Genomic DNA, 57,671 nt, shown 5'->3' on the forward strand with positions numbered 1-57,671 from the left:
TCGCGCTGCTGGACTTCGAGGCCGCCGCCCACGTCGACGAGGGGCTGCGGCAGACGGTGGCCAACCCCGCGTTCGTCGCCCCGGCGGAGCGGCGCGGCTTCGCGGTGGACCGCTACGCGCTCGCCTGTCTCCGGCTGGCCCTGTTCCTGCCGCTGACGAGCCTGTTCTCCCTGGACCGGGCGAAGGCGGCGCACCTGGCCGACATCGCCGCGGAGCAGTTCCCCGTACCGCGCCGGTTCCTGGACGAGGCCGTCGAGGAGATCCTGTCCGGGTCGGATTCGGGTCCGGGCTCCGGGCCGGGCCGGGAATCCGCACCCGATTCCCGCCGGGCGCCGAGCGGCCGGATACCGGCGCCGACGGGGCCGTACCTGCCCGTCGCGCCCGGGGACTGGCCCGCCGCCCGGGACTCGATGACCGCGGCCCTGCGCGCCTCTTCCACACCGGAGCGCGAGGACCGGCTCTTCCCCGGCGACATCGCCCAGTTCAGCAGCGAGGGCGGCGGAGTCGGCTTCGGGTACGGCGCCGCAGGCGTCCTCTACGCGCTGGCCGAGACCGGCGCCGAGCCCTGGCCGCAGGCCGAGGAATGGCTGCTGGCCAGGACGGCGCAGCCGGGCTCCGGCACCCCGCTCGGCTTCTACGACGGCCTCGCCGGCACCGCCTGGACCCTTGACCGGCTCGGCCACCGGGACCGCGCCCTCGGCCTCGCCGAACTGCTGCTGGAGCAGCCGTGGCAGGAGATCGGCCCCGACCTGCACAGTGGTCTGGCGGGCGTGGGCCTGGCCCTGGACGCGCTGGGCACGGCGACCGGCGAGGGCGCGCTGCACGCGGCGGCCGAGCGGTGCGCCGAACTGGCCTGCCGGGACGGCGCCGCCCCGCGCCGCGCCGGGCTGCTGTACGGCGGCTCCGGACCGGCCCTGCTGCTCCTGCGCCTCTACGAGCGCACCGGCGAGCGCGAACACCTCCTGCGGGCGGGCGAGTTCCTGCACCGTGACCTCGACCGGTGCGTGACCAGCGCCTTCGGCACCCTCCAGGTGGACGAGGGGTGGCGCACGATGCCCTACCTCGGCGAGGGCAGCGTGGGCATCGGGATGGTGCTGGACGACTGGCTGCGGCACGCCAGCGAACCGCGGTTCGAGCAGGCCCGGCTGGAGATCGTACGGGCCGCCCAGGCCACCTTCTACGCGCAGCCCGGGCTCTTCCGCGGCGCTGCCGGGATGGTGCTGTACCTGGCACGGACCACCACCCCCGGACCGGGCACCCGCGCGCAGGACATCGCGCGCCAGATCGACGCCCTGGCCCGGCACGCCGTTCCCTACCAGGGCCATCTGGCCTTCCCCGGCGAGCAGTTGATGCGGCTGTCCATGGACCTGTCCACGGGCACCGCCGGAGCACTGCTCGCCCTCGGCAGCGCCGCGCCCGGCGGGCGCGCGCAGCTGCCGTTCCTCCCACCGCTGCGGCACGCCGCGGCGGTCCCAGAGCCGGTCCCGCACCGCGGGGCCGTGACCCATCGGAATGATCCAGCGAAGAAGAGGAATCAGACATGACGCTTCTCGACCTGCAGTCGATGGAAACCACCAAGGAAGAGTCCACGGAGGCCACCTTCGGCGGTGGCGGTGGCGGCAGCCGCGCCAGCCTGCTGCTCTGCGGGGACAGCAGCCTGAGCATCACGACCTGTAACTAAGGTCCCTTCCGGGCCCGGGCGGTTCCACCGCCCGGGCCCGCACCCCTTTTCTCCCCCAGTGCCCGTGGAGCCGCGCGGATGACCTCGCCCGACGTGTCCGACGAGGCGGCGCTCGCGCGCGCCGGCGACCGCGCCCTGCTCGCGGCGGCCCGGCACAGCACCGGCCGCACCGCCGCCGTCGGCGCGTGCTCGACCGGCGCCGCCCTGGCGGCCCTCGCCGAACCGGCCGTCCTCGGCCACACCCTCGACCTGCTGCTGCGCGGCGATCCGGCGGGCCCCCTCTGGACCGTGTGGTGCACCGCGGTCATCGCCGCGGAAGTCCTGCTGGACGCCGCCGTGAGCGCCCTGACGGGTCGGGTGAACGGCCGCTCCACCGCCTGGCTGCGCCGCCTCGGCCTGACCCGGCTGCTGTCGACGGCCCCGCACCACGCCGGTCGCCGCGCCCCCGGTGACGTCGCCGCGCGGCTGACGGCCCACGCCACCGAGGCCGGGACCGCACCGGCGGCCGCCGCGGGCGGCCTCGCCTCCCTGCTGCCACCGCTCGGCGGGCTGATCGCCCTCTTCGTCATCGATGTCTGGACCGCCCTCGCCTTCGTGACCGGACTGCCGCTACTGGCCGTCCTGTTGCGGTCGTTCAGCCGCGATTCGGCCGACAGCGTGAGCCGTTACCAGCAGGTGCAGCTGACGATGGCCGGGCTCCTCGTCGAAGCGCTCGCCGGGGCCCGGACCATCGCCGCCGCCGGCACCCTGCTCCGCGAACGGGCCCGGATCCTGCGCGGGTTGCCCGCGCTCGGCGCCGAAGGGCGGCGGATGTGGCGGGTCTACGGCGGGACCAGCGCCCGCACCTCGGCCCTGATGCCGCTGCTGCTGTACGTGGTCCTCGGTGTGGGCGGGCTGCGGCTCGCGGCCGGGGCGCTGGGCGTGGGCGCCCTCCTCGCCGCCGTCCGCTACGCCGGGCTGGCCGCCGGAGTGGGCGCCGTGACCGGACGGCTGGCCGCGGTGGTCCGCGGCCGGGCCGCCGCCCGGCGCACCGCCGCCCTCCTCGTGTTGCCCGAGCTGCCGTACGGGACCCGGGAGTTGCCCCCCGGCGGGCCGGGGACCCTGGAACTGCGCGGCGTCCGCGTCGTGCGCGGGGGCCGGGCCGTGCTGGACCGCGTCGACCTGCTGGTGCCGGGCGGTACGACGGTCGCCGTGGTGGGCCGCTCCGGCTCGGGGAAGACCCTGCTCGCGGCGGTGGCGGGGCGCCTCACCGACCCCGACGCCGGGCGGGTCCTGATCGACGGGGTCCCGCTGGCGCAGCTGTCCCACGACGCCCTGCGGCGCGATGTCGGGCACGCCTTCGACCGGCCCGTGCCGGCCGGGCGGACGGTCGCCGACGCGATCGCCTTCGGCGCGGGACCGCCGCCCGGGCGGGAAGCGGTCCGGGAGGCGGCGCGGGCGGCGGGCGCCGATCTCTTCGTACGGCGGCTGCCCCAGGGGTACGACACCCCGCTCGCGGACGCGCCGATGTCCGGGGGCGAGATCCAACGCCTGGGCCTCGCCCGGGCGTTCCTGCACGCCGGACGGCTGCTGGTGCTCGACGACGCGACCTCCAGCCTGGACACGCTCACCGCGCGCGAGGTGGAGCGGTCGCTGGCCGAGCGGGTCCGCCCGGGCACCCGTCTGGTCGTCGCCCACCGCATCTCCTCGGCGGCCCGGGCCGACCAGGTGGTCTGGCTGGAGCACGGCCGCGTCCGGGCCACGGGCCCCCACGGCGACCTCTGGCACGACCCGGACTACCGCGCCGTCTTCGCCGCCCCGGCCCTGCGGGCGACCGGTCCCGGGGCCGCGCGGGCTACCGCTCCCGGGACCTCCCCGGCGCCGGGAGCGGAGCCGCGTCCGGTCCTTCCGGCCGCCGCTTGCGATGCCGGGCCGGGGGCGGGTGCGGCGCCCGCGGACCCTCCCTCCGGCCCCGCCGGGCCGGGCGGGCGAAAGCCGGGCGCGGAGGTCCGTACCGCCCCGGCCGAGGCCATCGGGGCGCAGCGGCGGGGGGACGGCGCGTCCGGGGCCCGGGGCGCCGGAGGGCCGCGCGGGGCGTGGCGGCGCGTGGGCGGGGAGGGGCGGCGGTTCCTGCGCGGGCGGGGGCGGGCGCTGGGCGCGCTGGCGCTGTGGTCCCTGCTGGAGTCCGCGCACACCTTCCTCGGGGGGTACGGCGTGGCCCGCGCCCTCGACGACGGCTTCCTCGCCGGCCGGGTCGCCGCCGGCGTCGGCTGGCTCGCGGCGGCCGGGGCCGGGGCCCTGCTCGGCGGCGTCGCGCTGCGGGGGGTGTTCGCCGCCCTCGCGGAGCTCGTCGAGCCGCTGCGGGACGGACTCGTCCGCCGGGCGGTGCGCCGCGCCCTCGGCGCGGCGGTCGCCGATCCCGCGCGCGCCGTCGACGCGAGCGCGGTGTCCCGGCTGACCCAGCAGACCGAGATGGCCCGCGACTCCTTCGCCGGACTGGTCCTGACCGCCCGCTCGTTCGTCTTCACCGCCGCCGGAGCGCTGCTCGGCATGGCGGCCCTGGCGCCCGTACTGCTGCTCGTCGCCGTGCCCCCGCTGCTGCTGGGGCTGGCCGCCTTCCTGGCCACGCTGCGCCCGATGGCGGCCGTGCAACGGGAGGCCCTGGACACGGACGAGGCGCTGGCGGCGCGGGTCGGCGAGGTGGCCGCCGGGCTGCGCGACATCGTGGCCTGCGGGGGCGGCGGGGCCGCGGCAGCCCGGGTAGAGCCCCTGATCGCGGCCCAGGAGCGGCTGACGGGCCGACTCGCCCGGTGGGGGTCCGTACGGACCGTCGCCCTCGGCGTGGCGGGCCGCGCGCCCGTGATCGCCCTGCTCGCCGCCACGCCCTGGCTGCTGGGACGCGGGATCACGGCGGGCGCGCTGGCGGGCGCGCTGACGTACCTGACGCAGTCGCTGCTGCCCGCCCTCGACACCCTGATGGCCGCGCTCGGTTCGGCGGGGACGCGGCTGCTGGTGGTCCTGGACCGCTTCTGCGGGCCCGAGCCCGGCGGGAGCCTGCCGGCCGCCGGAACGAGCGCGCCGCCCGCGGCACGCGAGCACGCCGCCGCCGCCGAACTCCACGGGGTGCGCTTCGCCTACGGGCCCCACGCGCACCCCGTGCTCGACGGGCTCGACCTGACCCTCCGGCCCGGCGAGCACCTGGCCGTCGTGGGACCCAGCGGCATCGGCAAGTCCACGCTCACGGCCCTGCTGGCGGGCCTGCTGCCGCCCGACCGGGGCACGGTCCTGGTGGCCGGAGCGCCCGCCCGGCCGCCCGGCTCCAGCCCGGCGGGCAGCGTCCCGGACCTGCGGCGGACGCTGCTGCCGCAGCAGGCGTACGTCTTCACCGGGACCGTGCGCGAGAACCTGACCCACCTGTGCCCGGGACGGGGTGGTGTTTCGACGGCCCGGCTGGAGGCGACCGTGGCCGCCCTGGGCCTGGAGCCCCTCCTCGGGCGCCTCGGCGGTCTCGACGCGGTCCTCGATCCTGCCGAACTGTCGCAAGGCGAACGGCAGTTGTTGGCACTCGCCGCGGCCCACCTCTCCCCCGCCCCGCTGCTCCTGCTCGACGAGGCGACGTGCCATCTCGACGCGGAGACGGAGGAGCGGGCCGAACGGGCCCTCGCGGCCCGCCCCGGCACCCTCGTGGTGGTGGCCCACCGGATCTCCTCGGCCGCCCGGGCCGACCGCGTGCTCGTCCTGGACGGGACCCGGGCGGTGTGCGGGACGCACGCGGAACTCCCGGCACGGTCGGCCCTGTACCGGGACCTGGTGGGGATGTGGAGCGCGGACGGCGCGGTCGGTTCACGCTGAGCCGCCCGGCTGCGGGGGGTTACACCCAGCCCGCGCTGCGCGATATGCGTATCGCGTCGATGCGGTTGCGGGCGCCGGTCTTGCGGGTGACGGCGGCCATGTAGTTGCGGACGGTGCCGCTGGCCAGGTGCAGGGCGCGGGCGATCTCGGCTATCGAGTCGCCTTCGGCCGCGCGGGCCAGGACACTCAGTTCGCGCGGGCTGAGCGGCACCGGGTCGGCCTCCATGAAGGCGGAGGCGAGGGAGGCGTCGATGAACCGTTCGCCCGCCGCGACCTTGCGGACGGCGCGGACCAGCTGTGCGGGCGAGCCGTCCTTGTCGACGTAGCCCAGGGCCTTCGCCTGGAACGCGCGGCCGAGCGTACCGGGCGTGCCCGCCGTCGCCAGGACGAGCAGGGGGGTCGGGGGGTTCAGGAGCCTGCGGTTGACGCACCCCTCCCCCGCCAGGACGGCCGTGGCACCCGGACAGTCGATGTCGACGACCGCCACGTCTGGTCGTAACGACTCGGCCCGGCGCGCGGCCGTCCTCCACCCCGCCGACGTGACGTCGAACTGCCCCTCGGATCTCAACAGGGCGGCCAGGGCGGACCCGACGAGGCTGACGCTGTGCAGTACGAGGACCTTCGTCATGCGGAACTCTCCAGGGGACGGGAGGGAGCGGCGCGGATCGAGCAGCACCTTGCGGCTGCCCCGTGACCGCCCTGCCGGAACGTCTCCGCAGGGGGCGTGCGGGGGCGCGTGGCCATAAACGGCCGCCTCCCGGATGCTCCCGCACGCCTCGGTGCAGCCCGCTCACCTCCGTCCGCCCCGCACCGCTTCCCGGATACGGCCGAATTCCACCCCTTCCGCGGGTCAGCGACGGGCGGGAGCCGCTCTGCCTAGTCGGCCGGGGCGATCTCCGTCAGGCGGACCGTGCTCATGATCCGCATGATCAGCTCGTCCCCGACCGCGCCCGGCACGCCGGTCCGCCCGTAGAAGTCCCAGGCGACGAAATCGCCCTTGCCGTTCTTGAAGCCGAACACGATCGAACGGCCGTCGCCCGTGCACTTGTTGGGCTTCTTGGCACCCTCGGAATGCGCGGTGACGTAAGTGCCCTTGACCCCGGAGGCGGTCGTGTAGTCCACCGGCTTGTCCCACTTGACGAGGGACTTGTCCGGCTGGGTGTACGCGGCGAAGACCCAGGTCGGGGCCTCCTTCTCGGCGACGTCCCGGGTGTCCTTGGCGCCGTCGGCCCCCTTGGTCCCCGTCGTGGCGAGCCGGAAGTGGTCGATCCGGCCGTCGCCGTCGGAGTCGAGACTGCACCACTTCGACTTGTAGAAGGCCGGCGCGGTGTGCCCGATAAGGATCTTCTCGTGGTCCGTGTCGTCCTCGTAGCCGCTGAACACGGAGGGCGCCGCCACCTCCCATTCGGGCGGCACGTCGAAGGCCGTGCCGTGGTGCGGGTTCACGACCGTCTTCCAGCCCGGGATCGTCGGCGGCACGGTGGTCGACGGCGAGGCGGAGGCCGACCCGGAGGCGGAGCCCGACGGCGTAGCCGGGGCGGAAGCGGACGGCGACGGGTCGTCGTCCGCCCGATCGGCGGTCCGGTCGTCGTTCCCGAGCAGGAGCACGCCGCCGACCGCGGCGGCCGCGACCACCACGGCGGCCGCCGCGACGACGGCGACGAGGACGGTCGTCCGCCCGCGCTTGGCGGGGGGCGGCGGCTGCTGCCCCGGCGGCATCCCGTAGGGGCCGCCCACCGGGTACGGGGCGATGGGGGTGGTGACCGGCTCGGGCGCGGCGTGCGCGGGCGGCATCCCCGGGGGAGGCGGCGGCTGCCGGTACGGGTTGGGGAACTCCTCGCGGGGTTCCTGGGCGTAGGGGCCCTGCGCATACGGGCCCTGCGCGTACGGGCCCCGCTCGTGGGGTCCCGGCGCCTGCGGGCCCTGCTCGTGCGGTCGCTGCTCGTGCGGGCCCTGCTCGTGCGGGCCCTGCTCGTGCGGGTCCTGCGCGTGCGGTCGCTGCTCGTGCGGTCCCTGTTCGTGCGGGTCCCGCTCGCCCCCGGGCGTCTGCTGTCCTGGCCACATGGCGAGTAACGATAGGCGTGCGGTGTGGCACCCGCCACGGCCGGGTCCGGCCGCAGCCCGGCCGGACCCCCCGATCCGGCCAAGGCGCTTACGGAAGACGCTACTTACCGAACGACAGGAGCGCGTGGTCGACCTTCTCCGGCTCCGGTCCCTGCACCCGGCCGTTGAGCAGGAAGAGCCGTCCGCCGAGCCACGCCGGGTGCACGCCGTGCGGGTAGAAGACCGATTGGGGGCCCCGCGCGGCGGCCGGGCTCTGCAGGAACACCTGCGGTGCACCGCCCGTCGGGGCGAGCGTCGCCATCGCGCCCGAATGTCCCGCGCCGTCCCCGATGTACACGACGACCTTGTGGTCCTCGACCGCCAGCGGCCACATGGAGCGGCCCTTGTCGGGCGCCGCCGCGTGCCACTTCTCCTGCCCGTTGGCCAGGTCGACGGCGATGACCTCGTCGGTGTCGTCGATGCCGAGCGCGGTACCGGCCTTGCCGCCCGCGAGGTAGAGCGTATCGCCGTCGACCACGGCGCCCGGGCAGTCCTGGAGGCCGTCGGCACGCCCGTAGCCGTTGCACCGGCCGTTCACCCCGAACCGCGCCTCGCTCTGCGAGCGGACCGCGCCGTCGGCGGTGAAGGCCGTGATGCCCCAGACCTTCTTGTCGGAGTTGAGCGCGGCGACGACCAGCGGGTCCACGGACAGGACGCGGCCGACCCGCCAGCCCTTCTCGAAGGTGTAGCTCCACTTGGGTTCGCCGGTCACCGGGTCCACCTCCTCCAGCACCTCGGCGGGCTTCGGGTCGAAGCAGTTGCGCAGGCCGATCAGCCGGGAGCCCCCGGCGAACCCCGACGGGGAGCAGCCGGTCTTCGGCGTGCCGAAGAGCTTCCTGCCGTCGGTGACCGAGAAGCCGCTCCACACGGCCGACCGGGAGACCGCGACGGTGTCACCGGTGATCGCCATCTCGAAGGTGTTGGTGGTGTCGAATCCGTTCTCCTTCGGCACCTGCACCTTCCAGCCGAGCTTTCCGGTGGTGAGGTCGATCTGCTGGAGCTGGGTGCAGTGGGGTTTCTCCGCGTTGCTCTCGAAGAGGCCGACGACCAGCTTGCCGTTGGCCGCGGGGCCCTGCGGAACCCCGCAGATCGGAGTCTCCAGGTCGGCCTTCCACTTGTCCGTGCCGTCGGCCGCCGAGTAGCCGGTGATCTCCTTGTGCATCGCCTTGACCACGACGTCACCGACCCGCCAGGGGCCGAACTGCTCGGCTCCGGAACCGGCCAGCTGGGTCTGGTTCTCGCGCAGCCAGACCCGCCCCTCGCCCGGCTGGATGCCGGCGTTGGGGTCGTACGGTTCCGGTCCGCCCCCCGGGCCCTTGCCGTCCCCCTTGTCGACCGTGGGGGTGCCGGACGGGGTCGCCGAGTGCGCGTCGTCGGCGCGGGGGCCGGGCGAGGCGTCGTGGCCGCCGCCCGCGACGGCGTACACCACGCCGCCCACCACCAGCAGGGCCACCGCCAGCGCCGTGACCAGCACGGCGCGCCTGCCGGCGAAGGGGCCCCGCCCTCCGCCGCCGGGAGCGGGGGGCGGGGATCCGCCCAACCACCCCGCGCCCGGCTGCTGTTGCGCCTGCGGCGAGGGCTGCGTCGGGGGCTCGGGCTGCGCGTACGGGTTCTGGGGACCAGGTCCGTACGGGGATCCGTGCGGAGGTCCGTACGGCGGTGGGGTGGGGCCGCCGGGCTCGTGACTGCTCATGGGAAGAGTGTGGCCCGTGCGGTTCGCCCGAACCAGAGCCACCCCCACCCCGGGGGCCCGGCCGGCCGGCTCGGCGGCTCGGGGCCGCCCCGGCCGGCGTCGGTCCGTTCGTCAGAGCACCGCCCGTACCGCGGGGAAGTGACACGACGCCACGTGGTCGGCGGCGTGGGCGGTCGGCTCGGGCACCTGCGTCGCGCAGCGCTCGCGCCGCTCGGGGTCCAGGCCCGCGTACACCGGGCACCGTCCCCTGAACCGGCAGCCCGCGTAGCGCCGGGTGGGGCTCGGCGGGTCGCCCGGCAGCAGGATCCGGTCCCGCTGCCGGGCGCGCTCGCGCGCCGGGTCCGGCAGCGGCACCGCCGACAGGAGGGCCTGGGTGTACGGGTGCCGCGGGTTCTCGAAGACGTCCCGGACCGTCCCGGCCTCGACGGTGCGCCCGAGGTAGACGACGCTGACGCGGTCGGCGATGTACCGCACGACGGACAGGTCGTGCGAGACGAAGAGGTAGGCCAGGCCCAGCTCCGCCTTGAGCCTGAGCAGCAGGTTGAGGATCCCGGCCTGGACGGACACGTCGAGCGCGGAGACGGGTTCGTCGAGCACCAGCAGTTTCGGCCGGACCGACAGGGCCCGGGCGATCCCGATGCGCTGGCGCTGGCCGCCGGAGAACTCGTGCGGGAAGCGTTCGGCGGCTGCCCGGTCGAGTCCGACCTGGTCGAGCAGCTCGGGGATCCGGCGGGCGGCGCTCGCCCGGTCGGCGCCCTGCGCGCGCAGCGGCTCGGCGATGATGTCGCCGACGGGCATGCGGGGGTCGAGGCTCGCCATCGGGTCCTGGAAGACGATCTGCACCTGGCCGCGCAAGGCCCGTCGGTCGGCCTTGCCGAGGTCGGCGGGGTCCTTGCCGAACAGTTCGACGGAGCCGCCCTCGGGACGGGCCAGGTGGAGCAGTTCGAAGAGCGTGGTGGACTTCCCGGACCCGGACTCCCCCACCAGCGCGAGCGTTTCGCCGCCGCGGATCGCGAGGTCGACCCCGTCGACGGCGTGCACCGTGCCGATCTGCCGCTTGAAGGCGGCGCCCTTGAGCACGGGGAAGGTCTTGACGAGCCCGGTGACCTTCAACACCATTTCCCCGGTGACCTGTTCGCGAGCCTCCGGGATCGCGGGCACGGGGTAGACGTCGAGCACCCCGAGCCCCTTCTCGGCGATCTCACCGGAACGGACACAGGCCGCGAGGTGACCTCCCCCGGCGCCCGCCCCGCCCCGCTCCCCCGGGTCCCGCACGTCCGCCCCCGGCGCCACCGCCGACAGCGGCGGGACGTCCGCCGTGCAGCGCTCCTGCGCCATCGGGCAGCGCGGGGCGAAGGTGCACCCGGCGCCCACCCGCCCCGCCGCGGGCGGCGAGCCGGGGATGGGGACGAGCGGGCCCCCGCCCCCGTCCAGCCGGGGCACCGCGCCGATCAGCCCCATCGTGTAGGGCATCGAGGGGCGCCCGAAGACCTCGGCCGCCGTCCCCGTCTCGACGATGCGCCCCGCGTACATCACCGCGACCCGGTCCGCCATGCCCGCGATCACCCCGAGGTCATGGCTGACGAGGACCAGCGCCGCGCCCGTCTCCCGCCGGGCCGTGCGCAGCACGTCGAGGATCTGGGCCTGGATGGTGACGTCCAGGGCCGTGGTCGGCTCGTCCGCGAGCAGCACGTCCGGGTCGTTGGCCATGGCCATGGCGATCATGGCGCGCTGCCGCATGCCGCCCGAGTACTCGTGGGGGAACGCCTGGGCCCGCAGGGCCGGTTCGGGGATGCCGACCAGGTCGAGCAGCTCCACCGCCCGGGCGCGGGCGCGGGCGCGCGAGACGTCCTGGTGGGCGCGCACCGCTTCCGCGATCTGGTCGCCGATCCGGTAGACCGGGGTGAAGGCGGACAGCGGGTCCTGGAACACCATTCCGATGCGCTTCCCGCGCACGGCGCTGAGCTCGGCGTCCGGGGCGCCGACCAGCTCGGTCGGGCCCAGGCGGACGGACCCCCGTACGGCGGCATGGGCCGGCAGCAGGCCGAGGACGGCGAGCGCGGTCGCTGACTTGCCGGACCCCGACTCCCCCACCAGGCCCAGGACTTCGCCGCGGGCCAGCGAGAAGCCGACCCCGCGCACGGCGGGCACCCCGTCGAAGTCGACCTCCAGGTCCGTGACGGTCAGGACGGGTGGTGCGGGGGCGCTCATCGGCCGACTCCCTTGGCGGTGGCGGGTGATGGCCGGCCGGCTCCGGCGCGGGTGGTCCGGCGCGCGGCGCGCCGGGAGGTCGGGTCGAGAGCGTCCCGCAGTCCGTCCCCCACCAGGTTGACCGCGAGGACGAAGACGATCAGCAGCCCGGCGGCGAAGAAGAACATCCAGGGGTAGGTGACGGCGGCTCCCGTGGTGCTCGCGATCAGCGTGCCGAGCGAGACGTCCGGAGCCTGCACGCCGAAGCCGAAGTAAGAGAGGGCGGTCTCGCTCATGACGGCGCCGCCGACGGCGATCGTCGCGTCGATGATGAGGAACGAGGCGATGTTGGGCAGGACGTGGCGCCAGATGATCCGGAGCGGTCCGACGCCCATGTACACGGCCGCCTTGACGAATTCCCGCTCCTTCAGCGAGAGCGTCATCGACCGGACCACCCGCGCGGTGATCATCCAGCCGAACACGGCGAGCAGCCCGACGAAGGCGACCCAGCCGCCGCTGCGCAGCCTCGGCGAGACGATCGCGATGATCAGGAACGACGGGAAGACGAGCAGCAGGTCCACGAGGAACATCAGCAGCCGGTCCGTCCAGCCGCCGAAGTACCCGGCGCAGGCGCCCACCAGGGAGGCGAACACGGTGGAGAACAGGGCCACCAGCAACCCGATGACCAGGGACTTCTGGAGTCCGCGCACGGTCTGGGCGAAGACGTCCTGGCCGATCCGGTTGGTGCCCCACCAGTGCCGGGCGCTCGGGGCGGACCGCAGGGCGGCGTAGTCGATGTGGCTGTAGTCCCACGGGCTCAGGAGCGGTCCGGCGAAAGCGAGCAGGAAGAGCAGCAGCAGGGCGGCGGCGCCGGCCAGCGCGCTGCGGTTGCGCAGGAACCGGCGCAGGACGACGGTGGCGCGTCCGGCCGGGCGGGTGGCGGGCTCCGCGCCCCGGACGCTGCTCTCGATGACGGCGGTCATGGTCGGCGTTCTCCTGGATCCGGGGTCAGGCGGCGCGGATGCGCGGGTCGAGCGCGGCGTGCAGCAGGTCCGCGAGGAAGCCGGACACGAGCACGGTCACGGCGGCGAACACGTTCACGGCGACGACCGAGTTGACGTCGTTCTTGCCGATGGAGGCGATGAACCACTCGCCCATCCCGTGCCATCCGAAGATCGTCTCGGTGAAGGTGGCGCCGGTGAAGAGGGCGAGGAAGCCGTAGCTGAAATAGGTCGACATGGGGATCAGGGCGGTCCGCAGGCCGTGTCGGAGCAGCACCGCCCGGCGGCCGAGGCCCTTGGCCGCGGCGGTGCGCAGGTAGTCCGAGCCGAGCACGTCCAGCATGGTCGAGCGCTGGTAGCGGCTGTATCCCGCGATCGCGCCGAGCCCGATCGAGATCGTGGGCAGCAGCAGGTGGACGCCGCGGTCCTTGAACACCGCCCAGAAGCCGGAGTCGACGCCGGGGGTCTTCTCGCCGGTGAACCGGACGACGTCGGTGCCGGTCCTGGTGTTGAACCAGATCGCGCCGATCTTCAGCAGAACGGCCAGCAGGAACACGGGGGTCGAGAGCAGCACGAAGGACGCCAGGGTCATCGCCCGGTCGGAGAACCGGTACTGGCGCACGGCCGTCCAGGCCCCGGCCAGTACGCCCAGCACGGTGCCGGCGACCGTGCCGAAGAGCAGCAGGCGCAGGCTGACCCCGATCCGCCGCCCGAACTCGGCTCCCACCGGGGTCCCGTCGATGGTCTGCCCGAGGTCGCCGTGCAGCGCGTGTCCGGCCCAGGCGGTGAAGCGGGCGAGCAGGGGGGTGTGGTCGTTGACGCCGAGGGCGGTCAGGTGGTGGTCCACGGAGCCGGGCGACAAGGGGGGCTGGCGGCCTTCGTAGTACGCCCGCGGATCCAGGGCGTACGAGGCGAGCAGGTAGGAGAGGCAGACGGCGGCCAGCAGCAGCACGGCGTAGTAGCCGAGCCGCTTGGCCAGGTAGGCGGCCACGGGTGGAGACCTCCGCAAGTGCTCGTGATCCGCGGGGGATCGTGGGAAGTGCGCGACGCCCGGGGTCGTCCGGGAATCACGGCCGCGGCAGGTCAACCTGGCTAATTCGTCGGCTCGTTGACACAGCTTGACCGCTGTTTGTTGCGGACATGCTAAGAAAACATAGCGGGATTCCAGCAGGCCTCCCTGCGGAGCGCAAGATCTCCTACGGTCGGCCGGGGCTGTGGTCCCGCCCCACCACCCCCACAACCGGAGGAAGTGTCCCGATGCGCAGAACCACGGTCGTCGCCCTAGCCGCAGCCCTGTCGGCCACCCTGGCGGTCTCGGCCTGCGACTCCTCCGGCACGGACGGGGACGCGTCGGCGAAGAAGGAGGCGGCGCCCGCCGTCGACGGGCAGAACATCAACGCCCAGCCCGTGAGCGCCCTCAAGCGGGGCGGATCGCTGAAGATCGCCATCGACCAGTGGATCACGCAGTACAACATGAACCAGGTGGACGGCCAGCAGGGCGACGCCGCGGAGATCGACCGGGTCGTGCTGCCGCACCTCTTCTACGCGGACGCGAAGGGGGTCGGCCAGCCGAACCCGGCGTTCCTGACCTCGGCGAAGGTCGTCTCGGCCGACCCGCAGGTGGTGGAGTACCAGCTGAACCCGAAGGCGACGTGGTCCGACGGGAAGCCGCTGGGGTGGAAGGACTTCGAGGCCCAGTGGAAGGCGCTGAACGGCGCCGACAAGGCGTACGAGGCGGCCGACACCACCGGCTACGACCAGATCTCGAAGGTCGAGCAGGGCGCCGACGAGCACGGCGTGAAGATCACCTTCTCGACCCCGTACGCCGACTGGCCACGGCTCTTCGACCCGCTGTACCCGGCCGCGTACCTCGACACCCCGGAGAAGTTCAACAAGGGCTGGACGGAGAAGGCGCCGGTCACCGCGGGTGCCTTCACCATCGGCACCTACGACAAGACGGCCCAGACCATCACGCTGGTCCCCGACCCCCGGTGGTGGGGTGACAAGCCCCTGCTGGACTCGGTCGTCTTCCGCGTCCTGGACCGCTCGGCGCGCACCGAGGCCTTCCTCAACAAGGAGCTGGACGAGACGACGGCGCTGCAGCCCGAGGACTACAAGCGCCTGGTCAAGGACCCCACCGCGGACATCCGGCGCGGCGCCCGCTGGGACGAGGTGCACATCACCCTCAACGCCGCGCGCGGCCCGCTCCAGGACGTCAAGGTGCGCAACGCCCTCCAGTCGGCCATCGACCGCAAGGGCATCAACGCCAGCTTCGCCAAGGACCTTTCCTTCGAACTGAAGCCGCTCAACAACCACTTCTTCATGCCGAACCAGGAGGGCTACCAGGACAACTCCAGCGAGTTCGACGCCTACGACCCCGCGCGGGCGGCCAAGCTCCTGGACGAAGCGGGCTGGAAGGACGCCGGCCAGGGCAAGCCGCGCACCAAGGACGGCAAGGAACTGACCCTGGAGTACACGCTCAGCGCGGGCGGCTCCTCCGCGCAGGAGGACCAGGCGCAGCTGGTGCAGCAGCAGTTGAGCGCGGTGGGCGTGAAGGTCGACATCAAGAAGGTCCCGGCGAACGACTACTTCGGCAAGTTCGTGAACACCGGGAACTTCGACCTCGTCAGCTTCCGCAACGTCGACGAGGCCTACACCTCCAAGCTGATCCCGGTCTTCCAGCAGCCGCAGGGCGGCAACCTCTTCCAGAACTTCGGTTCCGTCGGCAGCCCCCGGATCGACGAACTCCTGAAGAAGGCGGGCCGGACCACCGACCGCGGCGAGGCGCTGAGGCTCTACAACCAGGCCGATGCCGAGATCTTCAAGCTCGGCCACTCGATCGAGCTGTACCAGCGCCCGGCCATCCTGGCGGACCGCAAGGGCCTCGCCAATTTCGGCGCCACCGGGCTCGCCGACGTCGACTACACGAAGGTCGGCTGGCAGAAGTGACGCCGGACCGGGCGGGTCAGGCAGCTCAGGCAGGTCAGGCGGTCGTCGGCAGCCGGACCGCCTGAGCCGGCATGACGAGGGCGCGGGCCGCGGCGAACTCCGCGCGGGCCGCCTCCTCGGCCGCTTCCAGGTAGGCGTAGGCGTCCTCCCCGACGGGCACGCGCAGGGGGGTCGGCACGTCGGAGGCGACGAGCGCCAGCAGCGTCTCGGCGAAGTCCTCCGGTCTGCCGTACTCCGCGTTGTCCTCCATCCCGCGGAACCCGTCGCGCATTTCGCCGGTGGCCTCCGCGTAGACCGGGAGGCGGTGCGCGGCCTCCGCGAGGGAGGACCCGTAGCGGGTGGCGAAGACCCCGGGCTCGGCGACCGTCACCCGTACGCCGAAGGGCGCGACCTCGGCCGCCAGCGCCTGACTCATGCCCTCCAGCGCGTACTTCCCCGCGACGTAGGACGCGAGGCCGGGGAAGGCCATCCGGCCGCCGAGCGAGGACACATTGACGATGTGGCCGTGGCCCTGCGCCCGCATCAGCGGCAGGACCAGCCGCGCGAGCCGCCAGGGACCGACGAGCAGGGTCTCCAGCTGGTCGCGCAGCTCGGCGTCGGCGACCTCCTCGACCGTGCCGAAGAGACCGCTGCCCGCGTTGTTGACCAGGACGTCGATGCCGCCCATGCGGTCGCCGGCGCCGCGCACGGCCCGTTCGCACTGGTCCGCGTCGCGCAGCTCCAGCGCGAGGGGCGTGATCCGGCCGGGCCAGGCCCGGACCAGCTCCTCCAGGGCCGCGGTCGTGCGCGCGGTCGCGGCCACCTGATCGCCGGCGCGCGCCGCGGCCGCTGCCACGGCCCGGCCGAGCCCCGAGGAACACCCTGTCACCAGCCAACGACGCTCCACCGCATCCCCCTTCGCCCTGCGCACCGGCCGTCATGGTCGCCGTGCCGCGCCGCGGGCGAACACCCCCCGGAGGCGGCGTGCGGGAGCGCGAGGGGCGCGCTTTCCTGCGCCCTCGCGCCCCCTAGGCCGTAGCCTCGCTTTTCCGCCGCCCGCCGGGCCCCAGCGGGAAATCCGCCGATGGCGCACTAGAATGACGGGTCGATTGGTGCTGGACCGGAACAACCCTGGCAAACCTGGGCTCCACCGGCGACCCGGGTGTTTCCGGGACCGAGACGCGAGGGCCGATGGCAGCCACACCTGAGCACGGTGAACCGACCCTGCTCGCGGACGGGAACGGGGACGCGCCCGCGGATGCCGCCGGCAACGCGCCCGCCGAAGTCACCGGCGACGCCCCCACCCACGCACCAGCGGACGTCAACGCCGACGGCGACGGCGCGCGGGAGGAACCCGGTAAGTCCGCCCTGTTCCGCGCCGGACCCGCCGCCCCGCCCCGCACCCTCCTCGACATCTTCGAGGCCTCCGTCCGCGCCCACCCCGACGAGCCGGCCCTCGACGACGGCAGCGCCCGGCTGACCTACCGCGCCCTGGCCGTCGAGGTCGAACGCCGGCGGCGCGCCCTGGTCGCCGCCGGGGTCGGCCCGGGCGACCGGGTCGGCGTCCGTGTGCCGTCGGGGACCAACGAGCTGTACGTGTCGATCCTCGCCGTGCTCGCGGTCGGCGCCGCCTACGTACCGGTCGACGCCGAGGATCCGGACGAGCGGGCCGAGCTGGTCTTCGGCGAGGCCGGGGTGCGGGCGGTCCTCGGCGCCGGCCGGCGCATCGACGTCACCGGCCCCGTCGGGGCGCCGAAGGCCGCCGCGCGGCCCGGCCCCGACCAGGACGCCTGGATCATCTTCACCTCCGGCTCCACCGGCAAGCCGAAGGGCGTGGCCGTCAGCCACCGCAGCGCCGCCGCCTTCGTGGACGCCGAGGCCGCTCTCTTCCTCGCCGAGGACCCCATCGGCCCCGGCGACCGCGTCATGGCGGGGCTGTCCGTCGCCTTCGACGCCTCCTGCGAGGAGATGTGGCTGGCCTGGCGGCACGGCGCCTGCCTCGTGCCGGTTCCCCGCGCGCAGGTCCGCAGCGGCGCCGACCTCGGCCCCTGGCTGATCGAGCAGGAGATCAGCGTGGTCTCCACCGTGCCGACCCTGGCCGCGCTGTGGGAGCCCGAGGCCCTCGACGAGGTCCGGCTGCTGATCTTCGGCGGTGAGGCCTGCCCGCCCGAGCTGACCCAGCGGCTGGTCACCGAGGGCCGCGAGGTGTGGAACACCTACGGCCCCACCGAGGCCACCGTGGTCGCCTGCGCCTCCCTGCTGAGCGGAGCGGAGCCGATCAGGATCGGGCTCCCGCTGAACGGCTGGGAGCTGGCCGTGGTCGACGAGTCCGGCGAGCCCGTGCCGATGGGCGGCAGCGGCCAGCTCGTCATCGGCGGCGTCGGCCTGGCGCGCTACCTCGACCCGGTGAAGGACGCCGAGAAGTACGCCCCGCTGGCGTCCCTGGGCTGGGAGCGCGCCTACCGCAGCGGCGACCTCGTCCGCGCCGAACCGGAAGGGCTGGTCTTCCTCGGCCGCGGTGACGAGCAGATCAAGCTCGGCGGCCGCCGGATCGAACTGGGCGAGGTCGACGCCGCGCTGCAGGCCCTGCCGGGGGTGGCCGGCGCGGCCGCCGCCGTGCGCACCGCGCGCAGCGGCAACCAGCTGCTCGTCGGCTACCTCGTCCCCCAGGAGGGCTGGGACCGCGCCGCGGCCGTCGAGCGGCTGCGGGCCGAGCTGCCCGCCGCCCTCGTACCGCTGCTCGCGCCGGTCGAGGAGTTGCCGACCCGGACCTCCGGCAAGGTCGACCGCGACGCGCTTCCCTGGCCGCTCCCCGACCTGGAGACCACCGGGCCGGTGGAGCAGCTGTACGGCACCGAGGCCTGGCTCGCCGAGCAGTGGAGCGAGACCCTCGGGGTGAGCGTCACCGGCGGCGCCGACGACTTCTTCGCGATCGGCGGCAACAGTCTCGCCGCCGCCCAGCTCACCACCCGGCTGCGCGTCCGCTACCCGCGGGCGGCCGTCCTCGACATCTATCAGCAGCCCACGCTGCGCAAACTGGCCCGGCGGCTGGAGAAGTCCGTACGGGAGGACGGCGCGGCCCGCGTCGTCTCGCCCGTCCCGCTCCGCTCCCAGGTCGTGCAGTCGCTGCTGCTGCTCCCGCTGTTCACCCTGGTCGGGCTGCGCTGGACGGTGGCGCTGCTGGCTCTGGGCAATGTACTGCACTGGTTCGGGCCCTATCCGTGGGCGCCCACCGCATCGTGGTGGCTGGTCGGGGCGGGGGCGGCGCTGCTGTTCAGCCCGCCGGGGCGGCTCGCGGTCGCGGCCGGCGGCGCGCGCCTGCTGCTGCGCGGCGTGAAGGCCGGGCGCTACCGGCGCGGCGGCCGCGTGCACCTGCGGCTGTGGACGGCCGAGCGGCTGGCCGAGTGCGCGGGCGCGACCTCGCTCAGCGGGTCGTGGCTGGAGCGCTACGCCCGGGCGCTGGGCGCCAAGGTCGGACCCGAGGTGGACCTGCACTCCCTGCCCCCGGTGACGGGCATGCTCAAGCTCGGCCGGGGCTGCGCCGTCGAGTCCGAGGTGGACCTCTGCGGGCACTGGCTGGACGGGGACCAGCTCGTGATCGGCACGGTCAAGGTCGGGGCGGGCGCCGTGGTGGGCACCCGCAGCCTGCTCTTCCCCGGGGCGCGCGTCGGCAAGCGGGCCGAAGTGGCCCCCGGGTCCGCGGTCGTCGGACAGGTGCCCACCGGGCAGCGGTGGGCCGGGGCGCCCGCCGTCAAACTCGGCAGGGCCAAGCGCAACTGGCCCGGGGAGCGGCCGCCGCGGCCGGTCCGCTGGCGCGCCGCGTACGGGGCGGCCGGGTTCGCCCTCACCGCTCTGCCCGTGCTCGCGGCGCTGCCCGCGCTGCTCGTGGCGAGCCGCTTCGTGCCCGCCGGCGCAGGGGCGGGCGCGGCGCTGCGCGGCGCCCTGCTCGCCGTGGTGCCGGGGGCGCTCGCCTTCGGGTGCGCGTACGCGCTGCTGCTGCTCGTCTCCGTACGGCTGCTCAGCCTGGGTCTGCGCAGCGGCGTCCATCCCACGCACAGCAGGACCGGCTGGCAGGCCTGGACGGTCACCCAGCTGATGGATCTGTCCCGCGAGACGCTCTTCCCGCTGTACGCCGGGCTGATCACGCCGGTGTGGCTGCGGTTGCTCGGCATGAAGATCGGCCGGGGCGCGGAGGTGTCCACCGTGCTCGCGCTGCCGAGCCTCACCACCGTCGGCGAAGGCGCGTTCCTCGCCGACGACACCCTGACCGCGCCCTACGAACTGGGCGGCGGCTGGATGCGGATCGGGCACTCGGCGATCGGCCGCCGGGCGTTCCTCGGCAACTCGGGCATGACGGCGCCCGGGCGCACCGTGCCGGACGGCGGGCTGGTGGGCGTGCTGTCGGCGACGCCGAAGAAGGCCAAGAAGGGCAGTTCGTACCTGGGGCTGCCGCCGGTGCGGCTGCCGCGGTCCACGGCGGACGCCGACCAGAGCCGGACGTACGACCCGCCCGCGCGGCTGCTGTGGGCACGCGGCCTGGTCGAGCTGTGCCGGCTGGTCCCGGTGTTCTGCTCGGCCGCGCTGGCCGTGCTCACCGCGGCGGCGTTCTGCGCGCTGAGCGCCCCGGGGGCGGTGGGCGCCGCGGGCACGGCGCTGCTGTCGGGGGCGGTCCTGCTGGCGGCGGGCGCCGCCGGGTGCGCGGTCACGGTGGCCGCGAAGTGGCTGCTGGTGGGCCGCCACCGGGCCGGGGAGCACCCGCTGTGGAGCGGCTTCGTGTGGCGCAACGAACTGGCCGACACCTTCGTCGAGGTGCTGGCCGTGCCCTGGCTGGCCGGATCCGTACCCGGTACCGCGCTGCTGTCCCTGTGGCTGCGCGGGCTCGGGGCGCGGATCGGCCGGGGCGTGTGGTGCGAGAGCTACTGGCTGCCCGAGACGGACCTGGTGGAGCTGGGTGACGGGGTCAGCGTGAACCGGGGGTGCGTGCTCCAGACGCACCTCTTCCACGACCGGATCTTGAGGACGGATACTGTGGTCCTCCACGAGGGCGCCACCCTGGGCCCGGGCGGAATCGTCCTGCCCGGGAGCACCGTCGGCGCCCACAGCACACTGGGTCCCGCCTCGCTCGTGATGGCCGGGGAATCCGTACCCGCCGGCACCCGTTGGCTGGGCAATCCGATCGAGGCGTGGCGGTCCTGAGAGGGGCCGGGCACAGCGCAGGGAACGGAAGCGTCAATGAACGGCCAGACGACCACGGCGTCGGACCCGTACTTTCCGGCCAACGGTGACCCCCGCTACCGCGTGCACCGGTACGAACTCGCCCTGGAATACCGGCCGCGTCCCAACCGGCTGGCCGGGACGGCCCGGATCAGTGCGATCGCCGGGCGGGCGCCGCTCGCCGAGTTCCACCTGAACCTGGCCGAGTACAAGACGGGGCGGGTCCTGGTGAACGGCCGGGCCGCGCACTCCACGCACCGGGGCGGCAAGCTCCTCGTCCGGCCCGCCAAGCCGCTGCCCGCCGGTACGGCCTTCACGGTGGAGGTGCACTGGGTGGGCAACCCCAAGCCGGTCCGCAGCCCGTGGGGCGGCATCGGCTGGGAGGAGCTGACCGACGGCGCCATGGTGGCCAGCCAGCCGGTGGGCGCGCCGTCCTGGTACCCCTGCAACGACCGGCCCGCCGACAAGGCCTCCTACCAGATCTCGGTCAACGTCCCCTCCGCCTACACCGTGGTGACCGTCGGCAGGCTGCTCACCCGGACGACCAGGGCTTCGACGACCACCTGGGTGTACGAGCAGTCCGCGCCCACCTCCAGCTACCTGGTCGGGCTGTCCATCGGCATGTACCAGACGGTGCTGCTCGGCGACCCGGGACTCGACGGGGTGCCGCAGAGCGCGCACGTACCGGCGCACCTGCTGCCCCGGTTCTCCCGTGACTTCGCGCGGCAGCCCGAGATGATGCGCCTGTTCGAGGAATTGTTCGGGCCGTATCCCCTCGGCGCGTACGCGGTGGTCGTCGCCGACGAGGAACTGGACGTGCCGGTGGAGGCGCAGGGCCTCTCCCTGTTCGGCGCCAACCACGTGGACGGCGCGCGGGGTTCGGAGCGGCTCGTCGCCCACGAGCTGGCGCACCAGTGGTTCGGCAACAGCGTGACCATCGCCGACTGGCGGCACATCTGGCTCAACGAGGGCTTCGCGAAGTACGCCGAATGGCTGTGGTCGGAGCGTTCGGGCGGCCGTGCCGCGCATGAACTGGCCGCCGACGCGCACCGGTTGCTGGCGTCCCGGCCGCAGGACCTCACGCTGGCCGACCCCGGCCGCAAGCTGATGTTCGACGACCGGCTCTACCAGCGCGGCGGTCTCGCCGTGCACGCGCTGCGCTGCGCCCTGGGGGACGCCGCGTTCTTCCGCATGCTGCGCGACTGGACCACCGTCCACCGCCACGGCGTGGTCAACACCGCCGGTTTCACCGCCCACGCGGCCCGTTACGCGGCGGAGCCGGTGGACGAGCTGCTCACCGCCTGGCTGTACGAGCCGGCCCTCCCGCCGCTGCCCGTACGGTCCACGGCGCCGGCGCGGCCCGCGTACCCGCCCACGAACGGCGAACCCGCGAGCGGCGGCCGCGGCCGCGCCTGAGGGGCCCCTCCCCCTTCCGAGTTCCGATTGGAACCGTTTCCTCCCTTTATGCACTCCTCCCGAATGACGCCGCATTCATGAGGAGTGGACACATTGAGCCCTTTGATCCCCTTCAACCCTTCGAACGCCCCGAACCTCCGCGAGGGCAGGCCCCCGTCCCGGCGTACGGCCCTCGCGTGGGGAGCCGGAGCCGCGCTGGCCGTGGGCCTGCCCGCGAGCGGCAGCGCGTACGCTTCCACGCTCGACGGCGCCGGTGCGCTCTCCCACCGGCTGGAGGCGCTGGAGCGGCGGTACTCCGCCCGCCTCGGGGTCTACGCGTGCGACACCGCGACCGGCCGGAGCCTGCGGTACCGCGCGACCGAGCGCTTCCCCCTCTGCTCGCTCTTCAAGACCCTCGCGGTCGCCGCCGTCCTGCGCGACCTCGATCGCGACGGCGCCTTCCTGGCCCGGCGCATCCGGTACACGGAGCAGGACGTCACGAGCGCGGGCTACGCGCCGGTCACCGGCAAGCCGGAGAATCTCGCCGGTGGCATGACCGTGGAGGAACTGTGCTCCGTCGCCGTGCGTTACAGCGACAATGCGGCTGCGAACCTCCTCCTGCGCGAGCTGGGAGGACCGGGCGCGGTCACGCGTTTCTGCCGGTCGATCGGCGACGGGGCCACACGCCTCGACCGGTGGGAACCCGAACTGAATTCGGCCGAACCGTGGCGCACGACCGACACGACCACCCCGTACGCCATCGGCCAGAGTTACGCGCGCCTCACCCTCGGCACCGCGCTCGCGCACGGGGACCGCGAGCGGCTCACCGGCTGGCTGCTGGCCAACACCACGGGCGGCGCGAAACTGCGGGCCGGCCTGCCCGCCGACTGGGCCGTCGCGGAGAAGACCGGCGGCGGGAAGTACGGCACCGGCAACGACGTGGGCATCACCTGGCCCCCGGACCGCGCACCCCTCGTCATCTCCGTCCTGACGACGCGCCAGGCGCCCGACGGCCCGGCCGACGACCGCCTGATCGCCGAAACCGCCACCCTGCTCGCGTCGCTCCTGGGCTGATCCGGCCTCTCGGAATACCCCCTGGGGGTATATCGTTATGAGGCACGAGACCGCGGGAACGCGGCACGGGACGGCAGGTACGAGAGGACGGGGATGACGATGACGGACCACAGCGCACACCACGCGGGTCACGGCGGGCCGGTTCATGAGGGGGTGGCCCGGGTGACCTGGGCGTCCGCCGCGCAGGCGACGCTGCACTGCCTCACCGGGTGCGCCATCGGCGAGATCCTCGGCATGGCCGTCGGCACCGCGCTCGGGTGGGGCAACGCGTCCACCATGATCCTGGCGATCGTGCTGGCCTTCGTCTTCGGCTACTCCCTCACCCTGTTCGGGATCCGCAAGGCCGGGCTGGACTTCACGTCCGCGCTCAAGGTCGCGCTGGCCGCGGACACCGTCTCCATCATCGTGATGGAGCTCGTCGACAACGGGATCATCGCCCTGGTGCCCGGCGCGATGGACGCGCACCTGGACGAGGTCCTGTTCTGGACCTCGCTGCTGGGCGGCTTCGTCGTCGCGTTCCTGCTCACGACCCCGGTCAACAAGTGGATGATCGCCCGCGGCAAGGGCCACGCCGTCGTCCACGCCCACCACGGCCACGCCCACTGATCCAGCGACCGCGCCCCTCTCCCCTATCCGGCGAGAGGGGCGGAACCGACCGGATTCGAACCGGCGTCCTCGCGGTTTTGGAGACCGCGCGCGACGACCTCTGCGCTACGGTCCCGCCCGGCGCATCCTACGCCGCGCCGCGAAAGCCCCGCCGCGTCCACGGGGCCCGGCGCCCCGTTCGCCCTCGGTCGGCCAATCATGACGAAATGCGAACGGTCGGCGGCGGGCGCTCGCTTCGTGGGTGTGCCGATCCATAATCGACCATGGAAACCGCCTGCGTGGCCGGAAGGGGCCCTTCGTGAGCACACCGCGGGACTTGCTGATCATCACCCTCGACAGCGAGACGAGCCGCCCGGTCGAACAGGGCGATCTGTCGCTCGCGCTCGCCGGGGCCGAGCTGATCGACCTGCTCGCCGCCGAGGCCGTACGGCTGGACGGCGACCAGCTCGTCCCGGGGCTCGCGCCCGCGGCGGCCGACCGGCTGCTGGGCGAGGCGGCCGGGGCGCTGGTGCGCGAGTCCCCCTACGAGTCGGTCACCGACTGGCTGTGGCGCAGGGGCCGGGGCCTGGCCGCGGCTTACCGGGCCGAGCTGGAGGGCGAGGGGCAGCTCGTACGGCCGCCCCGGCGCGGCATCTCCTTCCGGGCCGGTCCGCCGGAGCTGGTGGATTCGCCCGCACGCCGGCAGGCCGCCGACCGCTGGGCGGCGGACGAGCCCGTCCTGGCCGGCCTGGCGCAGGCCCTGGGCGTCCGGCCCCGCCGCGCGGGGTCGGCGGACTCCGCCTCCCCGGACGTGCCCGACGACACGGTGGCGACCGTGCTGGCCACCGTCAACGACGCTCTGGTGGAACTGGCCGCCGTCCGGCAGCGCCGGTCCATCGAGGACGCCGCCTTCGACAACATCTGGCGGGGCAGCGGCGGTTGACGCCCGGCATCACGGGCGGCGGCCCCATGCGGAGATCATGGGGGCGGTGGCCAGGTCGAGGCGCCTGGCGGCGACGTTCGCCAGGTGCCGGTCGATCTCCTCGTCCGTGGCCAGGCCCTCCGCCACCACGGCCGCGGATCTGCCGTACGGTCGCGGCCTCCAGGACGGCGCAGGCGGGCGAGGTGATCGGGAAGTACGCGTCGGCCCCCACCTCCGCCAGGCCCGCCTCCCGCAGCAGCCTCGGCAGCGTGCGCCCGTACGCGAGATCCGCGCCGCGCGCCGCCATCAGGGCCCGGAATCCGGCGCGCAACCGGTTGGCGAGCCGCTGTTCGGGGCCTGACTCGTCCGGGCACAACAGCGGCTGGAGCCCCGGGTCGGCGTCCTCCAGGAGCAGCCGGCCGCCGGGGCGCAGGGCCGCCACCATCCTGCGCAGCGCCTCGGCACGGTCGGCCACGTGCACCAGGACCAGCCGGGCGTGCACGAGGTCGAAGCCGCCGGGCGGCGGCGGATCGGCCGCGACGTCGTGGCGCAGCACCTCGACCACGCCCCCGGCGATGCCCCGGTCCCCAGACGGCCCCGTCCAGGACACGTCGATGTCGGTGGCCACCACCGACCCGGTGGGGCCGACCCGCTCGGCCAGCCCGAGGGGCACCGACGCCCCACCGGCCCCGACCTCCCAACACCGCATGCCGCGGGTGATCCCGAGCCGGTCGACGTGCCGGAAGGTCACCGGATCGAACAGCTCGCCGAGTGCGCCGAACCGGATCCCCGCCTCCGACTGCCGGTTGTCGAGGAGATAGCCGTGATCCGCGCCGTGCTCGCCCATCCGGCCAGTCTGGCAGAGCTCCGCGCCCCGGCCGAGGAACACATGACATCCCAAAGGAAACCTTATAGCTTTCGCAGGTATACCCCATCAGGCTTATGATCGGCGTTCACACCGCACGCGGGAGGGGCCGGACATGGAAACGCGCACGGGCATGAAGACGATCGGGCTGATCGGCGGGATGAGCTGGGAGTCCACCGCCGAGTATTACCGGATCCTCAACGAGCGGACGCGCGAGCGGCTCGGCGGGCTGCACTCCGCCCCGTGCCTGATCCACTCCGTGGACTTCGTCGAGATCGAACGGTTGCAGACCCAGGGCCGCTGGGCCGAGGCCGGTGATCTACTGGCCGACGCGGCCCGGTCGTTGCGGGCGGCCGGCGCCGATCTGCTCCTCATCTGCACCAACACCATGCACAAGGTCGCGGACTCCGTCGAGGCCGCGACCCCGCTCCCCCTGCTCCACATCGCGGACGCGACCGCGGACGCCGTCCGCGCCGCCGGGCTCGGCCGGGTGGGGCTGCTCGGCACCGCCTTCACCATGGAGGAGGACTTCTACCGGGGCCGCCTCGCCGCCCGCGGGCTCGACGTCCTCGTCCCCGACGCCGAGGGGCGCGCCCTCGTGCACCGGGTGATCTACGAGGAACTGTGCCGGGGCGTCGTGCGCGAGGCCTCGCGCGCCGCTTACCGCCGGGTCGTCGAAGACCTCGTCGCCCGCGGCGCCGAGGGCGTCGTCCTCGGATGCACCGAGATCGAACTCCTCATCGGCTCCGGCGACAGCTCCGTGCCGCTCTTCCCCACCGCCCGCCTGCACGCCGAGGCGGCCGTCGACGCGGCCCTCGCGGGAGTCCTGGCGGGGCCCGCCGCGCGGCCCGGAGGTGGGGCAGGATGACGGGATGTACACGATGACGGACCTGGTGACGAGGGCGCACCCGCTGGTCGCCGCGGGCCGGCGGCGGATCCTCGGGATCGCCGGGCCGCCGGGGGCCGGGAAGTCGACCCTGGCCGCCCGGCTCGCCGAGGCGCTCGGGCCGGACGCGGCCGTGGTCGTCCCGATGGACGGCTTCCACCTCGCCCAGCGCGAACTGGAGCGGCTCGGGCTCGCCGACCGCAAGGGCGCTCCGGACACCTTCGACGTCGCCGGGTACGTCGCCCTGCTGCGCCGACTGCGCGCACCCGGCGAAGCCACCGTGTACGCGCCCGCCTTCGACCGCGGCCTGGAGCAGCCGATCGCGGGCAGCGTGCCCGTCGCGGCGTCCGTACCGCTGGGTGATCACCGAGGGGAACTACCTGCTGCACGACGCGGGCGGCTGGGGGTCCGTACGGCGCCTGCTGGACGAGGCCTGGTACCTGGCGCCCGACGAGGCGCTGCGCGTGGGGCGCCTGGTCGACCGGCACGTGCGCCACGGCAGGGATCCGGCGCAGGCGCGTGCGTGGGTGCTCCGCTCGGACGAGGCGAACGCCCGTCTCGTCGCCCCGGGCCGCGACCGCGCGGATCTCGTACTGGACCCGGGCTGAGGCCGCCCGGCCGACCGCACCGCGGCCACGGGCTCAGTACACGAGCTTGTAGCTCACGTCCTTCGGGACGGGGCCCGGTGAGGTGTCGGTGTAGAGGAGCCGGATCGTGGTGAAGCGCCGGATGTCGGGGTGGTCCGGCCAGGCCTGCGGATCGCTCAGGGTCACGGTGACGGGGTAGGCGCGGAAACGGCCGGCGGCGCAGTACGGGCGGCAGTCGTTCACCATGTCGGTGCCGGTGGCCGTCGCCGTCTTGGACCCCCAGCTGTCCCAGCGGAGCGAGACGAGGCGGTTGTTACCGTCCCCGCAGGCCAGGAGGTACTCCTGGGGGCGCATCCGGGCCTGCGAGAAGCAGTCGACGACCACGACGGGGTCCGGGGGATCCAGGCGCGGGGCCGACAGCGTGCCGCCGGGGCGGGCCGACGGTGGTGCGCCGGGGTGGGCGGCGGCCGGGATCACCGCGGCCGTCACGGCCGCCGCCGTGCACAGCAGGGTGGCCGTCCACATCCCGTGCCGGGAGGCCCGTGCCGCGCGACCGACTGCGGAAACGTTCACGCCCACGCCCTCCTCGCCGCTCTGCTCAGCGCCCTGCTCACCGCTCACCTCAGCTTCACCCATGGGCGCGGGCCGCGCACCCGCTGGCGGGGTCACGGGCGCAGCAGGGCGCAGACGAAGTCCTCCTGGACCTGCCGGACGCGCTCCAGCAGGCCGGGGTTGACGGTGAGGGAGGTCTGCGTGGTGATCGAGAAGGTGAGCGAGCGCCGGCCGTCCGCGGTGGCCGCCACCAGCTGCGTGTACCCGGCCGTGTTGCCGGTGTGCCCGTACACCGCTCCGCAGCGCGTGGTGTACCGGTAGATCGCCAGGCCCGCGTCGTTTCGGCCGGGACCGGGGGGCTGGGACGCCGCGCCGGGGAGGAACGTGAACTGCCGGCGCCGGGTGGACTCCGAGACGAGCGCGCCGCCCGCGTAGCCCCGGATGAACGCGGTCAGGTCCTTCGGCGTCGAGACGATGCCCCCGGCCGCCCAGGCGCCCGAGGCGCTCACGGCCTCGCTGACGTCGACGGGGCCTTCCTGCGGGTCGATCTGGTAACCGTGGAGGAAGGGCTCGGGCAACCGGTAGCCCTGGGGCAGGCTCGTGGAGTCCATGCCCAGCGGCGCGTAGACGAGTTCGCGCAGCAGCTCCTCGTACCGGCGGCCGGTGGCGGCCTCGGCCATGAGGGCGACGGCGATGTTGTCGGAGTTGGAGTACTGGTAGCGGCTGCCCGGCCGGAACGCGAGGTCCTGGTCGGAGACGAAGTCCAGCAGGTGCCGCGAATCGAAGTGGTGGCGCGGGTCCGCGGAGATCATGCCGATGAACTCCGGGGACGCCGAGTAATCGGGCAACCCGCTGGTGTGGTTCAGGAGTTGACGGAGCGTCACCTCGTGCCACGCAGCGGGCTGTCCGGGCAGTACCTCACCGATCGTGGTCTCCAGGCGCAGCCGTCCGCGGTCGACGAGCCGCAGGGCCACCGCTCCGGTGAAGGCCTTGGCGACGCTCGCGATGCGCATGTGGTCCGTCGCCCTCGGCGGACGGCCACTGTCGATGTCGGCCACGCCCGCCCGGTAGACCCGCGTACGGTCGCCGTCGCGCAGGACCGCGATGACCCCGGGGGGCCCGTCGGGCCTGTTCACCAGCTCCCGCAGCTCCTGGTGGAGGGAGGTGCCCGGCGGCGGGTTGCGGTCCGCTCCGGCCTGTGCGGTCTGCACCGGGGTGGCGAGCACGGCGCCGCACACGGCGACGGCGGCGGCGAGGCGCAGCGACGAGCGGATCCGGCGTGCGGGGCCGTACGGGCGTCGGGACACGGAGGTACCTCCCGGGGAAGACGAGCGCGGTGGCCCACCATGGCAGCAGGCCCGCCGTCGCCGGCGGCGACACGTCCGCGCACCGCCCGGCCGTGGCCCGTCCGGCCCCCGGCGGCCGGCCCTGGCGGTCGGCCCTGGCGCACCGAGCCGCCGCGCTCCCCCGCACTCCCCGCGGTCAGATGTACATGTTCTTCTCGTCGTAGGAGGGCCCGTAGTAGCGCTCCAGCTCTTCCAGCGGCTCTTCCGCCCGCTCCAGGCTCTTCGAGATGCAGGCCCGGGAGGGGGCGGCGTCGGGGTTCCAGGTCTCCGGCTTCCACAGGGCGGAGCGCACGAAGGCCCGGGAGCAGTGGAAGTAGGCCTGCTCGACCTCGACGAGGAGGGCGAGCGAGGGGCGGTGGCCCTTGACGGTCAGGTCGTCGAAGAACGGCGCGTCGCGCAGCAGCCGCGCCCGGCCGTTGATCCGGAGGGTGTCGCCGCGGCCCGGGATCAGGAAGAGCAGACCGACGTGTGGGTTGGTGAGGACGTTGAGGTAGCTGTCCGCGCGGCGGTTGCCGGGGCGGTCGGGGAGCACGAGGGTGGTGTCGTCGAGGACCTTGGCGAAGCCGGCCGGGTCGCCCTTGGGCGAGACGTCGCAGGTTCCGTCGGCGGCGGAGGTGGAGATCAGGCAGAGCGGGGACCTCGCGAGCCACTGCCTGTGGTGGTCGTGGAGGGTCTGGCGGTCCTTGGCGAGGGCGGTGGGGGTGGGTTCGCCGAGCAGTTCGCGCAGCTCCGCTTCGGTGCCGATCTCCTCGTACGCCTCTGTGTTCACTGCCCGCCCCCGTCTGGTCGCGCGGCCGGACCGCCGCCTCGCCGCGACTATGCCACGGACGTCCGGAGGGTGGCCCCGGATGGTGACGGCGATCACCCGGCGCGACGGCCGCCGGGGGCGGCGGGGCTCAGGCGCCCGCGGTACGGGGGGTGTTGCCGTAGTAGGCGTCCGGTCCGTGCTTGCGGGTGAAGTGGCGCTCCAGCAGGTGCTTCGGCGGTTCGGAGGTCTCCCCGAGGCGGGACCCCAGCGCCAGCGTGTGCAGCGCCATCTCCGCCACGGCCTCGCAGACGATGGCGTTCTCCAGCGCCGCCTTCGCGGTGGCGCCCCAGGTGAAGGGGCCGTGCCGGGAGACCAGCGCGCCGGGGACCTCGTCGGCCCGCCGGGGGTCGCCGTCGAGCCGGGCGACGATCACCTGACCGGTGTTGTACTCGTAGTCCCGCGCGCACTGTTCGGCGGTGAGGTCCGCGGTGACGGGGACGGGTCCGTTGAAGGTGTCGGCGTGCGTCGTGCCGAGCACCGGGATGGGCCGACGCGCCTGGGCGAAGGCGACGGCGTGCGTCGAGTGCGTGTGGGTGACGCCGCCGATGGCGGGGAAGGCCCGGTAGAGGCACCGGTGGGTCTCGGTGTCGGTGGAGGGCCGCAGGTGCCCGTCGACCACCCGCCCGTCCTCCAGCGCCACGACCACCAGGTCCTCCTCGGTGAGGTCGGCGTAGGAGACCCCCGAGGGCTTGATGACGAAGACGCCCGCGTCCCGGTCGACTCCGCTGACGTTTCCCCAGGTGAGGGTGGCCAGGCCGGCCTCCGGGATGCGCAGGTTGGCCGCGAGGACCTCGCGCCGGAGGTCCTTGAGGTTGTACTCGCTCACTGCGCTCTCACCGTCTCTACGACGTGCGCGGCAACTTCACGGGCCCTGCGTGCCGCAGGGCCCGCACCCGCGCACGAGTGGGCTGGACCGATCGGGTGGAGCCGTGCGGGCCCGGGGTGGGACGACCGCAGGCTGACCCCCAGGGAATTGTGAGCGTTAACAAGCACAGATCTCAAGAGCCAGAAGAAATTTTTCGCCCACGAAAGCCGTGAGCCGCTGCATAATGTGAGCGCCCACATCATCCGTCCCGTCTCCGCCCGCAGCTGTTCCCCGGGCCGGTCCCGGGCGTGTCCGGGCGGCGGCCGGTTCGGTACCGTGAGGGAAGGCCGCCCGACGAGGAAAGGCAGAGAGTTGACCCAGCTCCCGGACGTCACGCGCGCGCCCACGATGACGGATGTCGCGCGCGTCGCCGGCGTGTCCCACCAGACCGTTTCACGGGTGCTCAGCGACCACCCGAACGTCAGCGCCAAGACCCGGGCCGCCGTGACGCAGGTCATCGAGCAACTGGGCTACCGGCGCAACTCGGCGGCCCGGGCCCTGGCCACGCGGCGCACCCACACGCTCGGCGTCATCGCGGTGAACACCACCCTCCACGGGCCCGCCAGCACCCTGACCGGGGTACAGGAGGCGGCCCGGAACCGCGGCTACCTGACCTCCGCCGTCACCCTGCGGACCGCCACCCGGACGGCCCTCGCCGAAGCCATGCAGCACCTCGCCGCGTGGGGCGTGGAGGGCATCGTCGCCGTCACCCCCCAGCGCGAGGCGGTACGGGCCCTGGCGGCGCTCGAAGCGCCGTGCCCGGTGGTCACCGTGGAGGGCGGCCACACCCTGGACCTGCCGGGGGTGTCACTGGACCAGGAGCTCGGCGCCCGCATGATCACGGACCACCTCCTCGCCTCGGGCCACGCCACCGTGTGGCACGTCGCGGGCCCTGCCGACTGGCTGGAGAGCGAGGGCCGCACCCGCGGGTGGGAGAACGCCCTGCGGGAGGCCGGCGCCGAGGTGCCGCCGCTGCTGCGCGGCGACTGGAGTCCGCTGTCGGGCTACCAGGCCGGTCAGCAGCTCGCGGGGCGGTTCCTGGCGTCGCGCGGGGCGGCCGCGGGCCTCACGGCGGTGTTCGTCGCCAACGACCAGATGGCCCTCGGTGTCCTGCGGGCCCTGCGGGAAGCGGGCCTGCGCACTCCGGAGGACGTGGCGGTCGCCGGTTTCGACGACATTCCCGAGGCGGAGTTCTTCCCGCCCCCGCTGACGACCATCCGTCAGGACTTCGCCTCGCTCGGCCGCGACAGCATCGGGCTGCTCCTGGACCACATCGAGGGTCGCACCGACGAGGCGACGCACCTGGTGGTGGCGCCCGAGCTGATCGTGCGCGCCAGCACGGCCCGCAGGAGCCTCCCCCGGGGCGAATGACCCTGCCCCGTCCGGCAAGCGCCGGCCCCGCCCGGCAAACGGGCGGGGCGCCGACCGCGCGTGCGGTCGGCGCCCCTGCGTCCCGGCCCTGGTGGATGCCCTACGCGGCCACCGTGCTGAAGCCGTGGATCGTGGTGGAGCGGTACACCTCGCCCGGGCGCAGGAGGACCGCCGGGTAGTCGGGGCGGTTGGGGGAGTCGGGGAAGTGCTGGGTCTCCAGCGCGACTCCCGCGTAGGCGCGGTACGCCCCGCCCCCCTTGCCCGTGATGTCACCGGTCAGGCCCTGGGCGGTGTAGACCTGGATGCCCGGTTCCGTGGTGTGCACCTCCATGCGGCGGCCGGAGGCGGGGGCGTACAGTACGGCGGCCTTGCGGGGGCGGATCCGCCGGGCTGCGTCGAGGACCCAGTTGTGGTCGAACCCGCCTCCGGCCAGCGCCAGTTGCGTGTCCGTCTCGGTCAGGACGTCGCTGAGCCGCCGGGGCCGGCGGAGGTCGAACGGGGTCCCGCTGACCGGGCGGTGGGCTCCGTCGGGGATCAACTCCGCGTCCACGGGGGTGTAGAGAGGCGCCTCCACCTGGAGCTGGTGGGACAGGACGTTGCCGCGCCCCTCCCCTTCGAGGTTCCAGTAGCTGTGGTGGGTGAGGTTGACGATCGTCGGCGCGTCGGCGACCGCCTGGTACGACAGCGTCAGGTTGTCCTGCCGGTCCAGCGTGTAGGTGACGCGGACGTTCAGGGCGCCGGGGAACCCCTGGTCGCCGTCGGGGCTGTGGAGGAACAGGCGGACGCCGGTGCGGTGCGCGGAGTGGAAGGGCTCGCACCGCCAGAGGCGCTGGTCGAAGCCGTCGGGGCCGCCGTGCAGGGTGTGCCCGCTGCGCTGGGTGGCGAGCCGGTGGGTGACGCCGTCGATGACGAGCCGGCCGTGCGCGATGCGGTTGGCGTACCGGCCCACCGTCGCGCCGAAGTAGCGGGCGGGGCCCTCGAAGGCGGCGGGATCGCGGGGTGCGAGCACCACGTCGGCGGTGTGCCCCCAGCGGTCCGGCACGGTCAGGGAGAGGAGCCGGGCGCCGCGCGTGTGCACCTGCGCGCAGGCCCGGCCGGGGAAGCCGAACCGCCAGGTGTCCCCCGTCCCGTCCGCGACCGCGCGCGGGGCGCGGCCCGGCCGCGGACGGGTGGCGGTCTCCGCGGGCTCGGCGGGCTCCGGTTCGGCGGGCTCCGGTTCGGCGGGTTCCGCGGGCTCCGGTTCGGCGGCCCGGGCGGCGGGTTCGTGTACGTGGTCCATGGCGGTTTTTCCTGGGGGTAGGTCCACCGGAGGGCGTGCCCGGGGCGGGCTGGGGCGCGGCGGCACGCGGACGCGGTGGTACGGGCTGACGGGCGCGGGAGGGCCCGGAGTTCAGTCGGCGGCGGGGCGGCGTCCGCTCATCAGGCGCTGGAGGACGATGAACACGAGCAGCAGGGCGCCGATGACGATCCGGGTCCACCAGGAGCTGAGCGTGCCCTGGAAGTTGACGACGGTCTGGATCGTGCCGAGGACGAGCACGCCGAGAGCGGTGCCCAGGACGAAGCCGGATCCGCCGGTCAGCAGGGTGCCGCCGATCACGGTGGCGGCGATCGCGTCGAGTTCCATGCCCATCGCGTGGAGGGCGTAGCCGGAGAGCATGTAGAAGGTCAGCAGCAGGCCGCCGAGTGCGGAGCACAGACCGCTGACGGCGTACACCGCGATCTTGGTGGAGCCCGCCGGGAGGCCCATCAGGCGCGCCGAGGACTCGTTGCCGCCCAGCGCGTACACGGTGCGGCCGAAGCGCGTGTGGTGCAGGACGACGAAGGCGGCCAGCAGCACGGCCAGGGCGATGACCACCGGGATGGAGACGAACAGTCCCCCGGGGCCGTACAACCGGGTCTGCGCGATGGCGGTCGTGGTGGGGTCGTTGATGGTGATGGATTCGGTGCTGATGGTGTAGCAGAGCCCGCGGGCCAGGAACATGCCGGCCAGGGTGACGATGAACGGCTGGATCTCGAAGGTGTGGATGATCCAGCCCATGAGCGCCCCGCTGGTGGCGCCGACCAGCAGGACCAGGGGGACGACCGTGACCAGGGGCCAGCCGTGCGACTCGACCAGCCAGGCCGTGATCATGGTCGACAGGGCCACCATGGAGCCGACGGACAGGTCGATGCCGCCGGTGAGGATGACGAAGGTCGCGCCGACCGCGACGACCAGCAGGAAGCCGTTGTCGATCAGCAGGTTGAGGACGACCTGCGTGGAGAGGAAGCCCTCGTAGCGCACCGATCCGACGCCGAACATGACGACCAGCAGGACGGCGGTGACGATCAGGGGGATCCGGGTGCGGGTACGCGGGGACACGGCCGCGAAGGGGCGCGTGAGATGCGCGGCGGCGCTCGCGATGCCGGTGCTCATGCGCGTACCTCCTGCTGCTGCGGGGCGGCGCCCGCCGTGGTGTGGGACCGGTCGGTGGTCGTCCGGCGGCGGCGCAGGGCCTTGGCCCGGAAGACCGGGGACTGTACGAGGCAGACGACGATGACGACGAAGGCCTTGAAGACGAGGGTGGTCTCGGGCGGGACGCCGAGGGTGTAGACCGTGGTGGACAGGGTCTGGATGATCAGGGCCCCGAGGACGGTGCCCCCGAGGGAGAAGCGGCCGCCGGTCAGGGCGGTGCCTCCGACGACGACGGCGAGGATGGCGTCGAGTTCGATCCACAGTCCCGCGTTGTTGCCGTCGGCGCTGGAGACGTTGGAGCTGATCATCAGCCCGGCGACGGCTGCGCACAGCGCGCTGAAGACGTAGACCAGGGCGAGCAGGCCGCCGGCGCGGATGCCGACGAGGCGGCTGGCGGCCGGGTTGCCGCCCACGGACTCGATCAGCATGCCCAGCGCGCTGCGGCGGGTGACGAAGGCGGTGAGCGCGACGAGGACGGCGGCCAGCAGGACGGCGAAGGGGAAGGTCAGCCAGTAGCCGCCGCCGATCATCTTGTAGGGGGCGCTGGTCACCGTGACGATCTGGCCGTCGGTGATCAGCTGGGCCACGCCGCGGCCCGCCACCATGAGGATCAGGGTGGCCACGATGGGCTGCACGCCGAGCCCCGACACCAGGAAGCCGTTGGCCAGCCCCAGGACGAGGGCGACGCCGAGCGCGAGGGCGACGGCCGTCATGACGGTGGTGACGCTGCCGGGGTGCGCGGCGGTGGAGAGGTGGCCGCAGGCGAGGGCGCCGGCGATGGCGACGGTGGAGCCCACCGAGAGGTCGATGCCCCGGGTGGCGATGACGAGGGTCATGCCGAGCGCCACCAGGGTCAGGGGCGCGCCGAACTGGAGGATGTCGACGAGGCTGCCGTAGAGGTGCCCGTCGCGTACGCGGACGGCGAAGAAGTCGTGGTGGAACGCGAGGTTGCCGAGGAGCAGGGCGAGCAGGATGAGCGCGGGCCACAGCAGGCGGTGGCCGGCCAGTCGCCTCCCGATTCCGCCGCGCGCCGTGGTCCTGGCGGGCTGGGTGGTCATGAGTCCGCTCCCGTGGCGATGGTCGTGAGGAGGCGTTCGGGGGTGACGCCGTCGTCATTGGTGAGGGTGGCCACCATGCGGTGGTCGCGGAGCACGGCGATGCGGTGGCTCAGCCGCAGGACCTCTTCGAGTTCCGCCGAGATGAACAGCACGGCGGTGCCTTCGGCGGCCAGCCGGGCCACGAGCTTCTGGATCTCCGCCTTGGCCCCGATGTCGATGCCGCGGGTGGGTTCGTCGAGGATCAGGAGCCGGGGCTCGGTCAGCAGCCACCGCGCGAGGAGGACCTTCTGCTGGTTGCCGCCGCTGAGGTGGCGCACCTGCGCCTCCGGGTCGGTGGGGCGGATGTCCAGGGCCTCGATCCAGTGCCGCGCCAGTTCGTCCTGGGTGGCGCGGGCCAGCGGCCGGGTCCAGCCGCGGGCGGCCTGGAGGGCGAGGACGATGTTCTCGCGGACCGTGAGCTCGCCCACCAGTCCCTCGGACTTGCGGTTCTCGGAGCAGAAGGCGATGCCCCGGGCGATGGCGTGCCGGGGGGTGCGCAGGAGGACCTTCCTGCCCTCGATGCTGACGTCTCCGGCGTCGGCGCTGTCCGCGCCGAACAGGAGGCGCGCGACTTCGGTGCGCCCCGATCCCAGCAGGCCGGCCAGTCCGATGACCTCGCCGGCGTGGATGTCGAGGTCGTACGGTTCGATCGAGCCGGTGCGGGTCAGTTGGCGGGCCCGCAGGAACGGCTCGCCGTCCGCCCGTTCGACCGCGGTGGCGCGGGCGCGGTCCGACAGCTGGTCGAGGGTGGCCAGTTCGCCGCCGATCATGCGCTGTACGAGCGTCACCGGCGTGAGTTCGCCGATGGGGTACTCGCCTTCCAGGCGGCCGTTGCGCAGGACGGTGACCCGGTCGCAGAGGTCGAACACCTGGTCCAGGAAGTGCGTGACGAAGAGGATGGCCACCCCGCGGTCGCGCAGGCGCCTCACCAGGGTGAAGAGCTGGGCGACCTCCTCGCGGTCCAGGCTGGAGGTGGGTTCGTCCAGTACGAGCACCTTCGCCGAGACGTCCACCGCCCGGATGATGGCGACCAGTTGCTGCACCGCGAGGGAGTGCGAGCCGAGCAGGCTGGTGACGTCCAGGTCGAGGTCGAGTTCCGTCAGCAGCTCCGCCGCCCGGCGGCGCGCGGCGGACCAGTGGACGAGGCCGAACCGGCGCGGTTCGCGTCCGATGAGGATGTTCTCCGCGACCGAGATGTTCGCGCAGAGGTTGACCTCCTGGTAGACGGTGCTGATGCCGGCCTGCTGCGCCTGGAGCGGGTCGGCGAAGGCCTGGGGCCGGCCGTCGACGAGGAGGGTGCCGCCGTCGGCGGGGTGGACGCCGGTGAGCACCTTGATCAAGGTGGACTTCCCGGCGCCGTTCTCGCCCATCAGGGCGTGCACCTCGCCGGGGAAGAGCCGCAGCGCGACTCCGTCGAGGGCGAGCACGCCCGGGAACTGCTTGCGGATGCCCTGGGCTTCCAGGACCGGCCGCGGGCCGTCGGCGTCCGCGGGCCGCGGGGTGGACGGGGATGCCATCCGCCCTCCTCTCGTGGGTGGGGTGGTGGTGCGGGCTCCGGAGGGCGGAGGGAGGCACCTGGGCGGGCCTCCTCCGGCGCCGGAACCTGCCGTGTCAGTAGTTCCGGGTCGGCAGCGCGGCGGCGGCCTTGTCCTGGGTGAAGACGCCTTCCTGGGTCTCGACGCGGGCCGGCACGCTCTCCCCCGCCGCGACCTTCTTGGCCAGCTCCATGAGCTGGTCGCCGAGCAGCGGGTTGCACTCCACGACGACGTTGATCTTGCCCTCGGTCATCGCGACGAAGGCGTCCTTGACCCCGTCCACCGAGATCACCTTGATGTCCGTCCCGGGCTTCTTGCCGGACTCCTCGATGGCCTGGATGGCGCCGAGGGCCATGTCGTCGTTGTGGGCGTAGAGGACGTCGATGTCCTTCTGGGACTTCAGGAAGGCCTGCATGACCTCCTTGCCCTTGGCGCGGGTGAAGTCGCCCGTCTGCGAAGCGACGATCTTGAACTTGCCGTCGGCGCGGATGGCGTCGGCGAAGCCGGCCTTGCGGTCGTTCGCGGGGGCGGAGCCCGTGGTGCCCTGGAGCTCGACGATGTTGACCGGGCCCTGCTGGTTGGCGTAGGCGCCGGTCAGCCATTCGCCCGCGGACTTGCCCTCCTTGACGAAGTCGGAGCCCAGGAAGGACTTGTAGAGGGAGGTGTCCTTGGTGTCGACGGCGCGGTCGGTGAGGATGACCGGGATGCCCGCGTCCTTCGCCTCCTTCAGCACGGTGTCCCAGCCGGACTCCACGACCGGCGAGAAGGCGATGACGTCCACCTTCTGCTGGATGAAGGTGCGGATCGCCTTGATCTGGTTCTCCTGCTTCTGCTGCGCGTCGGAGAACTTGAGGGTGATCCCGGCCTTCTTCGCCGCGTCCTGGACGGACTTGGTGTTGGCGGTGCGCCAGCCGCTCTCCGCGCCGACCTGGGCGAAGCCCAGCGTGATCGGGCCGTGGCCGCCCGCCTTGGCCGACGGGGAGGAGCCGGAGGCGGGGCCCTCGGTCGAGCACGCGGTCAGCGCGGAGGAGGCGAGGAGGGTGGCGGTGAGGACGAGAACTGCTCTGCGAGCCATGTCGGGTGTCCTTTCGGGGTGTGCGGAAGGGGTGGTGGCGCGGGGCCCGGGTGCCGGGCGGTGTCACGCCCCGGCGTGGCGTGCCGGGGGGGGTGCGGGGCGGCGCGGCGTGGCGTTCCACGGCGTGACGGGACGTATCGCATCCCGTCGTGTCGCCGTGGTGTGCCGTGCCGCGCTGAGCCATGTCGTGCCGTGCGGTGCCGTGTCGTGCCGTGCCGTGCCGTGTCGCGTCGCCGCGGAGCCGCCGGAGTTCGGGTGGGGATCCACGGGAGGTGGGTTTCGGTCCCCTGTGGAGGGGGCGCCGTCGCATTGTGAGCGCTAACAAGCCTGGTTCTCAACCCCCTTGCGCGCGTTACCTGTCTGTTACCGCGTCGAGCGTGGCCGGGACCGGGCCCGGCCCCTCGCCGTTCGCCCACCCGCGCGCCCCGCCGGACCTCCCCCTGCGTCGCGCCGACCGGCACCCGACCCCGGTTGTGCGACGTATACGAAAGCCGCCGCGGGAGAGGCGGCGGGAGGCGACCGGCCCGCACCCCTTGCCTCACGCCATTGTTAGCGCTCACAATACGGTGGACCCCCGGTCGGCCCCAGGATCACGGGGCGGCGACCGCCTCCGCCCGTCGGCCCGTCCGGCACCCCGCGGCTCCTTCGAAAGGCACTCCGTTGACGTCACCCCGCCCCCTCGCGCCCACCCCGCCCTCCGAGCCCTCGGAGCAGTACACGGTCGGCGTCGACTTCGGCACGCTGTCGGGCCGCGCCGTGGTGGTGCGGGTGCGCGACGGTGAGGAACTGGCCGCGGCGGTCCACCCCTACCGGCACGGCGTCATCGACCGGCAGCTGCCCGGCAGCGGTGCGCAGCTGCCCCCGGACTGGGCCCTGCAGCACCCCGAGGACTGGCGGGACGTCCTGCGTCACGCCGTCCCGGACGCCGTGTCGGCGGCCGGGATCGATCCGGCCGACGTGATCGGCATCGCCACCGACTTCACCGCGTGCACCGTCCTGCCCGCGCTGGCCGACGGGACTCCCCTCGCCGAGACGGAGCTCGCCGGACGGCCGCACGCCTGGCCCAAGCTGTGGAAGCACCACGCGGCCCAGTCGCACGCCGACCGCATCAACGAACTCGCCCACGCGCGCGGCGAGAAGTGGATCGCCCGCTACGGCGGCCGGATCTCCGCCGAGTGGCAGTTCGCGAAGGCCCTCCAGGTACTGGAGGAGGACCCGCTCGTCTACGACACCTGCGCGCGGTGGATCGAGGCCGCCGACTGGATCGTGTGGCAGCTCACCGGCACCGAGTCCCGCAACGCCTGCACCGCCGGATACAAGGGCATCCACCAGGACGGCGCCTACCCGAGCGAGGAGTACCTGGCCGCGCTGAACCCGGCGTTCGCCGACTTCGCGCACACGCGCCTCGCGTTCCCGCTCTCCGCCCTGGGCTCGCGCGTGGGTTCGCTCACCGCCGAGGCGGCCGCCTGGACGGGGCTGCGCCCGGGCATCGCCGTGGCCGCGGGCAACGTCGACGCCCACGTCACCGCGGCGGCGGCCCAGGCCGTCGAGGACGGGCAGCTGCTCGCCATCATGGGCACCTCCACCTGCCACGTCGTGAACGCCCCGGTCCTCGCCGACGTTCCCGGCATCTGCGGCGTCGTGGCCGGCGGCATCGTCGAGGGAACCTACGGCTACGAGGCCGGCCAGAGCGCCGTCGGCGACATCTTCGCCTGGGTACTGGACCAGGGCGTTCCGGCGGACTACCTTGCCGAGGCCGCCGAGCACGGCGAGGACCTGCACGCCCTGCTGACCCGCAAGGCCGCCGGCCGGCCCGTCGGCGGACACGGGCTGGTCGCACTCGACTGGCTGAACGGCAACCGTTCGGTCCTCGTCGACCACCACCTCTCCGGGGTCGTCGTCGGCCTCACCCTCGCGACCCGCCCCGAGGACCTCTACCGCGCGCTGATCGAAGCCACCGCGTTCGGCACCCGCGTCATCGTGGAGACCCTGGAGAGCGGCGGGGTGCCGGTCCACGAGTTCATCGTGGCCGGCGGACTCGCCAAGAACGAGCTGCTGATGCAGATCTACGCCGACGTGCTGCGCCGCCCCGTCTTCCTCGCCGCGTCCGAACAGGGCCCCGCGCTCGGGTCGGCCATCCACGCCGCCGTAGCCGCCGGAGCCCACGCCGACGTCCGCACGGCCACCGCGGCCATGGGCCGCCGGGGCGCCGCCGTGTACCGGCCCGACGCCTCGCGGGCCGATGCGTACGACGCCCTCTTCGCCGAATACCGGCTCCTGCACGACCACTTCGCCGACGGCGGTCTGCTGCACCGCCTGCGCGCCGTGCGCGACGCGGCCCGCACCGCGGGCTGAACGCGCCCCGCCATTCGTCCCCGCCGCCCCAACCGCCCGCCGCCTCACGGCCGTCGCGGGATCCGACCTTCAGGAGTCCATGTGTCCAGCCCCACCCTGCCCACCCGGGAGATCTGGTTCCTCACCGGCAGCCAAGGCCTCTACGGGGAGGAGACGCTGCAGCAGGTCGCCGACCAGTCGCGGCGGATCGCCGGCACGCTGGCCGAAGCCCCCGGGCTGCCCGCACGCGTGGTGTGGAAGCCCGTACTGACCGAGGCCGACGCGATCCGCCGGATCTGCCTCGACGCGAACGCCGACGACCGGTGCGTCGGCGTCATCGCCTGGATGCACACCTTCTCCCCCGCCAAGATGTGGATCGCCGGACTCGACGCGCTGCGCAAGCCGTTGCTCCACCTCCACACCCAGTCGAACGTGGCCCTGCCCTGGGACACCATCGACATGGACTTCATGAACCTCAACCAAGCCGCCCACGGTGACCGGGAGTTCGGGCACATCCAGGCCCGGCTCGGCGTGCCCCGCAAGACCGTGGCGGGCCACGTCACCGATCCGGTGACGACCGCGCGCGTCGCGGTCTGGGCGCGGGCGGCCGCCGCACGGTCCGAACTGGCCGCCCTCAAGGTCGCCCGCTTCGGCGACAACATGCGCGACGTCGCCGTCACCGAGGGCGACAAGGTCGAGGCCCAGCTGCGGTTCGGCGTCTCCGTCAACACCTACGGCGTCAACGACCTGGTGGAGGTCGTCGACGGCGCGGACGAGACCGAGGTGACGGCCCTCGTCAAGGAGTACGAGGACTCCTACCAGCTGGCGCCGGAGCTGCGCGCCGGAGGCGAGCGGCACGACGCGCTGCGCTACGCGGCCCGCATCGAGGCCGGTCTGCGCACCTTCCTGGAGGCGGGCGGCTTCCGGGCCTTCACCACCAACTTCGAGGACCTGGGCGGCCTGCGCCAGCTCCCGGGCCTCGCGGTCCAGCGGCTCATGTCCCAGGGGTACGGTTTCGGCGGTGAGGGCGACTGGAAGACCGCCGTGCTGCTGCGCGCCCTCAAGGTCGCCGCGGCCGGCCTGCCCGGCGGCACCTCCTTCATGGAGGACTACACCTACGACCTGACGCCCGGCAGCGAACTGATCCTCGGCGCGCACATGCTGGAGGTCTGCCCCACCCTCGCGTCCGCCCGGCCCAGCTGCGAGATCCACCCCCTCGGCATCGGCGGCCGCGAGGACCCGGTGCGCCTGGTGTTCGACGCCGCCCCCGGCCCGGCCGTGGTGGTCGGCCTCGCCGACCTCGGCGACCGGTTCCGGCTGGTCGCCAACGACATCGACGTGGTGGCGCCCCCGCACCCGCTGCCGGCCCTGCCCGTCGCCCGCGCGGTCTGGCGGCCGCACCCCGACCTGCGGACGTCCACGGAGTCCTGGCTGACGGCGGGCGGGCCGCACCACACCGTCCTCAGCACGGCCCTCACCTCCGACCACCTCGACGACCTGGCGGAGATGCTGCGCCTGGAACTGCTCCTCATCGACGGGAGCACCACCCCGAAGCAGTTCCGGCGCGACCTGCGGTGGAACCAGGCGTACCACCGGCTGGCACAGGGCCTGTGATCCGGTGGCCGCGGTCGGTCCGTGCCCCTCAGGGGGCACGGCGCCCGGTCAGATGAAGCGCCAGAGGTGGTCGCCGGTGCCGTTGTCGTCCCACAGGACGCCCTGGGCTCCCGCGGCGGTGGAGGCACCGGCGACACCGAGGACGCGGCCGCCGTCGGCGCACTGGATCCTGAAGGTGTCGCCGCCGCCGTGACGCAGGCGCCACCGGTGGTCGGCGGCGCCGTTGTCCGCCCACTGCACGACGCGGGCGCCGTTGGTGGTGGCGCCGTTCTCCACGGCGAGGACCTTGCCGCTGTGGGAGTTGCGCAGGCGCAGCCACCCGCCGGTGTCGACCACCGCCGTCCAGAGGTGGTCGGCGGTGCCGTTGTCGTCCCACTGGACGGCGAGGCCTCCGTCGGCCGTGGACATGTCCCGCACGCCGAGGACCTTGCCGCTGGCGACGTTCTGGATGCGCCGGGCGCCGTCGGGGACGAACTGCCACTGGCCGGAGGCGGCGCCGGTGTCGGGGACCTGTACGGCGGCGGCGCCGTTCGCGGTGGAGCCGCCCGCGATGCCGAGCAGCTTGCCGGTGTGGACGTTGCGCAGCGCGTGGTAGCCGTTGCCCGCGTCGACGACGGTCCACCGGTGGTCGGCGGTGCCGGTGTCGGACCACTGGAGGACCGGCGCGTTGTCGGCGGTCGACATGTCCCGCACGCCGAGGACCTTGCCGCTGTTGAGGTTGCGCAGCCGCAGCGCGCCGCCGTCGGCGACCAGGACCCAGTTGTGGTCGGCGGTGCCGGAGTCGCTCCACTGGAGGGCGAGGGCCCCGTCGGCGGTGGACATGTCCCGGATGCCGAGGACGAGTCCGCTGGCCGCGTTGACGAGCCGGAAGCCGGCGCTGTCGGTCCGCCAGTACACGGTGTAGTTGAAGCCCTGGGCGTCGTGGAACGGGCCCAGATCGACCTTCGTGCCGTTGGCGGTGGCCGTGAAGGCGAGGGCGGTGCCACTGGTCCGGGTGACCGAGGACGGGTCCAGGGCCGGCAGGGCGGACAGTGCGGCGCTGCCGTAGTTGCCGGCGAGGACGGCGGGGCCGTAGGTGACCGCCGCGACGCCGGGGTTGTCGTTGGCGGGCTGGAGGGCCACGCGCATGGGGAGCTTCACGGTGACGGTGTCGCCCGAGGCCCAGGAGCGGGTGAGGGTGGCGTAGGTGCCCGGGTCGGCCGTGACGCTCTGGGCGACGCCGTTGACGCTGACGACGGCGCGCGAGGTCCATCCGGGGATGCGGATGCGCAGGGACCAGGTCCCGCCGACGCTGCCGGTGACCTTGAGCGTCGTGGTGTCGTCGGCCGGGTACGCGGTGGTCTGGGTCACCGTGATGCCCCGCTGGGTCCAGTCCAGGACGGAGGGGAGGAAGAGGTTCACGGTGAGCGTGGTGCCGTCGTGGAAGTAGACGGAGTCCATCAGCTTGGTGTGTGACTCGATGCCCGTCCCCTGGCAGCACCAGAACGTGCCGTAGTCGGTGCTCCAGGTGCCGCCGCCCCACGCCGGTCCCACGCCCCGGCGGCCGCCCGGGTTGAGGGGGGTGAAGTAGGTGACGTGGCCGTGCGGGTCGGCCGGGTTCTGGGCGCCGACGACATGGTTGATCAGCGTCTTCTCGTAGAAGTCGAAGTAGGCCGCCCGGTCGGGGGCCAGCTGCCACAACTCGCGGGTCAGCTTCAGCATGTTGTAGGAGTTGCAGAGCTCGCAGGTGTCCTGGACGAGGTGGCCGGCGAGGGCGTTCGGGGCCCGGAAGTGCTCCGCCTGGCTGTTGCCGCCGATGGCGTAGGTGTGGGCCGTGGTGGTGATCGTCCAGGCGTTGGCGGCGATGTCGCGGTAGCGGGTCGTCCCGGTGGCCTTGTACGTGCGGACGGCGCCGATCCACTTGGGCACCTGGGTGTTGGCGTGCAGGCCGTCCAGCCGGTCCTGGTTCGCGGCGAGCGGATCGAAGACCGCGGCGTGGTCGAACCGCTGGGCGGTGGTCAGCCAGCGGGCGTCGCCGGTCTGCTGGTAGAGGTCCGCGAGCACCTCGTTCATGCCGCCGAACTCGACGCCCAGGCAGGCCTGCATGGTGGCGCGGCTGAGCGGTGCGGTGCGCCGGTCGACCCAGCCGGCGAGCGCGAGGAGCACGTCGCGCGCCTGGGTGCTGCCGATGAGGCGCCACACGTCGAGCAGACCGGCCATGGTCTTGTGGACGCAGTAGTAGGGAACGTTGCCGTTGTTCAGCGTCCCCGCTTCGAGACCGGTGAAGTCCTTCTCGGGAAAGCCCGACAGGTAGCCGGCCGAGAACCCCGCGGTGGCGTTGTTGGCCTGGCACTTGGCGAGCTCGGCCACCATGCGTTCGGCCTTGTCCCGGCAGCTGGTGTCCCCGACCGCGGCGTAGGCCTGCGCCCACGCCGTGAGGAAGTGGCCCTGCACGTGGGTGCGGAAGGGGAACGCCGGGTCGTCCCAGCCTCCGCTCGGAGCCGCGGCGTTGGTGGAAAGGCGGTGGTTGGAGCGGAAGTTGTACAGGAGGCGGTCGACGTCGACGAAGCGGAGGTAGGCCAGGGTGCGGTTCTGATTGTCGAGCCACCGGCTGCCGGTGAGCCGGACCTGGCCCAGGTCGAACGGGAGCGTCGACACTCCGACGTCGGACCTGAGCGGGGGCGTCTGCGCCGCGGCGGCGGAGGCCGGCGGGGAACCGAGGGCGGGTCCGGCGGCAGCGGCCACGGCCGCGGCGCCGGTCGCCTTGATCACGGCGCGGCGGCTGAAGGGGTGGGTCGGCATGGCGGGCTCCATGGTCCGTGAGGGAGGACGGGTGCGGGGGAAGGAGGCGGTGGCCCGGGGCGGGCTGGGCGGGCGACTGGTTGCCTGCCCAGGCCGCCCCCGGGGTGGTTCAGCTCTTGCCGGACAGGCGCCAGACCTGGTTCTTCTTGGTGGCCAGGGCACTGGCGGGGTCACAGGTCCACTGGTGGACCAGTGCTCCGGCGGCGGTGGAGATACCGCTGACGTCCACGCACTTGCCGCTGTGCACCGCGACGAGCTGGTAGTCGTTGGCGGCGGCCTGCCGCAGCGTGAACTGCTGGCTCGTGCCGCCGTGGCAGGTCCACTGGTGGACCGCCGCGCCGTCGGCGGTGGAGACGCCGCGGACGTCGAGGCACTTGCCGCTGTGGCGGTTCACCAGGGAGTAGGTGTCCGCCGCCCCTGTCACCGGGCGGAAGTCGAACCGCTGTTCCTCACCGGCGCCGCAGGCGTACTGCCGGTACTGGGCGCCGTCGGCGGTGCTCTGGTCCGGGTCGTCCAGGCAGTACCCGCTGTGCTGTGCGACGGCGGTCGACGAGAAGGCGGCCTGACTGCCGGAGAACTGCCACCAGTTGACGTTGAACAGGAACCCGCTGCCACCGGCGAAGCGCAGGTACAGATCGTGCGTCCCGGTGGCGCCGGTGACGGGGCACGAGACCGTGCTCCAGTTCTGCCAGCCTCCGGTGCCCGCCGCGGCGCACGTCCCGACCGTCGGCCCGGTGGGACTGTCCAGGTGCAGCTCGATGCGGCCGCCGCTGGTGTTCGAGGCCGTCCTGGCCGTGAACGAGCCGGCTCCGGCGCCGAACGCCGCGCCCTTGACCTTGATGTAGTCGCCGTTCTCGATCCAGCTGACGTTCATCCCGCCCTCGCTGGAGGGTTCGGTTTCGATGCCGCTGCCCCAGGCGATGGTCTCGGCTTCCTGGCGGACATAGGGATCGAGCGTGCCGGTCTGCGGCGCCCCGGCCGTCGTCATGTTGATCGTGGGAAGGGTGCCGTCGGCGTTGTAGCTGAACTTCTCCACCGCGACCGACCGGGTGAATCCGCCGCCGCCCGGCAGCGCGCCGTTGTGGTAGAAGAAGTACGAGCCGCCGTTGAAGTCGATGATGCCGACGTGGTTGGTGAAGCTGCTGCCCTGTGAGGGCATGATGGCGCCGCGATACGTCCACGGCCCGGTCGGGCCGGGCGAGGTGGAGTAGGCAATGAACTCGGAGCAGCATTTCGCCGCGAACACCATGTAGTACAGGCCGTTGCGCTTGTGGAACCACGGGCCTTCCTCGTACAGGGTGGGCCGGTTCGCGTCTCCCGTGCGGGTGCCGAACCCCGCGGTCGTCAGCGGGATCTGTGCCGGGCTGCCGGAGTACGAGACCATGTCGGCGTTGAGCCGCACGTACCACAGATTCGGATTGCCGTAATAGAGGTAGGCCTGGCCGTCGTCGTCGATGAAGACGGTGGGATCGATTTCGGAGTTCTGGATCAGTGGACCGCCGATCGCGTCGTGGAACGGCCCGATCGGGCTGTCCGAGACCCCGACTCCGATGGCCTGCGATCCGTTGGACATGCGCACCGGCACGTACCAGTAGAACTTTCCGTTGCGCTGGACGACCTGTCCCGCCCAGGCGTCCGAGCCGGCCCAGCTGAAGGTCGCCAGGCTCATCGGCGAGCCGTGATCGGTCCAGTTCACCATGTCCGACGAGGACGACACCCGCCAATCGCGCATGGTGAAGGACGTCGGCGCGGCATTGTCCTCATCGTGTCCGGTGTACAGGTAGACCCGGCCGTTGTAGACCAGCGGCGCCGGGTCGGCGGTGTAGACGTGCTGCACGACCGGGTTGTCCGCCCGGGCGGCGGCCGGAAGGAACGCCAGCATGCACAGAAGGCTCATCGCCAGGACGAGGACGCGTTTCGACGACCGCTGACGTGCGAATGTCACGGTGGGGGCCCTCATTCTCATCGGTAGCCGGCGGCGGCGATATTCGCCTGGACCGCGTTTTCGGTCGCGTCCGAGGGGTAGCCCGCGACCATGGCGCCCTCGTAGAAGGTGCCCGCGCTGTCGTTGATGTTGCCGACCTCGGGTGAGCAGCAATCGCCGCCGCTCCCCAGGACGATGGCGCCCTGCTTCCGCATCGGGCTGTATACGTTGGGCTCGTTGGGAAGCGCGCCGTCCCAGAGGGTGGTCAGGCTTCGGGCCTGGGCATCGCTGCCCTTGAGCGCGAATCTCGACGTCCCGTTGTTCTTCAGTGTCGCCGTGACGAACTTGCTCGGGAATGCCTGCTGGTTGGGGTTCCACGTGCTGCCGCCACCGGGGAACAGGCCCCATTCGAGGTCGGCCTGCACCCAGGGTCCGGTTCCGGTGCAGCGGCCGAACCAGCAGTTCGTCCCGAAGTAGATGGCGTCCATGGCGCCCGGTCCGTCGGCCTTGCGGGTGGTTTCGCTGTTGCCGTAGTCGAAGCAGCAGCCGTTGTTGACGTGCGTACCGCTGGTGACCATGTACATCCCCTCGGGCGCGCTGCCCGTCGGGACACCCGTCAGGTGGCCGTCACGCCAGTAGCTGGTCCCGGGGTTGATGTAGAGCGAGTAGGCCTTGCTGCCGCCGACCGTCAGCGATTCGGTGGTCGCCACGGCCGGGCGGGTCTGCGGTGAGCCGGGGACCACGCTGGAGCCCTGGTACCACAGGTCGTTGCCACGCCCGGACTGGTCGAACACGGCCGTGATGACGCACGTGGTGTTCGCGCAGAAGGAGTCCTGGGCCGCCGCGTTGGCGACGCCACCAGGGGTCAGTACGCCGATGTTGCGGGTCGCGTTGTCCGAGCGCCTGACCTGGTACAGGTCTCCGTTGTAGGCGCTGTAGAGGGCGCGCGTCGTGCTGTGCGCCGCCACGCAGGGCGTACCCCCCGCGCCGTAGATGTCGCACGGGCCGGAGCCGGTGCTCCCGTCCACCCGGACGAGTTGCCACTGCTGGTTGGCGCCGCCCCAGTCGCTGTACTGCACGACCTTGCCGCCGTCGCCGGTCGCCGCGTTCTGGACCTCGACCGCCTTGCTGCTGTTGCGGTTGATCAGCCGGACGTAGCCGCTGTCGGAGTCGGCCAGCCGGAACTGCTGGTTGGTGCCGCCGTGGTCGCTCCATTGGTGGATGGCGGCACCGTCGGCCGCCGACCAGCCGGACACGTCGATCATCTTGCCCGAGTGCCGCGCCTTGAGGCGGTAGTAGCCGTCGCCGGAATCCACGAACTGGAACTGCTGGTTGGGGGCGTTGGTACGGGTCCACTGGACGACGTCGGCGCCGTCGGCGGTGGAGGAGTTGTAGACGTCGAGGGCCTTGCCGCTGTTGTGGTTCACCAGGACGTACCAGCCGGTGGTGTCCACCGCGGCGGCCGCGGCCGGCGTCGTGGCCACCGTGAGCAGCCACCCCGCGATCGCCATGGCGGCCGCGGCGGCCACCCCCGACCGCCATCGCCGACGCCACCTCGTGGCGTGCGCTAACCCAACCGACATAGCGACTTCCTTCCATTCGGACGCCGAGGACACCCGCATACGGACAATGGCCCGGAAAAGCGGGCGTGTTAGCGCTAACAATTCTGCAGATAAGCGGTGCAGGAATGGGTGAGGTGTAGGTGCTGAGTAGCCAGCCGACGATGCGGGCGAACACGCCACGTGTACTGTGAGCGCTCACATCTGCCGCGTCAAGATGTAATGAGAAGTTTTCACAGGAAGCCCCTTGGGGGCGGGCGTCGGCATCCTCTCCGCGTCAATCCGCTCGGTCCGGCCTCGCCACCCCCTGAAGTTGAAGCGCATCGACGGATCCGGGTCTCCTGACGTACCGCGCACAGGCCGTCCCAGGAGGCCTTCATGGCGCATGCGCCCTTGCCTCCCAGGAAACCGCCCCGTTACCTTGGCGACCGCAAGCGAAGCGCTTCGACACGCCACGGCACGACTGAGCCTCCTACCCGAGGAACGTCATGACGACTCGCAGCATCACCGACCGCCTCGGCGGTCTGGCCTTCGGCGGCGACCACAACCCCGAGCAGTGGGACGAGCCCGTCCGGAAGGAGGACGACGAGCTCATGCGCCGGGCCGGGTTCAACCTCGCCCACCCCGACGCACTGGCGGTCCGGGCTGGTGCGACCACGCGGCCGCCGCCTTCCGGGTATGGCTGCGCGCCCGCCACGGCCTCCTCGATGCCCTCAACGAGGCCTGGGGCACCGCCTTCTGGAGCCAGCGCCACACCTCCTGAGAGCAGGTGCTGCCGCCGCGCGCGACGCGGTACCACCACAACCCCGGCCAGAGCGTGGACTTCCACCGCTTCTGGGGCGGCCTTCGCGCGGGAACTCGACGTCGTCAGCTCCGACCAGTACCCGTCCCTGCCGGGCCCGGGCTCCTGCGCCCACGTCGCGTTCTACGCCGACCGGTCCCGCTCCCTGGCCGGCGGCCGGCCGTGGCTGCTGATGGAGCAGGGCACCAGCCCCGTCTACGACGGCGACCAGGTGCTCGGCAAGGAGCCCGGCGAGATCCTGCGCCACACCCTCGGTCACATCGCGCGCGGTTCGGAGGGGGCCCTGACCCTGACCGGTCAAGTGGTCGGCTGGCTGGGCGAGTTGGCGGGATCTACGGTCAGCGAGCCGGTCGCCTTACTCGACGATCCGGACGCCATGTGGGCGCTGGAGGCGGACGGCCTGCCCTCCGTCCGGCTCGACTACCACGCGCCGCTCACGGCCGCGCACCGGGCGCTGTGGGACGCGGGCGTCACGGCCGACTTCGCCCGTCTCGAGCACGAGTTGGGCGGCTACCGGCTGGTCGTCGCGCCGTCCTCGTTTCTGCTGTCCGACCGGGGCGCCGAGAACCTGCGCCGTTACGTCGAGGGCGGCGGCACCCTCCTCGTCCAGCACGCGAGCGGATACGTCGACGAGCGGGTGCACGCCCGGCTCGGCGGCTATCCGGCGCCCCCGCTGCGCACCGGGGGCGCGCAGACCGTCGCCACCTGCACCCACGGCATGCCCGCGGGCGGCCCCGCCCTCACCCGGCACCGCTGCGGCACCGGCCAGGGCTGGTACCTCTCCACCCGGCTGGACGACGGTGACCACGCCGCCCTGATCGGGCGCCTGCCGGCGCAGGCGGGCGCCGAGCCGGAGGTGCCGGACCTGCCCGCCGGTGTCGAGGTCGTCACCCGGCACGCACCCGACGGCCGCCACTGGCGGATCCTGCTCCATCACACCCCCGGGACCGTCCCCCTGCCGAGCCCGGCCCACGACCTGCTCACCGGCGCCCTCGCACACGAACTGGCGCCGGGCGGCTGCGCGGTGCTGCGCGGGCACTGACCCCACCCGGCCGTCACGGGCCCGATGACCCCGATGACCCGAGAGCAAGGCCCTTGCACACGCAGCCACGCATCGACGAGAGGACCCACCGGGTGCCCCCTCCGCCCCGGCCCGCCGGCCGCCCCGCCAACCCCGTGATCCCCGGCTTCCACCCCGACCCCAGCGTCTGCCGGGTGGGCGACGACTACTACCTGGCCTGCTCCAGCTTCGAGTACTTCCCCGGTGTGCCCCTCTTCCACAGCCGCGACCTGGTGCACTGGACCCAGATCGGCAACGTCCTGGACCGGCCGGAGCAACTGCGCCTGCCCGCCGCCACGCCCTCCTCCGCCGGGATCTACGCCCCCACCCTGCGCCACCACGACGGACGTTTCCACCTGATCGTCACCCACTGCGGCGAGGGCGGCGGGAACCTGATCGTCACGGCCACCGACCCCGCCGGACCGTGGTCGGACCCGGTCCGGGCGCCCGGGGTTCCGGGCATCGATCCCGACCTGGTCTGGGAGGAGGACGGCACCTGCTGGTGCACCGTCGCCGGCGTCGCGCAGGTCCGCATCGACGCGGGCACCGGGCAGACGTACGGTGCACCGCGGCCGCTCTGGTCCGGCCGGCCCGGCGCCAAGGCCCCGGAGGCACCGCACCTGTACCGGATCGGCGCGTACTGGTACCTGCTGATCGCCGAGGGCGGCACCGAGCGCGGCCACGCGGTGTCGGTCGCCCGCGGCCGTACGCCCGCCGGCCCGTTCGAGCCGTGCCCGGCGAACCCGGTCCTCACCCACCGCGGCACCGATCACCCCGTACAGAACACCGGGCACGCCGATCTGGTCCAGGGCCCCGACGGCTCCTGGTGGATGGTGCTGCTCGGCGTCCGGCCGGGCGGCGGCACGCCGGGCTGGCACGTGCTCGGCCGGGAGACCTTCCTCACGCCCGTCACGTGGGTGGACGACTGGCCGGTCGTCGGCGACGTCTCCCCCGACCTGCCCGAGCTCCCGTGGCCGCTCAGCCCGGGCCCGGTCGAAGCGCGGCGGGACGACTTCGAGTGCGCCGAGCTGCGGCCGTCCTGGATCTCCCTGCGCGACCGGCCCGCCGCCCACTGCACGACCGGGGAGCGCCCCGGCTGGCTCACCCTGCGCGCGCGGGGCGGTTCCCTGGACGCGCCCGACGTGGTGTTCACCGGCCGCCGCCAGCAGCACCTCGCCTGCCGGGCGCGGGTCCTGGCCGACCCGTCGCAGGGGCGCGGCGGCCTCGCCGTCCGGCTCGACGAGCGGCACCACTACGCGATCGAGGCGTCCGGCACGGAGGTCCGGGTCCTGGCACGCGTCGGCCCCCTGTCCACGGTGGTGGCCACGCGGCCCGTGCCCGCTGGGCCGTTGGTCCTCACCGTCACGATCACCCCGGCGCCGCCCGACGCCCAGGGTCCGTGCGCCGGCCCCGACGTGGTGTCCCTCGGTGTCGAGGACCCCGGGGGTGCGTTCACCGCACTGGCCGCACTGGACGGCCGCTACCTGTCGACCGAGGTCGCCGGTGGTTTCACCGGCCGTGTCATCGGCATGTACGCCGCGCACGGCGCCGTCCACTTCGACTGGTTCGACTACGAGCCCCTCGACGGCTGAACCGGGCATCCCTGCCTCCTCACGACCCACCGACCGGAAGGAACGACAGATGAAGGACGTACGGCACGGCGCGCTGCGGCGCGGCGGGGGCCCGGGCCGCCTGGCCGCCCTCCTGTTGGCCCTGGTCGCCGTGGTGGGGCTCACCGGTGGCGCCGCACCGGCCGCGCCCCCCACGCACCGCGAGCCGTCGCGACCGGTGGTCCGGGTGCCCGACGACCCCATGGACGCCGTCGCGCGGATGCAGCCCGGCTGGAACCTGGGCAACACCCTGGACGCCTTCCCGGACGAGTCGTCCTGGGGCAACGGGCAGACCACCAAGGCGACTTTCGACAAGATCGCCGCACAGGGCTTCCGCAGCGTCCGCATACCGGTGACCTGGGCGGACCACCAGTCCGCCACGGCGCCGTACACCGTCGATCCCGCCTTCATGGCCCGGGTCGAGCAGCTCGTCGACTGGGCGCTGGCCGACGGCCTCTACGTGGTGCTCAACGTCCACCACGACTCGTGGAGGTGGGTCGAGAAGATCACGAGCGACCACGACCGGGTGCTGGCCCGCTTCGAATCCACCTGGTCCCAGATCTCCGCGGCCTTCCGCGACGCCCCGCGCACGCTGGTCTTCGAGGGCATCAACGAGCCGCGGTTCGCCGACGCGACGGACGCCCAGAAGATCTCCTACCTCAACGAGCTGCAGACCGCGTTCCACTCCGTGGTCCGCTCCTCGGGCGGCGGCAACGCGCGCCGCATGCTGTCCCTGACCACGCCGGACGGCGGCGGTGATCCGGTCCACCTGGCCAACCTGTACGCCTCGATCACCGGCCTGAAGGACCGTCAGCTCATCGCACAGGTGCACTTCTACAGCTGGTACCCCTTCAGCGTGAACGTCGCGGGCGGCATCCTGTACGACGCCGTCGCGCAGAAGCACCTGGACGACCACTTCGCCACCCTGCACCGCACCTTCGTCGCCCGGGGCATCCCGCTGTACCTCGGCGAGTACGGCCTGCTCGCCTATCCCGACCACTTCCACCCCGCCCGCGTCGAGCGGGGCGAGGCGCTGAAGTACTTCGAGCACGTGGGCCACCGGGCGCGCACGTACGGCATCACCACCGCCCTGTGGGACCCGTTCGCCTATCTGGACCGCGACACCCTCCAGTGGCGCGACCCGGCGCTGTTCGCCGTGATCAAGTCGAGCTGGACCACGCGCTCGGGCACGGCCTCCTTCGACAAGGTCTTCGTCCCGAAGTCCGCCCCGGTCACGGCCGCGTCGCTCACCCTGCACCTCAACGGCACCTTCTTCCGCGGACTGTGGCAGGGCGGCACCAGGCTGATGGCCGGGCGGGACTACACGGTCTCCGGCGACCGGCTGACGCTCACCGCCAAGGCGCTGACCCGGCTGGCAGGCGACCGCGCCTACGGCGTCAACGCGACGCTCCAGGCCCGGTTCACCAGCGGCCTGCCCTGGAACATCGACATCGTCACCAACGACGTCCCGACGGTCTCGGACGCCACCGGCACCACCGGCGCGTTCGCGGTTCCCACCCGGTACCGGGGCAACGACCTGGCGACCATGCACGCCACCTACGCCGACGGCGGCACCGCGGGACCGACCGACTGGACCCCCTTCCAGGAGTTCAACAAGGCCTTCTCGCCCGACTACCCGAACGGCGCGATCACCCTGACCCCCGAGTTCCTGACGTCCCTGCGCGACGGGGAACCGGCGACGCTGGTCTTCCACTTCTACAGCGGCGCCACGGCCACCTACCGCGTGACGAGGTCCGGTAGCGCGGTCACCGGCACGGCCTCCTGAGGGCCCGCAGCCCTGCTGTCGAAGCGCTTCGACAGTGAGATGGACACGCGCCCGTCATGACGTTAGGGTCAGCGTACATTTCACGCGCAATCGATGCCTCCATCGAGACCTGCGCACTGTCGAAGCGTTTCGCAGAGCTGGGAGAACCGGATGGCAACCCTCGCCGAGGTGGCCCGGCACGCCGGAGTATCGGCGAGCACGGTGAGCTACGTCCTCAGCGGCAAGCGGTCCATCGCCACGACCACGCGGATGCGGGTGGAGCAGAGCATCCGCGAGCTGGGGTACCACCCGAACGCGGGCGCCCGGGCCCTGGCCAGCAGCAGGTCGAACATCATCGCGCTGATGGTCCCCCTGCGCACCGACATGTACGTGCCGGTGATGATGGAGATCGCCATCGCGGTCGCCACCACGGCCCGGACGCACGGGTACGACGTGCTGCTGCTGACCGGCGAGGAGGGCCCCGACGCCGTGCGCCGCGTCACCGGCAGCGGGCTCGCCGACGCGATGATCCTGATGGACGTGGAACTCGACGACGGGCGACTGCCCTTGCTGCGCGGCACCGACCAGCCGTCCGTGCTGATCGGGATGCCCGCGGACACCTCGGGACTGACCTGCGTGGACCTCGACTTCAAGGCGACCGGCGCCCTGTGCGTCGAGCACCTGGCGGGACTCGGCCACCGCGACATCGCCGTCATCGGCGAGGCCCCCTCGGTCTACGAACGGCACACCGGATTCGCCGAGCGCACGCTCGACGGACTCCGCGCGCAGGCCGCCGGATCGGGCCTGCGCATGCTGCACCGGCCGTGCGGGGGCGGCTACGACGCGATGGCCGTCACCCTCTCCCGCATCCTCGACGAGCGACCGGGCACCTCCGGGTTCGTCGTGCAGAACGAGCAGGCGGTCGAGCCGCTGCTCGCCCTGCTGCGCCGACAGGGCCGCGCCGTGCCGGAGGACGTGTCGGTGATCGCGATCTGTCCGGACCAGGTGGCCGTCCAGGCATCGGTGCGGCTGACCTCGGTCTCCATCCCCGCGCAGGAGATGGGCCGGCAGGCCGTGGAACGCCTGGTCGCCAAGCTCGACGGCCGCGGCGCCGATGAGGTGTTCCTGATCGCACCCGAACTGACCGTACGGGAAAGCACCGGACCGGCGCCGGTCCCGGCGCCCCGGGCCGGCTCCTGAACCGCCCCGGCGGGAACGGGGCCGGTCCGCGCCGGGGAGGACGCGGACCGGCCCCGCCCTCGGGCGTGCGGTCAGCCGGCGCTGATGGTCACATTGTTCGTGGTGAAGGCCAGGTTGCCGGACGACGAGGTGATCTCGTAGCCGAACTGGACGTCGCCGATGGTCTCGCTGCCGGGCATCCAGCCCTTGGTGTGCGCGATCCAGCCGAGGACCGGCTTGACGTCCACGGTGCCGGAGGAGGAGTCGGAGGTGCGCAGGAACGAGAACACCTGGTTCGACCCGTTGGTGCCCTTGTAGACGTTCCAGTTGTGGCCGCCGAGCGTGACGTTGGTCTGCCAGGTGCCGATCGGGCCGACGGCGCCGTTGTAGTTGACCCAGAGCATGATCTCGTACTGGTGGCGGGTGTCCCAGATGTCGTACGACGTGTTGTACGCGCCGGAGGACGGGACGCTCACGTTGTAGCTGCTGGTGAGCCGGCCGAGACCGTCGATCGTCTTGTTGATCCTCTTCGTCGAGTTCGGGTAGGACTTGATGCCGCCGGTGTCGGGGTGATCGGCGCGGACGCCCCAGTTCGTACCGGAGTTGGCCCAGACGCACTGGCTGCCGGCGCCGGAGCCCCAGATGTTGTTGTAGAGCGTGTAGCCGTTCAGGGTGGTGCTGCTCCACCGGTCGCAGGAGTTCCAGACCGCCGCCGAAGCGGGGGCGGAGGCCAGGCCGACGGTGGCGCCGAGCGCCAGCGCCGGTGCCAGCACCGCCATGGTGATCTTGCGCATCGTGCTGTGGACCATGGTGTCCCTTCCATGAGTGGGGGGAATGGGGAATGCGGACCGCGCCGGGCGCCCGGCGCGGTCACGGCCGGAGTGCCGCCACGCCGTAGCGGCCGAGGGTGACCCGGTCGGTGACGGGCTCCCCCGTGAGAAGGTCGCGGTGGCGGCCCGGCACGTCGACGGTCACCGGCTCGCGGCCGTGGTTCAGCACGAACAGCACGTCACCGCGGCGGACGGCCTCGACCTGCTCGGGGAGGCCGTCGAGCACGGGCCGGACGCCGGCGCCGCAGGCGATCCGGGCCAGCAGGGCGCGCAGCGCGTCCGGCTCCGGGAGCGTGGAGACGTACCAGGCCCGGCCCTTGCGCAGGACGGCGGGCAGCCCGTCGAGTTCGCCGCCCTGGTACGGCACGCTCTCCTCGGCGGTGCCGTCGGCCTCCAGTTCCTCGGACCACAGGGACGCCCCGAAGCCTTCGCAGGCGACGCTCTCCCCCGCCTCCAACGGCCACCACTCGTGCAGGGTCCGGATCCCGAACAGCGCGCGCAGCCGGACGTCCATGCCGCCGGGGCGGACCCGGTCGTCGCCGTCGGCGACGCCCGTCTGGAAGCCGCAGACGAGGGTGCCGCCCCGGCGGACGTGGGCGAGGAGGTTGTCGACCGCCGCGTCGGTGAGCGCGTACAGCTGCGGCACGACGACCACCGCGTACGGCGTCAGGTCGTGCTCCGGGTGGGCGAAGTCGGTGGTGAGGTGCGCCTGCCAGAGGGCGCGGTGCCAGGCGCGCAGGATGTCCGGGTAGTCGACGAGGGCGGACGGGCGTCCGTCCTGGTCACCGGCCCACCAGGAGTTCCAGTCGTGCAGGACCGCGATGTCGGCGGTGAGGGTCCGGCCGGACACCTCGGGGGCGATCCGCGCCAGCTCCGCGCCGAGCGCTTTGATCTCCTGGTGGGTCCGGCCGTCCTCCCCCGCGTGGCTGACCATGCCGGAGTGGAACTTCTCCGCGCCCTGCCGGGACTGCCTCCACTGGAAGTAGCAGACGGCGTCGGCGCCCCGGGCCACGGCTTGCAGGGACCAGAGCCGGCCCAGGCCCCGGGGCTTGGGGTGGTTCACACCCCGCCAGTTGACGGGCCCCGCGGCCTGCTCCATGAGCATCCACGGCCCGCGCGCCTGGGAGCGGGTCATGTCCTGGACGAGCGCGCCGCTCTGGGCGCCCAGCGGGTCCCGCGGGTCCGGGTAGATGTCGACGGAGACGACGTCCTCCTCCGCGGCCCAGCGCCAGGCGTCCTGGCCGATCCACAGCGGCATGAAGTTGCTGGTGACCGGCAGGTGCGGGGTGTGGCGGCGGACGATGTCCCGCTCGGCGGCGAAGCACTCCAGGAGCATGTCGGAGGTGAAGCGCCGGAAGTCCAGAACCTGCGCGGGGTTGCGCAGGTAGTGGGGCAGGCGGGGCGGCAGGATGCCCTCCCAGGTGTCGTACCCCTGGCTCCAGAACGCGGTGCCCCAGGCCTCGTTGAGGGCGCCGAGGGTGGCGTACCTGGCGCGCAGCCAGTGGCGGAAGGCGGCCGCGGCCTCGTCGCCGTGGTCGACGGTGCAGTACTCGTTGTTGATGTGCCACATCGTCAGTGCCGGGTGGCCGCCGTAGCGGGCGGCGAGATCCTCGGTGATGGCGGCCGCGTGGCGCCGGTAGGTGGCGCTGGAGTGGGAGAAGTGCTGTCGGCCGCCCCACCACTCGGTGCGGCCGTCCTCGGTGACGGGCAGGGTGTCGGGGTGCAGCCGGCCCATCCAGGGCGGCGGCGAGGAGGTCGGAGTGGCCAGGACGACGCCGATGCCCTTCTCGTGCATCAGGTCCATCAGCGTGTCCAGCCAGCCGAACTCCCGTGCCCCCGGGCTCGGTTCCAGCGTCGACCAGGAGAAGACTCCGAGGGTGACGGAATTGACCCCGGCCGCCTTCATCAGCCGTACGTCCTCGTGCCAGGTCTCCTCGGGCCACTGCTCCGGGTTGTAGTCGCCGCCGAAGAGCAGACGGCCGCGTGTCGCATCGCTCAGGTCGGGCATCGGACGGGCTCCTCGGAGTGCGGACGGCGCCGGTGGGCGGGGCGAGGCGGACCGGAGCGGGGCTTCAGCCCTTGACCGCGCCGGTGAGCATGCCCTTCTTGAAGTGCCGCTGGACGAAGGGGGAGGCGATCGCGACGGGGACGAGCGCG

Annotated in this window: 40 protein-coding genes, 1 tRNA gene and 2 pseudogenes (2 of these 43 running past the window's edge); 19 read left to right on the forward strand and 24 right to left on the reverse strand. The window is 73.1% G+C overall.

The genetic code is table 11. The features are described 5' to 3' along the window. The 3 genes from lanKC to AC0693_RS16530 form a co-directional block, all read left to right on the forward strand. A protein-coding gene (gene lanKC / locus AC0693_RS16520) for a class III lanthionine synthetase LanKC (RefSeq protein WP_478802178.1) crosses the window boundary here: on the forward strand, positions 1–1,544 show its 3' portion. It extends 1,141 nt beyond the left edge of the window; 1,544 of the gene's 2,685 nt are visible here — the last part of the coding sequence; its start codon lies beyond the left edge, outside the window; it ends in the stop codon at positions 1,542–1,544. Continuing rightward, a complete protein-coding gene (locus AC0693_RS16525) occupies positions 1,541–1,681 on the forward strand; it encodes a SapB/AmfS family lanthipeptide (protein WP_356406903.1) in 141 nt (46 codons plus the stop codon). The genes lanKC and AC0693_RS16525 overlap by 4 nt, the downstream gene beginning before the upstream one ends. 78 nt (positions 1,682–1,759) lie before the next feature. Further along, on the forward strand, positions 1,760–5,512 hold the full coding sequence (locus AC0693_RS16530) for an ATP-binding cassette domain-containing protein (protein WP_478802179.1): 3,753 nt from the start codon (positions 1,760–1,762) through the stop codon (positions 5,510–5,512). Positions 5,513–5,531: 19 nt separating this feature from the next. On the opposite strand, the gene AC0693_RS16535 is transcribed toward AC0693_RS16530, so the two are convergent. The 6 genes from AC0693_RS16535 to AC0693_RS16560 form a co-directional block, all read right to left on the reverse strand. Then, a complete protein-coding gene (locus AC0693_RS16535; RefSeq protein WP_469331843.1) occupies positions 5,532–6,140 on the reverse strand; it encodes a response regulator transcription factor in 609 nt (202 codons plus the stop codon). A 248-nt stretch (positions 6,141–6,388) separates the two neighbouring features. Next, positions 6,389–7,576 (reverse strand): DUF8017 domain-containing protein, encoded by a 1,188-nt coding sequence (locus tag AC0693_RS16540; RefSeq protein WP_478802180.1) that lies wholly within the window; start codon positions 7,574–7,576, stop codon positions 6,389–6,391. A gap of 100 nt (positions 7,577–7,676) precedes the next feature. Further along, a complete protein-coding gene (locus AC0693_RS16545) occupies positions 7,677–9,308 on the reverse strand; it encodes an outer membrane protein assembly factor BamB family protein (protein WP_478802181.1) in 1,632 nt (543 codons plus the stop codon). 111 nt (positions 9,309–9,419) lie between these two features. Then, positions 9,420–11,519 (reverse strand): dipeptide ABC transporter ATP-binding protein, encoded by a 2,100-nt coding sequence (locus AC0693_RS16550; RefSeq protein ID WP_478802182.1) that lies wholly within the window; start codon positions 11,517–11,519, stop codon positions 9,420–9,422. After that, the gene (locus tag AC0693_RS16555; RefSeq protein ID WP_478802183.1) at positions 11,516–12,481 is read right to left on the reverse strand and encodes an ABC transporter permease; all 966 of its coding nucleotides are present in this window, start codon (positions 12,479–12,481) and stop codon (positions 11,516–11,518) included. Before AC0693_RS16555 ends, AC0693_RS16550 begins: the two co-directional genes overlap by 4 nt. 25 nt (positions 12,482–12,506) lie before the next feature. Next, positions 12,507–13,490 carry an ABC transporter permease gene (locus AC0693_RS16560; RefSeq protein WP_478802184.1) on the reverse strand — a complete coding sequence of 328 codons (984 nt, stop codon included), beginning with the start codon at positions 13,488–13,490 and terminating at the stop codon, positions 12,507–12,509. A gap of 266 nt (positions 13,491–13,756) precedes the next feature. Here AC0693_RS16560 and AC0693_RS16565 point away from each other — a divergent pair, with 266 nt between their 5' ends. After that, positions 13,757–15,448: an ABC transporter family substrate-binding protein gene (locus tag AC0693_RS16565; protein ID WP_468463643.1), complete on the forward strand. Its 1,692-nt coding sequence runs from the start codon at positions 13,757–13,759 to the stop codon at positions 15,446–15,448. A 34-nt stretch (positions 15,449–15,482) separates the two neighbouring features. Here the strand turns inward: AC0693_RS16565 and AC0693_RS16570 are convergent, their stop codons facing one another. Next, a complete protein-coding gene (locus AC0693_RS16570) occupies positions 15,483–16,334 on the reverse strand; it encodes an SDR family oxidoreductase (protein WP_478802185.1) in 852 nt (283 codons plus the stop codon). A 284-nt stretch (positions 16,335–16,618) separates the two neighbouring features. Between AC0693_RS16570 and AC0693_RS16575 the strand changes: the two genes are divergently transcribed. The 4 genes from AC0693_RS16575 to AC0693_RS16590 all read left to right on the forward strand — a co-directional run bounded on the left by AC0693_RS16575 (position 16,619) and on the right by AC0693_RS16590 (position 23,716). Continuing rightward, positions 16,619–20,623, forward strand: coding sequence for a Pls/PosA family non-ribosomal peptide synthetase (locus AC0693_RS16575; RefSeq protein ID WP_478802186.1), 4,005 nt, complete (start codon positions 16,619–16,621; stop codon positions 20,621–20,623). A gap of 36 nt (positions 20,624–20,659) precedes the next feature. After that, on the forward strand, positions 20,660–22,057 hold the full coding sequence (locus tag AC0693_RS16580; protein ID WP_478802187.1) for a M1 family metallopeptidase: 1,398 nt from the start codon (positions 20,660–20,662) through the stop codon (positions 22,055–22,057). A gap of 102 nt (positions 22,058–22,159) precedes the next feature. Continuing rightward, on the forward strand, positions 22,160–23,110 hold the full coding sequence (gene bla / locus AC0693_RS16585) for a class A beta-lactamase (protein ID WP_478802252.1): 951 nt from the start codon (positions 22,160–22,162) through the stop codon (positions 23,108–23,110). Between the two features lie 93 nt (positions 23,111–23,203). After that, on the forward strand, positions 23,204–23,716 hold the full coding sequence (locus AC0693_RS16590; RefSeq protein ID WP_478802188.1) for a DUF4396 domain-containing protein: 513 nt from the start codon (positions 23,204–23,206) through the stop codon (positions 23,714–23,716). Between the two features lie 40 nt (positions 23,717–23,756). Here AC0693_RS16590 and AC0693_RS16595 read toward each other — a convergent pair. Next, positions 23,757–23,831: transfer RNA gene (locus tag AC0693_RS16595), tRNA-Trp, on the reverse strand. Positions 23,832–24,014: 183 nt separating this feature from the next. Here AC0693_RS16595 and AC0693_RS16600 point away from each other — a divergent pair. Further along, on the forward strand, positions 24,015–24,638 hold the full coding sequence (locus tag AC0693_RS16600) for a GOLPH3/VPS74 family protein (RefSeq protein ID WP_478802189.1): 624 nt from the start codon (positions 24,015–24,017) through the stop codon (positions 24,636–24,638). 9 nt (positions 24,639–24,647) lie between these two features. Here the strand turns inward: AC0693_RS16600 and AC0693_RS16605 are convergent. Continuing rightward, positions 24,648–25,464: pseudogene (locus AC0693_RS16605) on the reverse strand (class I SAM-dependent methyltransferase). 151 nt (positions 25,465–25,615) lie between these two features. Here AC0693_RS16605 and AC0693_RS16610 point away from each other — a divergent pair. Then, positions 25,616–26,350 carry an aspartate/glutamate racemase family protein gene (locus AC0693_RS16610; RefSeq protein ID WP_469331924.1) on the forward strand — a complete coding sequence of 245 codons (735 nt, stop codon included), beginning with the start codon at positions 25,616–25,618 and terminating at the stop codon, positions 26,348–26,350. A gap of 4 nt (positions 26,351–26,354) precedes the next feature. Continuing rightward, positions 26,355–26,976 (forward strand): annotated as a pseudogene (locus AC0693_RS16615) (nucleoside/nucleotide kinase family protein). A 33-nt stretch (positions 26,977–27,009) separates the two neighbouring features. On the opposite strand, the gene AC0693_RS16620 reads toward AC0693_RS16615, so the two are convergent. The 4 genes from AC0693_RS16620 to araD all read right to left on the reverse strand — a co-directional run bounded on the left by AC0693_RS16620 (position 27,010) and on the right by araD (position 30,487). Continuing rightward, entirely contained in the window at positions 27,010–27,528 is a 519-nt protein-coding gene (locus tag AC0693_RS16620) for a hypothetical protein (protein ID WP_469316375.1), read from the reverse strand. 92 nt (positions 27,529–27,620) lie between these two features. Further along, a complete protein-coding gene (locus AC0693_RS16625) occupies positions 27,621–28,814 on the reverse strand; it encodes a serine hydrolase domain-containing protein (protein ID WP_478802190.1) in 1,194 nt (397 codons plus the stop codon). A 175-nt stretch (positions 28,815–28,989) separates the two neighbouring features. After that, the gene (locus tag AC0693_RS16630) at positions 28,990–29,622 is read right to left on the reverse strand and encodes a pyridoxamine 5'-phosphate oxidase family protein (protein ID WP_478802191.1); all 633 of its coding nucleotides are present in this window, start codon (positions 29,620–29,622) and stop codon (positions 28,990–28,992) included. A gap of 127 nt (positions 29,623–29,749) precedes the next feature. Further along, a complete protein-coding gene (araD, locus tag AC0693_RS16635) occupies positions 29,750–30,487 on the reverse strand; it encodes an L-ribulose-5-phosphate 4-epimerase AraD (protein WP_478802192.1) in 738 nt (245 codons plus the stop codon). A gap of 387 nt (positions 30,488–30,874) precedes the next feature. Here araD and AC0693_RS16640 point away from each other — a divergent pair, with 387 nt between their 5' ends. Then, positions 30,875–31,897, forward strand: coding sequence for a LacI family DNA-binding transcriptional regulator (locus tag AC0693_RS16640; protein WP_468464067.1), 1,023 nt, complete (start codon positions 30,875–30,877; stop codon positions 31,895–31,897). A gap of 100 nt (positions 31,898–31,997) precedes the next feature. Here AC0693_RS16640 and AC0693_RS16645 read toward each other — a convergent pair whose 3' ends face one another. The 5 genes from AC0693_RS16645 to AC0693_RS16665 all read right to left on the reverse strand — a co-directional run bounded on the left by AC0693_RS16645 (position 31,998) and on the right by AC0693_RS16665 (position 38,056). Further along, the gene (locus AC0693_RS16645; RefSeq protein WP_478802193.1) at positions 31,998–33,176 is read right to left on the reverse strand and encodes an aldose epimerase family protein; all 1,179 of its coding nucleotides are present in this window, start codon (positions 33,174–33,176) and stop codon (positions 31,998–32,000) included. Positions 33,177–33,287: 111 nt separating this feature from the next. Beyond that, entirely contained in the window at positions 33,288–34,310 is a 1,023-nt protein-coding gene (yjfF, locus tag AC0693_RS16650; protein WP_356406965.1) for a galactofuranose ABC transporter, permease protein YjfF, read from the reverse strand. Beyond that, complete coding sequence (locus AC0693_RS16655) at positions 34,307–35,407, reverse strand: ABC transporter permease (RefSeq protein ID WP_356406968.1); 1,101 nt, start codon at positions 35,405–35,407, stop codon at positions 34,307–34,309. The genes yjfF and AC0693_RS16655 overlap by 4 nt, the downstream gene beginning before the upstream one ends. Continuing rightward, the gene (locus tag AC0693_RS16660) at positions 35,404–36,963 is read right to left on the reverse strand and encodes a sugar ABC transporter ATP-binding protein (RefSeq protein WP_478802194.1); all 1,560 of its coding nucleotides are present in this window, start codon (positions 36,961–36,963) and stop codon (positions 35,404–35,406) included. The genes AC0693_RS16655 and AC0693_RS16660 overlap by 4 nt, the downstream gene beginning before the upstream one ends. Positions 36,964–37,057: 94 nt before the next feature. Then, on the reverse strand, positions 37,058–38,056 hold the full coding sequence (locus tag AC0693_RS16665; protein WP_356406973.1) for an ABC transporter substrate-binding protein: 999 nt from the start codon (positions 38,054–38,056) through the stop codon (positions 37,058–37,060). 660 nt (positions 38,057–38,716) lie between these two features. On the opposite strand from AC0693_RS16665, the gene araB reads away from it, so the two are divergent. Together araB and araA are read left to right on the forward strand one after the other, a co-directional pair. Then, positions 38,717–40,411 carry a ribulokinase gene (gene araB / locus AC0693_RS16670; protein ID WP_478802195.1) on the forward strand — a complete coding sequence of 565 codons (1,695 nt, stop codon included), beginning with the start codon at positions 38,717–38,719 and terminating at the stop codon, positions 40,409–40,411. Between the two features lie 81 nt (positions 40,412–40,492). Beyond that, a complete protein-coding gene (gene araA, locus AC0693_RS16675) occupies positions 40,493–42,004 on the forward strand; it encodes an L-arabinose isomerase (protein WP_478802196.1) in 1,512 nt (503 codons plus the stop codon). Positions 42,005–42,052: 48 nt separating this feature from the next. On the opposite strand, the gene AC0693_RS16680 is transcribed toward araA, so the two are convergent. The 3 genes from AC0693_RS16680 to AC0693_RS16690 form a co-directional block, all read right to left on the reverse strand. Continuing rightward, positions 42,053–44,785: a beta-L-arabinofuranosidase domain-containing protein gene (locus AC0693_RS16680; RefSeq protein WP_478802197.1), complete on the reverse strand. Its 2,733-nt coding sequence runs from the start codon at positions 44,783–44,785 to the stop codon at positions 42,053–42,055. Positions 44,786–44,894: 109 nt separating this feature from the next. Then, on the reverse strand, positions 44,895–46,730 hold the full coding sequence (locus tag AC0693_RS16685) for an RICIN domain-containing protein (RefSeq protein ID WP_478802198.1): 1,836 nt from the start codon (positions 46,728–46,730) through the stop codon (positions 44,895–44,897). Between the two features lie 17 nt (positions 46,731–46,747). Further along, positions 46,748–48,220 carry an arabinofuranosidase catalytic domain-containing protein gene (locus tag AC0693_RS16690; protein WP_478802253.1) on the reverse strand — a complete coding sequence of 491 codons (1,473 nt, stop codon included), beginning with the start codon at positions 48,218–48,220 and terminating at the stop codon, positions 46,748–46,750. A 433-nt stretch (positions 48,221–48,653) separates the two neighbouring features. Between AC0693_RS16690 and AC0693_RS16695 the strand changes: the two genes are divergently transcribed. The 5 genes from AC0693_RS16695 (at position 48,654) to AC0693_RS16715 (ending at position 54,705) form a co-directional block, all read left to right on the forward strand. Continuing rightward, on the forward strand, positions 48,654–49,031 hold the full coding sequence (locus AC0693_RS16695) for a beta-galactosidase (RefSeq protein ID WP_478802199.1): 378 nt from the start codon (positions 48,654–48,656) through the stop codon (positions 49,029–49,031). After that, the gene (locus AC0693_RS16700; RefSeq protein ID WP_478802200.1) at positions 48,976–50,112 is read left to right on the forward strand and encodes a beta-galactosidase; all 1,137 of its coding nucleotides are present in this window, start codon (positions 48,976–48,978) and stop codon (positions 50,110–50,112) included. The genes AC0693_RS16695 and AC0693_RS16700 overlap by 56 nt, the downstream gene beginning before the upstream one ends. 92 nt (positions 50,113–50,204) lie before the next feature. Beyond that, positions 50,205–51,722, forward strand: coding sequence for a glycoside hydrolase family 43 protein (locus AC0693_RS16705; protein ID WP_478802201.1), 1,518 nt, complete (start codon positions 50,205–50,207; stop codon positions 51,720–51,722). 49 nt (positions 51,723–51,771) lie between these two features. After that, a complete protein-coding gene (locus tag AC0693_RS16710; RefSeq protein ID WP_478802202.1) occupies positions 51,772–53,526 on the forward strand; it encodes a cellulase family glycosylhydrolase in 1,755 nt (584 codons plus the stop codon). A gap of 150 nt (positions 53,527–53,676) precedes the next feature. Then, entirely contained in the window at positions 53,677–54,705 is a 1,029-nt protein-coding gene (locus tag AC0693_RS16715) for a LacI family DNA-binding transcriptional regulator (RefSeq protein WP_478802203.1), read from the forward strand. 71 nt (positions 54,706–54,776) lie between these two features. Here AC0693_RS16715 and AC0693_RS16720 read toward each other — a convergent pair whose 3' ends face one another. The 3 genes from AC0693_RS16720 to AC0693_RS16730 all read right to left on the reverse strand — a co-directional run. Further along, on the reverse strand, positions 54,777–55,493 hold the full coding sequence (locus tag AC0693_RS16720) for a glycoside hydrolase family 12 protein (RefSeq protein WP_478740254.1): 717 nt from the start codon (positions 55,491–55,493) through the stop codon (positions 54,777–54,779). A 61-nt stretch (positions 55,494–55,554) separates the two neighbouring features. Beyond that, the gene (locus AC0693_RS16725) at positions 55,555–57,522 is read right to left on the reverse strand and encodes a beta-galactosidase (RefSeq protein WP_478740253.1); all 1,968 of its coding nucleotides are present in this window, start codon (positions 57,520–57,522) and stop codon (positions 55,555–55,557) included. Positions 57,523–57,586: 64 nt separating this feature from the next. After that, on the reverse strand, positions 57,587–57,671 hold the final stretch of the coding sequence (locus AC0693_RS16730; protein ID WP_469331798.1) for a carbohydrate ABC transporter permease. It continues 842 nt past the right edge of the window; the window shows 85 of its 927 coding nt (coding positions 843–927); its start codon lies beyond the right edge, outside the window; it ends in the stop codon at positions 57,587–57,589.

The organism is Streptomyces sp. NPDC043876, from assembly GCF_056435825.1.

What these genes read in the sequence shown, in the direction of transcription:
- AC0693_RS16525 (WP_356406903.1), top strand. Translation starts at nt 1,541, where the DNA reads ATGACGCTTCTCGACCTGCAGTCGATGGAAACCACCAAGGAAGAGTCC.
- AC0693_RS16530 (WP_478802179.1), top strand. Translation starts at nt 1,760, where the DNA reads ATGACCTCGCCCGACGTGTCCGACGAGGCGGCGCTCGCGCGCGCCGGC.
- AC0693_RS16535 (WP_469331843.1), bottom strand. Translation starts at nt 6,140, where the DNA reads ATGACGAAGGTCCTCGTACTGCACAGCGTCAGCCTCGTCGGGTCCGCC.
- AC0693_RS16540 (WP_478802180.1), bottom strand. Translation starts at nt 7,576, where the DNA reads ATGTGGCCAGGACAGCAGACGCCCGGGGGCGAGCGGGACCCGCACGAA.
- AC0693_RS16545 (WP_478802181.1), bottom strand. Translation starts at nt 9,308, where the DNA reads ATGAGCAGTCACGAGCCCGGCGGCCCCACCCCACCGCCGTACGGACCT.
- AC0693_RS16550 (WP_478802182.1), bottom strand. Translation starts at nt 11,519, where the DNA reads ATGAGCGCCCCCGCACCACCCGTCCTGACCGTCACGGACCTGGAGGTC.
- AC0693_RS16555 (WP_478802183.1), bottom strand. Translation starts at nt 12,481, where the DNA reads ATGACCGCCGTCATCGAGAGCAGCGTCCGGGGCGCGGAGCCCGCCACC.
- AC0693_RS16565 (WP_468463643.1), top strand. Translation starts at nt 13,757, where the DNA reads ATGCGCAGAACCACGGTCGTCGCCCTAGCCGCAGCCCTGTCGGCCACC.
- AC0693_RS16575 (WP_478802186.1), top strand. Translation starts at nt 16,619, where the DNA reads ATGGCAGCCACACCTGAGCACGGTGAACCGACCCTGCTCGCGGACGGG.
- AC0693_RS16580 (WP_478802187.1), top strand. Translation starts at nt 20,660, where the DNA reads ATGAACGGCCAGACGACCACGGCGTCGGACCCGTACTTTCCGGCCAAC.
- AC0693_RS16590 (WP_478802188.1), top strand. Translation starts at nt 23,204, where the DNA reads ATGACGATGACGGACCACAGCGCACACCACGCGGGTCACGGCGGGCCG.
- AC0693_RS16610 (WP_469331924.1), top strand. Translation starts at nt 25,616, where the DNA reads ATGAAGACGATCGGGCTGATCGGCGGGATGAGCTGGGAGTCCACCGCC.
- AC0693_RS16640 (WP_468464067.1), top strand. Translation starts at nt 30,875, where the DNA reads ATGACGGATGTCGCGCGCGTCGCCGGCGTGTCCCACCAGACCGTTTCA.
- AC0693_RS16645 (WP_478802193.1), bottom strand. Translation starts at nt 33,176, where the DNA reads ATGGACCACGTACACGAACCCGCCGCCCGGGCCGCCGAACCGGAGCCC.
- yjfF (WP_356406965.1), bottom strand. Translation starts at nt 34,310, where the DNA reads ATGAGCACCGGCATCGCGAGCGCCGCCGCGCATCTCACGCGCCCCTTC.
- AC0693_RS16655 (WP_356406968.1), bottom strand. Translation starts at nt 35,407, where the DNA reads ATGACCACCCAGCCCGCCAGGACCACGGCGCGCGGCGGAATCGGGAGG.
- AC0693_RS16660 (WP_478802194.1), bottom strand. Translation starts at nt 36,963, where the DNA reads ATGGCATCCCCGTCCACCCCGCGGCCCGCGGACGCCGACGGCCCGCGG.
- AC0693_RS16665 (WP_356406973.1), bottom strand. Translation starts at nt 38,056, where the DNA reads ATGGCTCGCAGAGCAGTTCTCGTCCTCACCGCCACCCTCCTCGCCTCC.
- AC0693_RS16680 (WP_478802197.1), bottom strand. Translation starts at nt 44,785, where the DNA reads ATGCCGACCCACCCCTTCAGCCGCCGCGCCGTGATCAAGGCGACCGGC.
- AC0693_RS16690 (WP_478802253.1), bottom strand. Translation starts at nt 48,220, where the DNA reads ATGGCGATCGCGGGGTGGCTGCTCACGGTGGCCACGACGCCGGCCGCG.
- AC0693_RS16695 (WP_478802199.1), top strand. Translation starts at nt 48,654, where the DNA reads ATGCGCCCTTGCCTCCCAGGAAACCGCCCCGTTACCTTGGCGACCGCA.
- AC0693_RS16700 (WP_478802200.1), top strand. Translation starts at nt 48,976, where the DNA reads ATGCCCTCAACGAGGCCTGGGGCACCGCCTTCTGGAGCCAGCGCCACA.
- AC0693_RS16710 (WP_478802202.1), top strand. Translation starts at nt 51,772, where the DNA reads ATGAAGGACGTACGGCACGGCGCGCTGCGGCGCGGCGGGGGCCCGGGC.
- AC0693_RS16715 (WP_478802203.1), top strand. Translation starts at nt 53,677, where the DNA reads ATGGCAACCCTCGCCGAGGTGGCCCGGCACGCCGGAGTATCGGCGAGC.
- AC0693_RS16720 (WP_478740254.1), bottom strand. Translation starts at nt 55,493, where the DNA reads ATGGTCCACAGCACGATGCGCAAGATCACCATGGCGGTGCTGGCACCG.
- AC0693_RS16725 (WP_478740253.1), bottom strand. Translation starts at nt 57,522, where the DNA reads ATGCCCGACCTGAGCGATGCGACACGCGGCCGTCTGCTCTTCGGCGGC.